General features: G+C 67.0%; 55 protein-coding genes. 33 read left to right on the top strand and 22 right to left on the bottom strand.

What is annotated here, in order from left to right; all coding sequences use genetic code 11:
• Nucleotides 1-380 precede the first annotated feature (380 nt).
• The 20 genes from fliF (at nt 381) to E3C22_RS13435 (ending at nt 21,698) form a co-directional block, all read left to right on the top strand.
• Nucleotides 381-2,078: a flagellar basal-body MS-ring/collar protein FliF gene (fliF, locus tag E3C22_RS13530; RefSeq protein WP_134762591.1), complete on the top strand. Its 1,698-nt coding sequence runs from the start codon at nt 381-383 to the stop codon at nt 2,076-2,078.
• A 3-nt stretch (nt 2,079-2,081) separates the two neighbouring features.
• Nucleotides 2,082-2,930 carry a hypothetical protein gene (locus E3C22_RS13525; protein WP_134762590.1) on the top strand — a complete coding sequence of 283 codons (849 nt, stop codon included), beginning with the start codon at nt 2,082-2,084 and terminating at the stop codon, nt 2,928-2,930.
• Nucleotides 2,930-4,222, top strand: a complete 1,293-nt coding sequence (locus tag E3C22_RS13520) for a MotB family protein (protein ID WP_134762589.1) — start codon at nt 2,930-2,932, stop codon at nt 4,220-4,222. The genes E3C22_RS13525 and E3C22_RS13520 overlap by 1 nt, the downstream gene beginning before the upstream one ends.
• Nucleotides 4,222-5,823 (top strand): hypothetical protein, encoded by a 1,602-nt coding sequence (locus E3C22_RS13515; RefSeq protein WP_134762588.1) that lies wholly within the window; start codon nt 4,222-4,224, stop codon nt 5,821-5,823. The genes E3C22_RS13520 and E3C22_RS13515 overlap by 1 nt, the downstream gene beginning before the upstream one ends.
• Entirely contained in the window at nt 5,820-9,962 is a 4,143-nt protein-coding gene (locus tag E3C22_RS13510) for a flagellar hook-length control protein FliK (RefSeq protein WP_134762587.1), read from the top strand. The genes E3C22_RS13515 and E3C22_RS13510 overlap by 4 nt, the downstream gene beginning before the upstream one ends.
• 245 nt (nt 9,963-10,207) lie before the next feature.
• Complete coding sequence (locus E3C22_RS13505) at nt 10,208-10,879, top strand: response regulator transcription factor (protein ID WP_134762586.1); 672 nt, start codon at nt 10,208-10,210, stop codon at nt 10,877-10,879.
• Between the two features lie 165 nt (nt 10,880-11,044).
• Nucleotides 11,045-12,229 carry a flagellar hook protein FlgE gene (locus E3C22_RS13500; RefSeq protein ID WP_134762585.1) on the top strand — a complete coding sequence of 395 codons (1,185 nt, stop codon included), beginning with the start codon at nt 11,045-11,047 and terminating at the stop codon, nt 12,227-12,229.
• A 38-nt stretch (nt 12,230-12,267) separates the two neighbouring features.
• Nucleotides 12,268-13,716, top strand: coding sequence for a flagellar hook-associated protein FlgK (gene flgK / locus E3C22_RS13495; protein WP_134762584.1), 1,449 nt, complete (start codon nt 12,268-12,270; stop codon nt 13,714-13,716).
• Nucleotides 13,717-13,727: 11 nt separating this feature from the next.
• The gene (locus E3C22_RS13490) at nt 13,728-14,810 is read left to right on the top strand and encodes a flagellar hook-associated family protein (RefSeq protein WP_134762583.1); all 1,083 of its coding nucleotides are present in this window, start codon (nt 13,728-13,730) and stop codon (nt 14,808-14,810) included.
• Between the two features lie 14 nt (nt 14,811-14,824).
• Nucleotides 14,825-15,073 (top strand): hypothetical protein, encoded by a 249-nt coding sequence (locus E3C22_RS13485; RefSeq protein ID WP_134762582.1) that lies wholly within the window; start codon nt 14,825-14,827, stop codon nt 15,071-15,073.
• 122 nt (nt 15,074-15,195) lie between these two features.
• A complete protein-coding gene (gene flaF / locus E3C22_RS13480) occupies nt 15,196-15,543 on the top strand; it encodes a flagellar biosynthesis regulator FlaF (RefSeq protein ID WP_134762581.1) in 348 nt (115 codons plus the stop codon).
• Nucleotides 15,544-15,545: 2 nt separating this feature from the next.
• Nucleotides 15,546-15,998 (top strand): flagellar biosynthesis repressor FlbT, encoded by a 453-nt coding sequence (gene flbT / locus E3C22_RS13475; RefSeq protein ID WP_134762580.1) that lies wholly within the window; start codon nt 15,546-15,548, stop codon nt 15,996-15,998.
• Nucleotide 15,999: 1 nt separating this feature from the next.
• Complete coding sequence (gene flgD, locus E3C22_RS13470; RefSeq protein ID WP_134762579.1) at nt 16,000-16,407, top strand: flagellar hook assembly protein FlgD; 408 nt, start codon at nt 16,000-16,002, stop codon at nt 16,405-16,407.
• A 2-nt stretch (nt 16,408-16,409) separates the two neighbouring features.
• Entirely contained in the window at nt 16,410-16,682 is a 273-nt protein-coding gene (gene fliQ / locus E3C22_RS13465; protein WP_134762578.1) for a flagellar biosynthesis protein FliQ, read from the top strand.
• Nucleotides 16,683-16,891: 209 nt separating this feature from the next.
• Complete coding sequence (gene flhA, locus E3C22_RS13460; protein ID WP_134762577.1) at nt 16,892-19,003, top strand: flagellar biosynthesis protein FlhA; 2,112 nt, start codon at nt 16,892-16,894, stop codon at nt 19,001-19,003.
• Nucleotides 19,000-19,755, top strand: coding sequence for a flagellar biosynthetic protein FliR (locus tag E3C22_RS13455; RefSeq protein ID WP_134762576.1), 756 nt, complete (start codon nt 19,000-19,002; stop codon nt 19,753-19,755). The genes flhA and E3C22_RS13455 overlap by 4 nt, the downstream gene beginning before the upstream one ends.
• Nucleotides 19,752-20,159, top strand: coding sequence for a hypothetical protein (locus E3C22_RS13450; RefSeq protein WP_134762575.1), 408 nt, complete (start codon nt 19,752-19,754; stop codon nt 20,157-20,159). Before E3C22_RS13455 ends, E3C22_RS13450 begins: the two co-directional genes overlap by 4 nt.
• A 57-nt stretch (nt 20,160-20,216) precedes the next feature.
• Nucleotides 20,217-20,744, top strand: coding sequence for a rod-binding protein (locus E3C22_RS13445; protein WP_134762574.1), 528 nt, complete (start codon nt 20,217-20,219; stop codon nt 20,742-20,744).
• An 86-nt stretch (nt 20,745-20,830) separates the two neighbouring features.
• Nucleotides 20,831-21,178 carry a hypothetical protein gene (locus tag E3C22_RS13440; RefSeq protein ID WP_134762573.1) on the top strand — a complete coding sequence of 116 codons (348 nt, stop codon included), beginning with the start codon at nt 20,831-20,833 and terminating at the stop codon, nt 21,176-21,178.
• A gap of 4 nt (nt 21,179-21,182) precedes the next feature.
• Entirely contained in the window at nt 21,183-21,698 is a 516-nt protein-coding gene (locus E3C22_RS13435) for a hypothetical protein (RefSeq protein ID WP_206026964.1), read from the top strand.
• Between the two features lie 32 nt (nt 21,699-21,730).
• Here the strand turns inward: E3C22_RS13435 and E3C22_RS13430 are convergent, their stop codons facing one another.
• A complete protein-coding gene (locus E3C22_RS13430; RefSeq protein ID WP_134762572.1) occupies nt 21,731-22,075 on the bottom strand; it encodes a PilZ domain-containing protein in 345 nt (114 codons plus the stop codon).
• A gap of 181 nt (nt 22,076-22,256) precedes the next feature.
• Between E3C22_RS13430 and E3C22_RS13425 the strand changes: the two genes are divergently transcribed.
• Nucleotides 22,257-22,754, top strand: a complete 498-nt coding sequence (locus E3C22_RS13425; RefSeq protein WP_134762571.1) for a hypothetical protein — start codon at nt 22,257-22,259, stop codon at nt 22,752-22,754.
• Between the two features lie 70 nt (nt 22,755-22,824).
• Here E3C22_RS13425 and E3C22_RS13420 read toward each other — a convergent pair whose 3' ends face one another.
• The 3 genes from E3C22_RS13420 to E3C22_RS13410 all read right to left on the bottom strand — a co-directional run bounded on the left by E3C22_RS13420 (nt 22,825) and on the right by E3C22_RS13410 (nt 26,113).
• Nucleotides 22,825-23,142: a polyhydroxyalkanoic acid system family protein gene (locus tag E3C22_RS13420; RefSeq protein WP_134762570.1), complete on the bottom strand. Its 318-nt coding sequence runs from the start codon at nt 23,140-23,142 to the stop codon at nt 22,825-22,827.
• Between the two features lie 161 nt (nt 23,143-23,303).
• Nucleotides 23,304-24,677, bottom strand: coding sequence for a DEAD/DEAH box helicase (locus E3C22_RS13415; protein WP_134762569.1), 1,374 nt, complete (start codon nt 24,675-24,677; stop codon nt 23,304-23,306).
• A gap of 251 nt (nt 24,678-24,928) precedes the next feature.
• Nucleotides 24,929-26,113, bottom strand: coding sequence for a D-alanyl-D-alanine carboxypeptidase family protein (locus tag E3C22_RS13410; protein ID WP_134762568.1), 1,185 nt, complete (start codon nt 26,111-26,113; stop codon nt 24,929-24,931).
• Between the two features lie 174 nt (nt 26,114-26,287).
• Here E3C22_RS13410 and E3C22_RS13405 point away from each other — a divergent pair, with 174 nt between their 5' ends.
• Both E3C22_RS13405 and E3C22_RS13400 read left to right on the top strand, forming a co-directional pair.
• Nucleotides 26,288-26,704, top strand: a complete 417-nt coding sequence (locus E3C22_RS13405; protein WP_134762567.1) for a hypothetical protein — start codon at nt 26,288-26,290, stop codon at nt 26,702-26,704.
• Nucleotides 26,705-26,776: 72 nt separating this feature from the next.
• Nucleotides 26,777-27,286, top strand: coding sequence for a copper chaperone PCu(A)C (locus E3C22_RS13400; RefSeq protein WP_134762566.1), 510 nt, complete (start codon nt 26,777-26,779; stop codon nt 27,284-27,286).
• 457 nt (nt 27,287-27,743) lie between these two features.
• On the opposite strand, the gene xseA is transcribed toward E3C22_RS13400, so the two are convergent.
• Entirely contained in the window at nt 27,744-29,420 is a 1,677-nt protein-coding gene (gene xseA / locus E3C22_RS13395) for an exodeoxyribonuclease VII large subunit (RefSeq protein WP_134762565.1), read from the bottom strand.
• Nucleotides 29,421-29,688: 268 nt separating this feature from the next.
• Between xseA and E3C22_RS13390 the strand changes: the two genes are divergently transcribed.
• Nucleotides 29,689-30,360 carry a pentapeptide repeat-containing protein gene (locus E3C22_RS13390; RefSeq protein WP_245514984.1) on the top strand — a complete coding sequence of 224 codons (672 nt, stop codon included), beginning with the start codon at nt 29,689-29,691 and terminating at the stop codon, nt 30,358-30,360.
• A gap of 18 nt (nt 30,361-30,378) precedes the next feature.
• Here E3C22_RS13390 and E3C22_RS13385 read toward each other — a convergent pair whose 3' ends face one another.
• Nucleotides 30,379-31,326: a LysR family transcriptional regulator gene (locus E3C22_RS13385; RefSeq protein WP_134762563.1), complete on the bottom strand. Its 948-nt coding sequence runs from the start codon at nt 31,324-31,326 to the stop codon at nt 30,379-30,381.
• Between the two features lie 181 nt (nt 31,327-31,507).
• Here E3C22_RS13385 and E3C22_RS13380 point away from each other — a divergent pair, with 181 nt between their 5' ends.
• Complete coding sequence (locus E3C22_RS13380) at nt 31,508-31,780, top strand: YjiS-like domain-containing protein (protein WP_167591767.1); 273 nt, start codon at nt 31,508-31,510, stop codon at nt 31,778-31,780.
• 202 nt (nt 31,781-31,982) lie between these two features.
• Here E3C22_RS13380 and E3C22_RS13375 read toward each other — a convergent pair whose 3' ends face one another.
• The 4 genes from E3C22_RS13375 to E3C22_RS13360 form a co-directional block, all read right to left on the bottom strand.
• Entirely contained in the window at nt 31,983-33,305 is a 1,323-nt protein-coding gene (locus E3C22_RS13375; protein WP_134762561.1) for a hemolysin family protein, read from the bottom strand.
• A gap of 312 nt (nt 33,306-33,617) precedes the next feature.
• Nucleotides 33,618-34,568, bottom strand: a complete 951-nt coding sequence (locus E3C22_RS13370) for a hypothetical protein (protein WP_134762560.1) — start codon at nt 34,566-34,568, stop codon at nt 33,618-33,620.
• Nucleotides 34,569-34,779: 211 nt separating this feature from the next.
• Nucleotides 34,780-36,153, bottom strand: a complete 1,374-nt coding sequence (locus E3C22_RS13365; RefSeq protein ID WP_134762559.1) for a glutamate--cysteine ligase — start codon at nt 36,151-36,153, stop codon at nt 34,780-34,782.
• Nucleotides 36,154-36,309: 156 nt separating this feature from the next.
• Nucleotides 36,310-37,047, bottom strand: coding sequence for a 16S rRNA (uracil(1498)-N(3))-methyltransferase (locus tag E3C22_RS13360; protein ID WP_134762558.1), 738 nt, complete (start codon nt 37,045-37,047; stop codon nt 36,310-36,312).
• A gap of 86 nt (nt 37,048-37,133) precedes the next feature.
• Between E3C22_RS13360 and E3C22_RS13355 the strand changes: the two genes are divergently transcribed.
• The 3 genes from E3C22_RS13355 (at nt 37,134) to E3C22_RS13345 (ending at nt 39,540) form a co-directional block, all read left to right on the top strand.
• A complete protein-coding gene (locus tag E3C22_RS13355) occupies nt 37,134-37,931 on the top strand; it encodes an SDR family oxidoreductase (RefSeq protein WP_134762557.1) in 798 nt (265 codons plus the stop codon).
• A 111-nt stretch (nt 37,932-38,042) separates the two neighbouring features.
• Nucleotides 38,043-38,993, top strand: coding sequence for a DUF6454 family protein (locus E3C22_RS13350; protein WP_134762556.1), 951 nt, complete (start codon nt 38,043-38,045; stop codon nt 38,991-38,993).
• Nucleotides 38,994-39,090: 97 nt separating this feature from the next.
• Nucleotides 39,091-39,540: a GNAT family N-acetyltransferase gene (locus E3C22_RS13345; protein ID WP_245514983.1), complete on the top strand. Its 450-nt coding sequence runs from the start codon at nt 39,091-39,093 to the stop codon at nt 39,538-39,540.
• On the opposite strand, the gene E3C22_RS13340 is transcribed toward E3C22_RS13345, so the two are convergent.
• Nucleotides 39,524-40,264, bottom strand: a complete 741-nt coding sequence (locus E3C22_RS13340) for an ArsR/SmtB family transcription factor (RefSeq protein ID WP_134762554.1) — start codon at nt 40,262-40,264, stop codon at nt 39,524-39,526. The two genes, E3C22_RS13345 and E3C22_RS13340, sit on opposite strands and share 17 nt — an antisense overlap.
• A 300-nt stretch (nt 40,265-40,564) precedes the next feature.
• On the opposite strand from E3C22_RS13340, the gene E3C22_RS13335 reads away from it, so the two are divergent.
• Nucleotides 40,565-40,735 carry a DUF1127 domain-containing protein gene (locus tag E3C22_RS13335; RefSeq protein ID WP_245514982.1) on the top strand — a complete coding sequence of 57 codons (171 nt, stop codon included), beginning with the start codon at nt 40,565-40,567 and terminating at the stop codon, nt 40,733-40,735.
• Between the two features lie 5 nt (nt 40,736-40,740).
• Here E3C22_RS13335 and E3C22_RS13330 read toward each other — a convergent pair whose 3' ends face one another.
• Entirely contained in the window at nt 40,741-41,586 is an 846-nt protein-coding gene (locus E3C22_RS13330) for a helix-turn-helix domain-containing protein (RefSeq protein WP_134762553.1), read from the bottom strand.
• 370 nt (nt 41,587-41,956) lie between these two features.
• Between E3C22_RS13330 and E3C22_RS13325 the strand changes: the two genes are divergently transcribed.
• Complete coding sequence (locus tag E3C22_RS13325) at nt 41,957-42,190, top strand: DUF2061 domain-containing protein (protein ID WP_134762552.1); 234 nt, start codon at nt 41,957-41,959, stop codon at nt 42,188-42,190.
• A gap of 104 nt (nt 42,191-42,294) precedes the next feature.
• Here the strand turns inward: E3C22_RS13325 and E3C22_RS13320 are convergent, their stop codons facing one another.
• Complete coding sequence (locus E3C22_RS13320) at nt 42,295-43,110, bottom strand: class I SAM-dependent methyltransferase (RefSeq protein ID WP_134762551.1); 816 nt, start codon at nt 43,108-43,110, stop codon at nt 42,295-42,297.
• Nucleotides 43,111-43,612: 502 nt separating this feature from the next.
• Here E3C22_RS13320 and E3C22_RS13315 point away from each other — a divergent pair.
• On the top strand, nt 43,613-44,389 hold the full coding sequence (locus E3C22_RS13315; protein ID WP_134762550.1) for a DUF2971 domain-containing protein: 777 nt from the start codon (nt 43,613-43,615) through the stop codon (nt 44,387-44,389).
• Between the two features lie 271 nt (nt 44,390-44,660).
• On the opposite strand, the gene E3C22_RS13310 is transcribed toward E3C22_RS13315, so the two are convergent.
• The gene (locus E3C22_RS13310) at nt 44,661-45,110 is read right to left on the bottom strand and encodes a GNAT family N-acetyltransferase (RefSeq protein WP_134762549.1); all 450 of its coding nucleotides are present in this window, start codon (nt 45,108-45,110) and stop codon (nt 44,661-44,663) included.
• Nucleotides 45,111-45,384: 274 nt separating this feature from the next.
• Nucleotides 45,385-46,146, bottom strand: a complete 762-nt coding sequence (locus E3C22_RS13305; protein ID WP_134762548.1) for an SDR family NAD(P)-dependent oxidoreductase — start codon at nt 46,144-46,146, stop codon at nt 45,385-45,387.
• Between the two features lie 155 nt (nt 46,147-46,301).
• On the opposite strand from E3C22_RS13305, the gene E3C22_RS13300 reads away from it, so the two are divergent.
• The gene (locus E3C22_RS13300) at nt 46,302-46,898 is read left to right on the top strand and encodes a TetR/AcrR family transcriptional regulator (RefSeq protein WP_134762547.1); all 597 of its coding nucleotides are present in this window, start codon (nt 46,302-46,304) and stop codon (nt 46,896-46,898) included.
• Nucleotides 46,899-47,010: 112 nt separating this feature from the next.
• Here E3C22_RS13300 and rplS read toward each other — a convergent pair whose 3' ends face one another.
• A complete protein-coding gene (gene rplS / locus E3C22_RS13295) occupies nt 47,011-47,469 on the bottom strand; it encodes a 50S ribosomal protein L19 (RefSeq protein ID WP_134762546.1) in 459 nt (152 codons plus the stop codon).
• 148 nt (nt 47,470-47,617) lie between these two features.
• Nucleotides 47,618-48,991: a hypothetical protein gene (locus E3C22_RS13290; protein WP_245514981.1), complete on the bottom strand. Its 1,374-nt coding sequence runs from the start codon at nt 48,989-48,991 to the stop codon at nt 47,618-47,620.
• Nucleotides 48,992-49,207: 216 nt separating this feature from the next.
• Between E3C22_RS13290 and trhO the strand changes: the two genes are divergently transcribed.
• A complete protein-coding gene (gene trhO / locus E3C22_RS13285) occupies nt 49,208-50,089 on the top strand; it encodes an oxygen-dependent tRNA uridine(34) hydroxylase TrhO (RefSeq protein WP_134762545.1) in 882 nt (293 codons plus the stop codon).
• Nucleotides 50,090-50,218: 129 nt separating this feature from the next.
• Here the strand turns inward: trhO and E3C22_RS13280 are convergent, their stop codons facing one another.
• The 5 genes from E3C22_RS13280 to dapF all read right to left on the bottom strand — a co-directional run bounded on the left by E3C22_RS13280 (nt 50,219) and on the right by dapF (nt 55,028).
• On the bottom strand, nt 50,219-50,923 hold the full coding sequence (locus E3C22_RS13280) for a septation protein A (protein WP_134762544.1): 705 nt from the start codon (nt 50,921-50,923) through the stop codon (nt 50,219-50,221).
• Nucleotides 50,924-51,136: 213 nt separating this feature from the next.
• Nucleotides 51,137-52,423, bottom strand: a complete 1,287-nt coding sequence (ftsY, locus tag E3C22_RS13275) for a signal recognition particle-docking protein FtsY (protein ID WP_245515022.1) — start codon at nt 52,421-52,423, stop codon at nt 51,137-51,139.
• A 95-nt stretch (nt 52,424-52,518) separates the two neighbouring features.
• On the bottom strand, nt 52,519-52,833 hold the full coding sequence (locus E3C22_RS13270; RefSeq protein ID WP_134762542.1) for a hypothetical protein: 315 nt from the start codon (nt 52,831-52,833) through the stop codon (nt 52,519-52,521).
• 54 nt (nt 52,834-52,887) lie between these two features.
• A complete protein-coding gene (mtaB, locus tag E3C22_RS13265) occupies nt 52,888-54,156 on the bottom strand; it encodes a tRNA (N(6)-L-threonylcarbamoyladenosine(37)-C(2))-methylthiotransferase MtaB (RefSeq protein ID WP_134762541.1) in 1,269 nt (422 codons plus the stop codon).
• Entirely contained in the window at nt 54,156-55,028 is an 873-nt protein-coding gene (gene dapF, locus E3C22_RS13260) for a diaminopimelate epimerase (protein WP_245515021.1), read from the bottom strand. The genes mtaB and dapF overlap by 1 nt, the downstream gene beginning before the upstream one ends.
• Nucleotides 55,029-55,086: the final 58 nt, after the last annotated feature.

Raw genomic sequence — 55,086 nt, 5'->3', positions numbered from 1 at the left:
GGCGGAGAAGATGCCGGGCGGACGGCGCCGGGCGCCCGGCTGCGCAAGAAGTCTCGTAATAGTCTTCGGAAAATGGACAGGAACGCTGATGGTCTTGTCTGCGAAAAAGCGCGGAATCCGCCGGATCCGGCCGAAAAGATCCTGATTTGGCCGCTGCCTCGACTTGCCCGTCCGGGGACGAATTGACCGCATTCCGGACGGGCACTGCGCCACCTCTGGATGGCGCAGTGCACAAGATGTCGCACCTCTATGCCGACCCAGCGGAAATAATCAGGTAAATCGAGACGTTAATGGTTTGTTAACCGGGGCTTCGCGCAAGCTTTGGACGGCATTGTCCGTCGCGACTCAACATGCAGTTCGTGCGTATGCGAGGAGTGACTATGGCTTTGGCCATTGGCGGGCAGGCTCAGCAAATCCTGACGAATCTTTCCGGTCTCGGAGTGCGCAAGCTCTCTGCGCTCGGCCTCGTCGGTCTTCTGGTGGTGGCACTGGTCGGTCTCGGGAGCTACTATCTCTCGCGGCCCGACATGGAGGTGCTCTATTCGGGCCTCGACCGCACCGACGTCACCCGCATCGGCGCGGCGCTGACCGAGGCGGGCATCGCCTTCGACGTCAGCGCCAAGGGCGACGCCATCCTCACGCCCTTCTCCTCGACGGCGCCGGCGCGCATGCTGCTCGCCGAAAAGGGCCTGCCGCGCTCGGAAAATGCCGGCTACGAGCTGTTCGACAATCTCGGATCGATCGGCCTGACATCCTTCATGCAGGAGATCACAAGGGTGAGGGCGCTGGAAGGCGAGATCGCCCGGACGATCCAGTCGCTCGCCCATGTGCGCGCCGCCCGCGTCCACATCGTGCTCCCCGACGAGGGGAGCTTTCGGCGCAACGAGCGCAAGCCCTCCGCCAGCGTCGTCATTCGTACCGACCAGCCCGAGGACTTTTCCTCCGCCCAGGCGATCCGGCATCTCGTTTCCTCGGCGATCCCCGGAATGACGCCGGACGAGGTGACGATCCTGTCCTCCGACGGCACGCTGCTCGCCTCCGGCGACGATTCGAGCTCCAGCGCGCCGACCAAGCTGTTCGGGGTCGAGCGCATCGTGGCGAAAAGCGTCGAGGATTCGATCCGCCGCACGCTGTCGCCCTATCTCGGCATCGGCAACTTCCAGACCTCGGTCACCGCCCGGCTGAACACCGACCGCAAGCAGATCTCGGAGCGGATCTTCGATCCGGACGTCAGGGTCGAGCGTTCGACGCGGACCATCCGCGAGAACGGCCAGAGCGAGAATTCGACCAAGCAGAACGCCGTCGGCGTCCAGCAGGACATCCAGCCGGCCGGCGGCCAGGCCGAGACCAACAGCGGCCAGACCTCCAAGGACAACAACGAGCGCCGCGAGGAGCTCACCAACTACGAGATCAACGAAAAGACCGTCCAGACCACCAGCGAGGGCTACAGCGTCGAGAAGCTGTCGGTCGCGGTGGTCATCAACCGGGCCCGCCTGAAGGAGGCGATCGGCGCCGACGCGACCGATGCCCAGATCGACCAGCGGCTCACCGAGATTCAGGCGCTCGTCGCCTCCGCCTCGGGCCTGTCGGAAGCCCGCGGCGACCAGCTGAAGGTCACCGCCGTCGACTTCATCGCCTCCGACACGGCGCTCGAGCCGATCCCGTCGCCCGGCATCGGCGAGATGTTCATGCGCCAGTCCGGCACGCTGATCAACGCCTTCACCATCCTCGCCGTGGCGGTCATGGTGATCTGGTTCGGCCTGAAGCCGGCGATCCGGGCGATCATCCAGACGCCGGCCGGGCAGGAAGCCGCCGGACTCGAGATGGAAGGCGGCCTCGGCGCCCTCGGCGTCGACGACGACGGCCCCGGCGCGCTGGAGCTCCCGGGCGGCTTCGACTTCGCGCAAGGTACACCGGATATCTCACAGTTCGGCGGTGGCGCGCCGGCCTATCTCGGCCAGTTCGACGAAGAAGCGAACGAAAGCCCGCAGGCGAGGATCGAGCGGCTGCTCGACCAGGACGAGCTCAAGGCGGCCAACGTCATCAAGCAGTGGATCAATCACAAAGAGGCGGCGTAAGGGATGATCTCTCTCGCAGACTATCTGACGGAATTTCCCGAGGAGAGCGACAGGCCGTTCCAGAGCCTGGCGGCAGCGAAGCCGAAGCCTCAGAAGAAGCCGCAATTCGAGCATCTGACGCTCGTCTCCGACGGCCTGCCGGTCAAGAAGCAGAAGACCAAGCCGGTTCCCCAGCACCTCGAGGCGATCCCGGAAATGGACGCCGCCGAGAAGGCGCTCGAGGAGGTCTCCTTCGACAGCGCCGACTTCGGCTTCGATGCCGAGCCGGCCTTCGAAGTGCCGGCGCCGGAGATCGCGCTTCCCCAACTGACCGACGAGGACGTCGAGGCGGCCCGCGCCGAAGGCATCGAGGCCGGACGCATGGAAGCCCTGGCAGAGGCCGAGGAGCGCATCGAGGCGGCCGTTGCCGAGGCGCTCGCCGCCGAGCGTGAGCGGGCCGCAGCCGAACAGGCCGAGGCCGTCGAGGCCGCGCGCCTTGCCGCGCTCGCCGAAGAGGGCGGCCGGCTCGGCGAACTCGTTGCCGACAAGCTGGAGCGGATCGAGGCGGCGCTGCGCACCTCCTTTGCCAGCGTCCTGAAGCCCATCGCCGTCGATCTGCGAACCCGCCAGACGGTGGAGGAACTCGCCGCCGCGGTCGCCACCCTGTCGCTCGACGGACGGGCGCTGGCGCTGCAGGCCGTCGGCCCCGCCTCGCTGCTCGACGCCTTTGCCGAGGCGCTCGGCCCGCGCCGCGGCTTCGTCGCCTTCGAGGCCGACGAGGCCCTGTCCGACATTCGCATCTCCTGCGACCAGACGACGCTCGAGACCCGTCTCGCCGACTGGAAGCAGGCGCTGGAAGAGGCGCTTCAATAGTGAGCGAGCAGTCCGAAGCCGGTCATCTCGAAAAGCAGGAAATCATCATCGTCCGCCGCGGCGGGCATGGTGACGACGGGCATCATGGCGGTGCCTGGAAGATCGCCTTCGCCGACTTCATGACGGCGATGATGGCGTTCTTCCTGGTGATGTGGCTGACCAACTCTTCGGACCTCGCGACCCGCAAGCAGGTCGCCCAGTACTTCAACCCGATCAAGCTCAACGATCCATCGCCGGCGACCCGCGGCATCAAGCAGAAGGACGACGGCGCCGACCGCACCGAGAACCAGAACGGTGAAAGCTCGGCCGAGACCAACGGCGATCCGCGCGGCCATCCGACCGCCGGCGCCGAGACCGGCGGCGAGGAGAAGTCGATCTTCCGCGATCCCTATTCGGTGCTGACCGAGATCGTGTCCGAAAGCAACAAGAACGGCGAGGGCGAGCTGACCGGCAAGCCGGACGGTTCCGGCCTGCCCGGCCTCAACGGCGGCGAGGCCTATCGCGATCCGTTCGACCCGGAATCCTGGCAGCTGTCGCCGAACGTCATGGAAAGCGGCGGCCGGCTCGAGGACGTTCCGCCGATCGACTTCCGCACCGCCGTCCTGCCGCCGGAAGACCCGATGAGCGATCCCGAAAAGGGCCCGAAGGGCGAGGGCGTCGACGAGCCGGGCAAGGCCATGGCCGAGGGCGACCAGGCCGACAAGACCGGCTTCAAGGCGGCCGGCGAGGACGCCGGCGCGCCGTCCGGCAAGGGCACCGATCCGAAAGGCAAGGCCGCCGAGGGCAAGGACAAGGACGCCGGCAGCGGCAAGGGCAAGGATGCCGAGAAGGGCATGGCCGAAAAGCTGAAGGCGGCGATCGGCAACGAACTCGCCCAGCTCGGCGACCACGTCCCGGCGAAGATCGACGTCGTCGAGGGCGATGGCGGCGTCACCATCTCGCTCGCCGACGACGCCTCCGGCGGGATGTTCCCGATCGGCTCGGCCAAGCCCACCGCCGACGCCATCCGGATGATGGAGAAGATCGCAGGCGTGCTCTCCGAGCGCGGCGGCGCGATCACCATCCGCGGCCATACCGATGCGCGCCCCTATTCCAACGGCGAATACGACAACTGGCGGCTTTCCACCGCCCGCGCCCACATGGCCTATTACATGCTGGCGCGGGGCGGGCTCGACGAGCAGCGCGTCAAGGCGATCGAGGGCTTTGCCGACCGCGAGCTCAAGGATCCGAAGAACCCGCAGGCCGCCGTCAACCGCCGCATCGAAATCTTCCTGACCGAGCCGCGTGCGTGATGCGTCGGCGCTGCGATCCTCTGGCCCCGGCGCTGGCCGTTGCCGCGCTCTTGTTTGCCGCTCCGGCGCATGGCGAGGACGCCGGGCACGGCGAGCCGAGCGCAGCCGAACTGGTGCGCCAGGCCGGCGAGGCGGCGCGCCGCGGCGATGCCGCCAGCCACGGCGAGGCTGCGGACTCCCATGGGGCGGCGGCCGACGCCCATGACCCGCATGCTGCCGCCGGCGGACATGGCGCGGAAGCCGAACCGGCCATGGGCGATGCCCATGGCATGACAGGCCACGATGACATGGCCCATGGCGCGACCGATCAGGGCGAGGCCACTCACGCCGAAGCCGGGGATGGCGACGCACATTCGGGCGACGAGGCCGCGGCGCACGGCGGTGACGGCCATGGCGAAGAGGGCCACGGCGAGGCGACCCACGAAGGCGACGGGCACGGCGCCGATGGCGGCGAAAGCGAGCACGGCGAGGCGGCCGAGCATCATGAACCGCCGCCGACCCGCGGTCCGCAGCCCTATGAGGTGATCCGCTCCCTGCAGTTCCTGCAGGACCAGGCGGCGCGCGGCAACACTTCGGCCAATCGCGTCCAGGCGCGCCTCTTGCAATGGTATGGGCCGGCTTTCGAGAGGGCGAGCCAGAAGACCTGGGAGGACGGCCGCAACCAGCGGGCGGCGGCGCTGTTCGTGCTCAGCGGCGGGCCGCCCTCGGTGCTGCGCATGATCCTTGCCAAGAACGATTTTCCGCCGGAGGTGCAGCCGCTCTTGAAGGGCTCGCTGGCCTATGTCGAAAACCGCCAGAGCGACGCCGAGAAGCTGCTCTCGGCGCTCGATACCGAGGCGATGGAACCCGGGCTCGCCGCGCAGATCAACCTCGCTGTCGCGCAGCTGCAGGAGAAGGACGCGCCGGAAAAAGCGCTCGAACGGCTGCGGCGGGTGATGCTCGATGCCTCCGGCACGCTGCTCGAGGAGGCGGCGCTTCGCCTCGGCATGGCGCTCGCCGACCAGCTCGGCCAGCCGGACCGGGCCGACGGCTATGCGCGGCTTTATTTCGACCGCTATGCCCGCTCGGTCTATGCCGGCAATTTTCGCGCGCGGTTCACCGCGATGTATGTCGCCCGGCCGGTCGAAGAGGCCGTCAAGACGGTCCACACGCTGGACGACGCGGTGGCGCGCATCCCGCTCGCCGACCAGCTGAACATCTATCTCTCGATCGGGCGCCGGGCGCTCGTCGCCGGCAACATGAAGCTTGCCGGCATGGCGGGCGAGCGGGTGTTGCAGGTCGCCAATCTGACCCAACCCGCCCGCCAGCGGGCGCTCCTCTACGTCGCCGCATCGACCCTGACGGAGGGCGACACCGGCAAGACCCTCGCCTCGCTCGAGTCGATCGACCGCGAGAGCCTGCATCCGGCCGACCGCAAGCTCTATGACGCGGCGATCGGCGTTCTTCAGGAGATCCGCAAGCCACTGATGTCCGGCGTTCTCTCGGACACGAAACGCAAGAAGACCGCGACGCAGGAAGCGGCGCTCGAATCCCCGGTCATCGACCGGGCGACCAAGCTGCTCGACGCGATCCGCAGTGACATCGAGGGAACGAACCAATGACGGTTGCCAATCGGCTTCAGGCAGAGACCCCGACGCTTGCCGGCGCCCGTGCCGGAGCGCGCGATCACGGACAGAAGGCCGGCGACGGCGACGATTTCTTCGCCGCGATGCGCGAGGCCGGGGCCTCGCAGGGCCGCGCGGGCACCGCCAAGGGCAAATCGGCCGAGGGGACGACCGGCAAGGACGAGTCCGCAGCCGGGCAGCCGGTCCGCAACAGGGCGAAGCAGCCGGTCGGCGAGCCGAGCGTCAAGGACGTCGTCGCCAGCGTCGCCGACGCCGACGAGGGTGCTGTCGCGGCGAAGGCCGGTCTCGACGACGAAACCGGGCAGACCGGCAAGACGGCGGCCGGCCAGGCCGGAAAGACGGTGGGCGGCGGGATCGACGCTGCAGCCGCGGCCGGCAAATCCGGAGAGGACGCGAAGCTCGAGGCGGATCCCCGCAGGGCCGGCGCGGCGAAGAGCGCTGCCGCCGACGCGGCGTCGGGCGGAACTGTCGACGAGATCGCCGGGGACGAGCCGGCGCCGGCCGGCAGAGACGCGGCCGAGGCCTCGCCGAAAGCCGTGGCCGAGAAGGGTGCGGCGCAGAAGAATGCGGCTTCGACGCAGCCAGCCGCTGAAACTCCCGCCTTCGAAAGCCCGGCCGAAGTGACGCTGGCGAAGGATGCCAAAGACCTTTCCCAGACGAATTCCACCGCAAAAGCCTCGGCGTCGCGGGATGCGGCCGCGCGGCCGGCCACGACGGCGCCGCGCATCGGCGTCGCCGGCCAGGCGGCGCGCCGTGCCCTGCACGCGCCGATCACCGCCGAGACCGATCCCGAGCTGCTGCGCCTGCGCCTGCTGCAGGCCGGCACCGGTACGGAAAACCCCACCGTCGACCTGCAGCTTTCGGCCGATCAGGTGGCCGAGCGGCTCGGTGTCTTGAAGCCCGGCGAGGTCGACCCAAAGGCCGAGCGCCAGATAACGCGGGTTGCGCCGCGCAGCGGCCGCATCATTGTGACGGTCGGCCGCGGCGAGGCGATGGCCGAGCCGACCCAACCCGACCAGGCGGTCGAGGCGATCAACGAGAGATCGCCCGGGCGGTCGGTGCCGCTCTCGCCCGATGCCAAGCTCGCGGCAATCCTCGGCGGCTTCTTCGGCCTGCAGAACCGCATCGTCACCTCGGAGGATGGCGAGCCGGCCGTCCGATCGGAGTCCGCTGCCACGGCGATCGCCGATCGTTCCGCCCTCGGCATGCAAGGCATGACCACCGCATCGCCCGCCGCGCTGCGTTCCGGCGGCGAGGCTCTGCCAGACGTCGACTTGCCGGACGTTCCGGCGGCAGGCGCAGCGGCCGGGTCGGCAACGAGCGAGGACGGCGCCGGGACGAAAGCCACGGCGTCGATCGCCGGCAGCGCCGCCGGGTCGCCCGCGAGCGGCGCTGCCGGCGAGCGTCCGGCCGTCGCCACGGGGCCGAGCGCCGCAGTGCCGCAGCGCCAGGCCGCTTCTGCAGCCCCCGAGACGAAATCCGTCCGTTTCGAGACGTCCGCCAGGGCTGACGCTCAAGCGGCAAGGCAGATGCCTGCAGAGATGCCGGCGGCCTCCGCGCCTGAAACCGCCGAGGTCGCCAGCCTTCGCCCCCGCATGACGCAGGGCGGCCGGGGAACGAGCTCGGGCCTCGGCGCGCGGGTGGACCTCGTTTCCATGCGCACCGATTTCGAGCCGGCCACCCGCCGCGCCGAGCGCCGCAACGCCGATGCGGCGAACGACCTGCCGGCTCGCGCCGCGACGCCGGAGCGCGCCGCCGCGCAGCTTTCGAGCCGCATCGCCGCTGCGCCGGCCGGCCTCCGCGCCGACACGGACGGCGCGAATGCCGCAACTGCCGCGCCGGCGGCAGCCGCCATGTCCGCAGATACGGCGAGACAGGCTGGCGCGCAGCCGAGCGCTGCCATGCCGAACGCCGGCCAGGCGGGCGCTGCGCAGTCCGGCGCCGCCCAGACGGTCGCCGCCGCTCCTGTCGCCGCCGCGCCGGTCACCGCAGCTTCGACGCGGACCGTTGGCGAGGATCGCGGGGCGTCGCCCCGTGCCGCGACGGCGAAGGCCGCGCCCGCCGCGGACGCCCGGTCCGCCGGCTCTTTCCGCCAGAGCGAGGCCGCTGCGCGTCCGCGCGCCGCAACCCGCGAAGCGCCGATCGCTCGCGAGCCCGCCGAGGCGCCGAAGCAGGCCACCGTCGACGCCAGAGCCGGCGATGCCGCAGCGCCGCGCGCCGCCGAGACGGCTTCTCCGGCCGATGCGAAGTCCGACAAGGCCGCAGCCGCGACGCCCGCCGTGACCCGCGAAGCCGCGCCGCGTGCCGGCGAGGCGGCTCCGGCCCGGGCTATCGATGGATCGGCCGGGGCTTCGGATCGCGACCGTGTGACCGCCGGTTCCCAATCGACTGCCGACGCCAAAACGGCGACCGCCGCCGCGACTCCCGCCCGCGATCAGGAGGCGGCCGCCTCGCGCGCCGCTGCCCGCGCCCGCAGCGAAGAGCCGCAGGCGATGCCGGCTACCGCCACCGATGCGCCCACCGCGACGGCACGCGCCAGCGAGACCGCTTCGGCGCACGGGTCGCAGCAGCGAGCTGCCGACGCGCCCCGCCGCGGCCGCGAGCCGGTGGCGTCCGCAACGGCCGCCGAGACGGCCGGGACGAAGTCGACCGTGGACGCCGCCGCTCCGGTCCGCGAGAGTCAGGCAGATGCCTCGCGCGCCAATGCCCGCCGTGAGCAGCCGCAGGCAATGCCCACAGCCGCCGGTGCAACGGTGTCCGCCGATGCCGGCGCCGATACTGGTTCTGGCGACGCCGTCTTGGCCCGCGCCGGCGAGGCCGCGTCAGGCCCTGTCGCGACCAAGCCCGCAGCCGAGGGCGAGCGTCGCGGCAACAATCTCGCCAGCGCGGCAATGCCGGCGGCGGACGCTTCCCCGGAAACCGGCGATGCCGCTACCGAGACCGCGCCGATGGGCGCGCGGAACCAGCAGCCTGGCGAAGTCCGGACCGAGCGCGGCGCGATGCAGGCAGCCACTGAGGCGACCATCACCGAAGCTTCGACCGGTGCCGAAGTCTCGGCAGAAGACTCCGCGGCCGCAGCTGCAAAGGATCAGCCATCGCCGATGGCAGGGAAGGGCGGCGCTCCGCGCCCCGCCGCGGCGGTGCCCGCCGCTGCGTCCGCCCGGAACGCAGATGCCGGCAACGCGCCGCAAGCGACGGCGAATGGCCGGACTTCCGTCAGCGAACGTCCCGCCGCAACGGCTGCCGCGACGGCTCCCGTTCCCGCCGGGCAGCCTGCCGCGGCGATGCCTTCGGCTTCCACTGAGAGCGAAGCAGCCGATGCCGCTCGGCCCACGCAGTCCGAGGCCGCGGCGCCCGCTGCCGGGATGGCCGCCGAGACTGCTGCCGAAACCGCCTTCGAGACCACTCCGGACACCACCGCCGACACCGGCGAGCAGAACGAGCTTGCCGAGATCCTCGGCCGGACGGGTCTTGCCGGCCAGCCGGCGATGCCGATCGCCCGCGGCGCCGATGCTGTCACTGCCGACGGCCTCGCGGCAAAGCAGGTTCCGCCGACGAGCCAGGTGGCCGATGCAGTCGCCGCCGCCCTCGTCGACATGGCGCCGACCGCCAGCCGCGCCGATGCGACGGAGCGGACGCGTCTTCGGGCCGGAGGCGCCGCGCTGAAGACCATCCAGATCCAGCTCTCGCCGGAAAAGCTCGGCAAGGTGAACGTCACGCTGAAGCTGATCGAGGGCAACCTCACCGTCCACATAGAGGCCAGCGAGCCAGACACCGCGCTGCGGCTGAAGGACGACAGCGAGGGCCTGAAGTCGCTGCTGAAGCAGGCCGGGCTCGATGTCGACGAGGCGATGATCACACTCGGCACCCGCGACGGTTCGGGCTCGCGGGTGATGCAGTCGCCGGCCCAGCAGGCCGACGGCTCGTCGTCCGGCCAGGCGCGGGGGGAGGGCTCGACGAACGGGCAGTCTTCCGGCAACGGCCAGGGCGGCAATGACGGTCAGCGCGGCGGCGGGTCCGGCGGGAGGCCGTCTCGGCCCGAGCCGGCTCCGCGTCTTCAGGATGTCGAACAGGGCCGGCGCGGGATGGGAATCGACCCGTCGATCTATCTCTGAGATCGCGATCCGAACCGGCTTCGTAAGTCTAACAATCTCAATGACTTAGATTTTTCCTGACCCCGTCGGCAGCAGCCGGCGGGGATTAAGGCTTTCTTAACCAAAAAAATATCGTTGTGAAAACAGCAACTTACGTGCCAAGCGCTTCGGCATGGTTAATAGATCACTAAATTTCAGGATTGGTGCAAGACTCGCGTCAGGTTACGGTTTTTTTACCAACAACGCGGCGGCGGACGGAGGGTAAAATGATCGTAGTGGTTGACAACCGGGAACTGGTCACGAGTGGCTACCAGTCTCTTTTTGCTCGCGAAGGGGTCTCGACGGCGACCTTCGCAGCGGATGAATTTCGCGACTGGGTGGAAACGGCGCCCGAGGCCGATCTCTCGGCGGTCGAGGCCTTCCTTCTCGGCGATTTCGACGACCGTTCGGTCTGCCCTCGGCTGATCCGCTCGCGCTCCACGGCGCCGATGATCGCGCTCTCCGAGAGCCGCAACCTCGACGGTACCCTCGACCTCTTCGCTGCCGGCGTCGACGACGTCGTCGCCAAGCCGGTCCATGTCAAGGAGATCCTCGCCCGGGTCGGCGCCATCCGCCGCCGCGAAAATGCCGAGGCCACCAAGACTGTCGTCGGCGAGATCTGCGTCTATCAGGACGGCCGCGACGCCGAGGTCGCCGGCAAGGCGATGGCCCTGCCGCGGCGCGAGCGCCGCATTCTGGAATATCTGGTCTCCAACCGGGGTCGCCGGGTTTCCAAGCAGCAGCTCTTCAACGCCATCTACGGCATCTTCGACGAGAACGTCGAAGAGAACGTCATCGAGAGCCACATCTCCAAGCTGCGCAAGAAGCTGAAGATGCGTCTCGGCTACGATCCGGTCTCGTCCAAGCGCTACCTCGGCTACGGCATCGGCGTCGACTAAGTACAAAATCCTTTCGGAAGTATTAACCAAAAAGGCCTTGTCGATGTATTTCGGCAGGGCCTTTCGTTTTTTAAAACGACTGCGGATTTCGGGTCGCCGCACAGCTAGGGACAAGCTTGAAAGCCTATCCGTGAAGCAGATCGGAAGGCTACGGAGTCCCAGCCCATGAGCATCAACGGCGTCTTTAGAACCAGCGTGTCCGGCATGAACGCCCAGGCCAACCGGCTCTCGGTGATATCGGACAATATCTCCAACTCGGGTACCAACGGTTACAAGCGCAGCGAGGCGGAGTTCTCGACGCTGGTGATCGCCCAGTCCGGCGGCGGCCAGTACAATTCAGGCTCGATCAAGACCGAGGTTCGCCAGATGGTGAGCGAGCAGGGCTCGATCGCCTCCACCTCCTCGGCGACCGACGTCGCCATCTCCGGCGACGGCTTCTTCGTCGTGCAGGACCAGGCCGGCCGCGAATACTATACCCGCGCAGGCTCCTTCGTGCGCCGCACCGAGACGACGGCGGCCGGTGAATCCACCTATCTCGTCAATGCCGCCGGCTACCGCCTGACCGGCACAGACCTGCAGACCGGCGCCACCGGTCCCATCAAGCTTCCGGTGGGCGAGATCGTCGCGCCAACGGCGACGACCGCCGCCGAGCTCAATCTGCAGTTCCCGGTCACCGCCGAGATCGGCGACGTGAAGACGACGTCGATCGCCGTCTACGACAATGTCGGCACGGCGCAGACCCTGACGATGACGATGACCAAGACGGCCGCCAACGAGTGGTCGCTCGACGTCAGCGACGGCACGACGACGGTCTCCTCGACGGTCACCTTCGATCCGACCACCGGCGAGCCGACGACCACCGGCGCGCCCGGCACGATGAGCATCACGCTCGGCACCGGCAACACCATCGACGTCGACTTCGGATCGCTCACCGAATACGACACCGACTTCTCGGCCCAGGTCTCGAAGAACGGCAACCCCGCCGGCTACTTCCAGGAATTCACCATCAGCGAGGTCGGCAACGTCGCCGGCGTCATGGGGGTGATGGCCGACGGTTCGCTGGTTTCGCTGTTCCAGCTCAACCTTGCCCGCTTCACCAGCCCGGACAAGCTGCAGGCCGCGGCCGGCAACGTCTATTCGGCAACGCTCCAGTCGGGCACCGTCGAATACGGCATTCCCGGCACCAACGGCTTCGGCAGCCTCGTTTCCAACGCGCTTGAGAGCTCCAACGTCGATCTGGCCAGCGAGCTGACCGACATGATCGAGTCCCAGCGCTCCTACAGCGCCAACTCGAAGGTCTTCCAGACCGGCTCGGAAATCCTCGACGTCCTCATCAATCTGAAGCGCTGATCGGCGCTCAACCTCCCCGCGAGAGGGAATAGACCGAGATGTCCCTGCTTTCCGCCTTCACGAGCGCCCGCTCGTCCTTGGCTGCCGTTTCGCAGCAGTCGGCTCTGGTGTCGCGCAACGTCGCGAATGCCGAGAACCCGGCTGCGACACGCAAATATGCCAACCAGGCGGCCTCGGTCTATGGCGGGGTGTCGATCCTGTCGGTCTCGCAGTCGAGCAACCAGGCACTGTTCCGTTCGATGACGACGGCAAATTCCACCCTTGCCGCCGCCACCGCCGCCTATGGCGCCCTCGATTCCATCCGCGCGGTGATCGGCGATACCGATTCGATCGAATCGCCGGCCTACCGGCTGAGCCAGCTCAATGCCGCGCTGTCGCAATATGCGGTGACGCCGGAAGATCCGCAGACGGCGCGGGCCGCCATCAACGCCGCCTCGGATCTCGCCGCCAGCCTCAACACCACGACCAAGGCCGTGCAGGCGGCGCGCACCGATGCCGACCGGCAGCTCGCCGACGCCGCCGACACGATGAACAGCCTCCTGAAGGAGTTCGAGAAGCTCAACGGCAAGATCATGGCCGGCACGGCGACCGGCCAGGACGTCACCGACGCGGTCGACCGGCGCGACCAGATCGTCACCGAGCTGTCCGGCTATGTCGGCCTGAACGTCCAGGTGCGTGCCGGCAACGACATGACCCTCTACACCGATTCCGGCATCACCCTGTTCGAGACGACGGCCCGGACGGTGGAGTTCACCGCGCAGTCGAACTACGACGCCAACGTCACCGGCGGCGACTTCCGCATCGACGGCGTCAGCGTCTCGGGCTCGGCCGCCGGCATGCCGATCAAGAGCGGCAGCGTCTACGGTCTTCTCACCCTGCGCGACGAGACCGCCGTCGCCTTCCAGGGACAGCTCGACCAGATCGCCTCGGCGCTGGTTGAGGCGTTTTCCGAGACCGACAGCGGCGGCACCAGCTTTTCCGGCCTGTTCTCGGTCAAGGCCGACGGCTCCACCACCGATCTCTCGACGATCACCTCGACCACCGGCTTTGCCGGGCTCATCCGGGTCTCGCCGAACGCGGTCGCCGATCCGACCCTTCTGCGCGACGGCGACATCTCCGGCCAGGGCATCGTCTACAACGCCAGCGGAACGGCCGGCTTTGCCGACCGCCTCAACGATCTCATCGCCGGGCTTACCACCCAGCGCAGCTTCGACGGCAGTTTCGGCGCCGGCACGACAGGGACGATCTCCGACTACGTCGCCTCGTCGATCAGCTGGCTGGAAGACAAGCGCTCGATCGCCAGCGACGACGTCGACTACCAGTCGACGGTGCTCTCCCGCGCGCAGGAATCCCTCTCCGACGTCACCGGCATCAATCTCGACGAGGAAATGGCCCATCTCCTCGACCTCGAGCGCTCCTACCAGGCGTCGAGCAAGCTGATCTCGACGGTCGGCGAAATGCTCGATTCCCTTCTCGCCATTGTTTGAGTGAAGGCGCCATGACCAATTTCCTCGTCTCGAACTACACGCTTCTTTCCGCGCCCCGCAGCGCCGTGTCGAAGATCCAGCAGGAACTGACGATCATGCAGAAGCAGGCGACCACCGGTCGCCTCGCCGATGTCGGCCTGGCGCTCGGGCTGCGGACCAACCAGTCGATCTCGCTGCGCTCCGAAAGCGAGAGCATCGAGCGGCAGATCGATACCAATGCCATCATCTCGCAGCGCTTCTCGGTGATGCAGAACGCCCTGCAGTCGATCGCCGACGCTGGGCTGGCGTTTCAGGAATCGCTGATCGCCAACGGCACCGGCGATCCCGGCATCACCGCCGACACCCAGCAGGCGAAGGCGAGCCTGCAGCAGCTCGTCGGCGCGCTGAACTCTTCCTCCGGTGCACGCTTCCTGTTTTCCGGCGCTGCGACCGACCAGCAGGCGATCAGCTTCCCGACCTCGGGCGGCGACACCGCCAAGACCTATTTCGACGGCTCGCTGGCGCAGGACGCGACCGCGAGTGCCTTTTCCACCGCCTTCGGCTTCGCCCAGGACGACGCATCCGTCGCCAACATGACGGCGAGCGACCTCGAGGCCTTTCTCGACGGGCCGTTCGACACGCTGTTTGCCACCGGCGCCGGCGGCGGCTGGACCGACAACTGGTCGAATGCCGACGACGCGACGGTCGAGAACCGGATCAGCGGCAGCGAGAGCGTCCAGACGTCCTACTCCTCCAACGAGGACGCCTTCCGCAATATCGCCAAGGCTTACGTGATGCTCTCCGATCTCGGCGCCGAGAACATGAACGACGAGACGCGTCAGCTTCTCACAAGCCGGGCCATCGAAACTCTCAGCCAGGGCCTCAGCCAGCTCACCCAGATGCAGGCGGAGATCGGCGGCACGCAGAACCGCGTCGATCTCGCCAACGAGACGCTGGAAGCGCGCAAGAGCGTCCTGACCATTTCGATCTCCGATCTGGAGGGCGTCGACCAGTACGAGGCGAGCACCCGGGTGACCGGCCTCCAGACGCTGCTCGAGACCTCCTACGCGCTGACGGCGCGGATCTCGCGACTGAGCCTGTTGAACTATCTCTGAGCCGGGGGGCGACGATGACCATGCGCAGAGCCGCACAGCGCGCCACGACGGCGCCGACCGGCTTCGGCCGGTTCCTGGCGGCCGACGCGGCGCCGGCCGTCCCGCCGCGCCTGGCCTTGGCGGCGAGCCCGCAGTCGACCCGCCGGCCGGGCGCCGGAAACCTGCGGCCGGGCGGCACCGGCGAGGCGTCCGCACTGCCCCGGCACTGCCGCGCTCTGGCCGAGCCGGGCGAGGCCAGGACGTTCTTCGGAGCGGTCCTTTGAGGGCCGGCCAAATCGACCTTCGCACGGTGCCGCTCTAGCGGCATCGAGACAACGATCAGAAGCTTCACTAAGCCCGATCGCCCGGTCAATGGCCGTTCGACGGGTCGGATCAAGGGGTAGGAATGTACCAGTTCTCCTATGCGGAAATCTCTGAGGATACGGAGATCAACGCACGCGAGCGCGAACGCCAGGCACTCGACCATTCGATCGATCTGCTGAAGCGTGCCGAGAAGAACGGGCCGCGGTCGCGCGATGCGATCGAGGCGATCTACCTGACCCGCAGTCTCTGGGCGATCCTCGTCGAGGATCTCTCCAGCTCCGAGAACGGTCTGCCTGACAATCTGCGTGCGGAGCTGATCTCGATCGGTCTCTGGATCATGCGCGAATCCGAGGCGATCCGCCTCGGCCGCTCGAACAATTTTGCAGGCATCATCGAAATCACCACCCTGATCCGCGATGGACTGAACTGATCATGGCCACACTCCGAATCTCCCTGCGTGCCGGCGAGCGCATCTTCGTCAACGGCGCCGTCCTGAAGGTCGATCGCAAGACCACGCTCGAATTCCTCAACGACGTGACCTTCCTTCTGGAGAGCCACGTCATGCAGGCCGAGCATGCCAAGACGCCGATGCGTCAGCTCTACTTCATCGTCCAGATGATGCTGATGGATCCCAACAGCGTCGACGCGGCGATGGAGCTCTTCACCAAGGCGCATCCGGCGATGCTCAAGACCTACAGCAACCGCGACATCATCGACGGTCTGCTCGAGGTCGAGGATCTGATCCGCCGGAGCCGCAATTTCGAGGCGCTGAAGCGGATCCGCTCGATGATCCCGCTCGAGGACCAGATCCTCGGCGAGGTCTCCTCGGCCGGCAGCACCGTCACCAAGTTCGAGCCGCCGATGCGGCTGGCCGCAGGAGCCTGATATGAGCGTCGGCGCCGTATCCTCGACCACCTCGACCACCGCTGCGCAGACCGGCATCACCAATGCGACCTCCGGCACCGGGTTGGACTACGACGCCTTCCTGAAGCTTCTCGTCGCCGAGATGTCCAACCAGGATCCGCTGAACCCGACGGATTCCACCGAGTATGTCGCGCAGTTCGCCACATTCTCGAATGTCGAGCAGGCGATCGCCACCAATTCGAAGCTCGATTCGATGCTGGCGGTCTCGGCGCTGACCCAGGCGAATTCGCTGATCGGCAGGGCCATCACCTCGGCCGACGGCTCGACCGGTGGCATCGTCGCCGCGGTCCGCGCCGGCTCCAACGGCATCGAGGCGGTGCTGCAGAGCGGCGAGTCGGTGATCCTTCAGACCGGAACGGTGGTCGCCTAGCCATGAATGAAGCGGAAGCCATCGAGATCGTCCAGCACGCCGTCTGGACCATCTTCGCCGCCTGCGGGCCGGCGGTCGGCGCGGCCATGGCCGTCGGTATCCTGATCGCCCTGTTCCAGGCGCTGACGCAGATCCAGGAGGTGACGCTCACCTTCGTCCCGAAGATCCTCGCGATCTTCTTCGTGATCGCGCTGACCGCGTCCTTCACGGGCGCCCAGGTCTTCGCCTTCACCCAGGAATCCTATTCCCGCATCGAGACCGGCTTCGATCGCTGACGCGGCTCTAGCTCTTTCGGTTCGCCATCGCTTCCAGACAGCCCGCCCGCCGGATCTCCGGCCGGCGGGCTTCGTCGTTTCTGCCGCCGGCGCGGCCTGCACCAGGACCCGGACCAGCCTGAAGCAATCTTGATCTGCGACGAGGATCGGGGCGCACCGCGCTGACATCTCCGGCGACATGCGCCGGAGGGAATGACGGGAGTGGCATGATGGCGGTCGACATTCTGAAGCCTGGCGCGTCCGCCGCGCAGAAGACCGACGGCGAAAAGAGCTCGGGAAATCGCGAGATCGGCTTTGCCATCGCCGTCGTGATGATCCTGACGGTGCTGTTCATCCCGATCCCGCCGTTCCTCATCGATATCGGCCTGTCCTTCTCGGTGGCGCTGTCGATCCTCATCCTGATGGTCGCGCTGTGGATCCAGAAGCCGCTCGAATTCTCCGCCTTCCCGACCGTCCTGCTGCTCGCCACCATGCTGCGGCTGTCGCTCAACATCGCGACCACCCGGATGATCCTGTCGCAGGGCCACGAGGGCGTGAACGCCGCCGGTCACGTCATCGGCGGCTTCTCGCAATTCGTCATGGGCGGCGACTTCTTCATCGGCATCATCGTCTTCGTGATCCTGATCACGGTGAACTTCCTCGTCATCACCAAGGGCGCGACGCGTATCGCCGAGGTCGGCGCGCGCTTCACCCTCGACGCCATCCCCGGCAAGCAGATGGCGATCGACGCCGATCTTTCGGCCGGCCTCATCGACGAGAAGGAATCCCAGCGCCGGCGCAAGGAGCTCGAAGAGGAGAGCTCGTTCTTCGGCTCGATGGACGGTGCGTCGAAATTCGTGCGCGGCGACGCCATCGCCGGCCTCATCATCACCGCCGTCAACGTCTTCGGCGGCATGGTCATCGGCATCACCCGCTACGACATGGATGCCGGTGCGGCCGCCGACGTCTTCACCAAGCTGTCGGTCGGCGACGGCCTCGTCTCGCAGATCCCGGCGCTGATCGTCTCGCTGGCCGCCGGCCTCCTCGTCTCCAAGGGCGGCACCCGCGGCGCCGCCCAGACCGCCGTTCTCGGCCAGCTCGGCTACTATCCGCGGGCCCTGTCGCTCGCTGCCGGGCTGATGGCCGTCCTCGCGCTCCTGCCGGGCCTGCCCTTCATTCCGTTCATGACCACCGCCGGGGCGATGGCCTTCGTCGCCTGGACGGTGCCGAAGAAGCGCCGCCAGGAGGAAGAGGCCGTCGCCGCCAAGAAGGCCGCGCAGGACAGGCTCGCGGCCGACGCGGAAAAGGATTCCGTCAAGGAATCGCTAAAGATGGTCGAGATCGAGCTGGTGCTCGGCAAGCAGACCTCGGCGCATATGATGGCGAAACGCGACGAACTCGCCCGCCGGGTCCAGAAGATGCGCAAGCGCTTCGCCTCGCGCTACGGCTTCGTGGTGCCCGAGATCAAGCTCTCCGACGACCTGACGATCGATCCGAAATCCTATCACATCAAGATCCACGGCACGACGATCTCGGCCCAGCCGCTGCGGCTCGGCGAGATGATGATTGTGCTCGGCGACGCGCCCGGCCCGGACGTGCCCCACGACATCACCAAGGAGCCGGCCTTCGGCATGCGCGCCGCCTGGGTGTCGGAGAGCTTCACCTCCGAACTGAAGCGCCAGGGCTTCGAGCCGATCGACACCCTGTCGATCGTCCTCACCCACCTGTCCGAGGTGATCCGCAACAACCTCGCCCAGCTTCTGTCCTACAAGGACATGCGGGTGCTGCTCGACCGGCTGGAGAGCGAATACAAGCGGCTGATCGACGAGATCATCCCCACCCACATGTCCTATTCGGGCCTGCAGGCGGTGTTGAAGCTGCTCTTGGCCGAGCGGGTGTCGATCCGCAACCTCAACCTCATCCTCGAGGCCATCGCCGAGATCGCGCCGCATGTGCGCCGCTCCGAGCAGATCGTCGAACATGTGCGCATGCGCATGGCCCAGCAGATCTGCGGCGATCTCCTGCACAATGGCAAGCTTTCGGTGCTGCGTCTCGGCAACCAGTGGGATCTCGCCTTCCACCAGGCGCTGAAGCGCGACGCCAAGGGCGACGTCGTCGAGTTCGACATCGATCCGCGGCTGGTCGAGCAGTTTGCCGCGGAAGCGACGAAGGTGATCCGCGCCAAGATGGACCAGGGCGAATCCTTCGTCCTCGTCTCGGCGCCGGACGCCCGCCCTTACGTGCGGATGATGATCGAGCGGATCTTCGTCACCCTGCCGGTGCTGAGCCATGTCGAGATCGCCCGCGGCGTCGACATTAGGCCGATCGGGTCGATTTCGTGATCGGCCAGCTTCCCGACGTCGTCCTGGCGCTGTTCCTGATCTTCTGCCGGGTCGGGACCTGCCTTCTGGTGATGCCGGGCGTCTCGTCGGCGCGCATTCCGGCGCAGGTGCGGCTGTTTCTCTCCTTCGCCGTGTCGCTGGCGCTGGCGCCCTCGCTGCTGCCGCTGGTCCAGCCGCTGGTCGAGGCCGGCAGCGAGAGCGAGCATCTCCACCTGATCTTCTCCGAAGCGATGATCGGCTTCTTCATCGGCATGCTCGGCCGCAGCTTCATGCTGGCGCTCAACTTCGCCGGCCATGTCGTCGCCAACTGCATCGGCATGGGCCAGGCGCTCGGCAACGCCATCGAGGATCACGACCAGTCGGCCGCCATCACCTCCTTCATCACCATGACGGCGACGACGCTGATCTTCGTGCTCAATCTCCATGCCGAGATCGCCAGAGCCCTCGTCGCCTCCTATTCGGCGCTGCAGCCCTCGATCGGCTTCACCGCCCAGGCGAGCCTCATCGCCATCACCGACAATCTGTCGGAGGCGTTCTTCCTGTGCCTTCGGATCTCCAGCCCCTTCATCATCTACGCCGTCATCGTCAACGTCGCCATCGGCCTTGCCAACAAGCTGACGCCGACGATCCCGATCTACTTCATCTCGCTGCCCTTCGTGCTGGCCGGCGGGGTGCTGTTGTTCGCCTATACGATCGGCGACTTCCTGACGATCTTCATGCTGGCGTTCCAGAACTGGGTGCTCAACGGATGAGCGAGACTGCCGACCGCGTCAAACGGCTGAACCGCATTCTCAAGGTCCAGGCGCAGAAGCGGCTGCTCGAGGAATGGCGCATCGGCCAGCTCCGCGAGCAGCGCCTGGCGCTGGAAAAGAGCGACGCCGACATCCTCGCCAGCCTCGGCGTCGACAACGCTCTCCACGGCCTCTTCGTCGGCGCCAAGGTCAGCAATCTGAGGCGCAACGAGGTGGAGCGCCAGCGGCTCTCCGACGCCGAAAGCGAGGCGGAGGAGCGGCTGCGGCAGGTGCGCCGGGTGGAAAAGAGCATCGAGAAGGAGCGCAGCAAGACCGGCCGCATCGCCGACGCTGAAGCCGAGGCGGACGAGCGCGACGCCAGCATCGACGCCTTCCTGGCGCGCACCGTTTCAAGCTTCGAATAAGCCGGACCGACTAGAACGTCAGCAACGATCGGCACTCCAGGACCGCGCCACGCTTTCATGACGGCCATCACCGACTTCACCATCCATCCGGCAGCGCTCGCGAAGACGCAGACCGACATGCGCAGCCAGGCCTCCCGCCCGGCCGGAACGGATGCGGCCAGCGAGAGCTTCGCGGTGGCGCTCGACAGTGCCAAAGGCGCGGCCGAGGCAGGCGCGACAGGGACCGCCGCCGAGACGACGCTGCGCCCGCTGGTCAAGCACGAGGCCCGCGAGGTGCCGGCGCTCGAGCAGTTCGAGGGCTTCGTCCTCAGAACCTTCATCGAATCGATGCTGCCGAGCGAGGCCTCGGAATTCTTCGGCAAGGGCACCGCCGGGTCGATCTGGCGCTCGATGATGGCCGAGCAGATCGGCAACGAGATCGCCAAGGGTGGCGGCGTCGGCATCGCCGACACCATCGCCAAGAAGGACGGAACCTTGTCGGCCGAGCGCGCCAGGGTGGAGGCGAGTCACGGCGCCGCCGAACTCGGCGCCGATGCCGGCATGGCCGCTGCGGCGAGCGTCGGCTCGCAGCGTCGCGGCGGCTGAGGCCGGGCACGCGAGCGCCCGCGGCAGAAGGATCGACCGCTCCGTCGCGGACGGATGACGGTGAAAAAACGAAAAGGACGGCTGGGATGTATCAGGCAATCGAAAAGGCGGCGGACCGTCTGGAGGCGATCCTCGCGCTGGAGATCGACACGCTCCGCGGCAAGGCGAGCGAGCCGCTGTCCGAGCTCACCACGCGCAAGAACCACTGCCTGCTGGAGCTCAGCCGCCTGTCGCGCTCGCTCGCCGGCACCGCCGATCGCGATCAGCGCATCGACGACCGGCTGCGGCTCCTGCAGAAGGCGCTGAAGGAGAGTCAGCGGGTGCTCGGCCTGCATGTCCAGGCAAGCCGCGAGATCGGCGGCGTGATTGCCGCGACCATCTCCGCCGCCGATTCCGACGGCACCTACACCACCGCCGTCCTGCGCCGGGGCTGAGACGGTGATCAAGCTGATCGGCATCGGCGTCTGGGCGGCCATCGTCGCGCTCGGATCGAGCTACGTGATGGCTTCGGTCTTCGCGCCGACGCCGGAGGTCGCGGAAGAGAAGCCGCCGACCTATTTCGACGGGCTCGACTACAAGTCGACCGACAGCGTCACCATCCCGATGATCTCCGACGAGCGGATCAAGGGCTACATTCTCGCCCGCTTCGTCTACACGATCGACGGCAAGGTGGGGAACACGCTGAAGGTGCCGCCGGATCCGTTCATCCTCGACGAGGTCTTCCGCCGGCTCTATTCGACCGACAGCTTCGACTTCGACCATCCGGAAAAGTTCGACCTCAGCGAACTGACCAGCTCGATCCGGGATGCGGTGAACACCCGCTTCGGCCAGGAGCTGATCCACGAGCTGCTCGTCGAGCAGTTCGACTATATCGCCAAGAAGGACGCCCGCGCCGTCAACCCGGCCGAGGGGCAGACCGCCAATGCGGTCCACATCAACAAGCCGGGCCACTAGCGGACGTCGGGATCGAACCAGCAGCGGGCGGCTCAGTCGGGCAGGGCGTAATAGGGGCCGGTGAGGCGCCTGATCTCCGCCCGGCTCGGACGGATCTCGACGCCGGCGAGCCGCAGTCCGACCTCGCGGTCCTTCTCCCAGACCATCGCCACCGGCAGAAGCATCATCTCGATCTCGTCGAGAAGCAGGAAGCGGGGCGGCAGCGGGCGGTCCGTCTGGCGCCTGACCCTCGCGCCGCCCGTCGACAGGTCGAACAATGTTCCCTCGTCGATGAACCGGCAGGAGAGGCTGGCGAGCTTGACCGGCCGCAGCCTCGTGCGCCGCCGCGGGAAGCGACGGTTGTCATGGCTGTCGATGACGTCGGGACAGGTCCGCATTTCGCGAGGATAACCGGCAGGGACCAACAAAGTCTGAACCCGCCGGAAAGTCAGCGTCAGTGATTGCCGCGCTTTGATCGGGCGCGTCGAGAAAAGATTAACTCGGGCCTGCGATGGTGGGGCCGTCGAAGCCGCATGACGCTGCTTCGGCATCCTCCCCCACCGATCCGAGGCCATCGACATGAGGAAAAGCGCGACCGCGAAGGCGACCGTTTCGGCGGCTGAACAGCTGCGCGCCGCCCACCGCTCGGACCGCATCGTCAAGGCGCTGTCGCTCGGCCTCTTCGTTTTGTCGACCGGCTTCTTCTCGGTGGTGACGGCGATTTCCTACATGTATCCCGGCTATTTCGACCGGCTGCTGATGGAGCGGATGGCCCAGGCCGACATCGATCCGATCGCCGTCGGCTCGACCTCCAAGGCCGAGGACGACGCCGAGACGGAGAGCGTGCCGCCGCTACCGGTGCCGCAGCTCGTGCGGCCCTGGACGCTGGAGCCGAAGGACTTCACCATCGTGATGGTCTACGATCACGAGGCCCATCTCGCCTCGCCCGGCGAGCTCTGGCACGTGCAGGTCGGCTCGACGGTTCCCGGCCTCGGCAAGATCCTCGACATTTCCGCCGATGCCGATGGCGGCATCGTCAAGGCCGAGAAGGCGACGCTGAAAGGCGTGCCGCGCTGATCTGACCGGCGCGACGGTTATCGGCCAGAGCGACCCGATCGGAGCCGCCGGATCGGAGCCGGACGCCGGCTCAGCTCGGCTTCTTCTCCAGAAGCAGCGTGCCTTCCTTCTGCAGCTTGCCCTTCAGCTTGCCGGCGATCGAGGCGAGGAAGCCCGGCAGGTCGATCTCGACATGGACATTGTCGTCGAACACGTCGAGGCGGCCGGTGACCGTCTGGCCCATCACCCGGGCACGAAAGTCGAGATGGTCGCCCTCCCAGGTGTCCTCGAACTTCACCATGCCGCCGAGCATGTCCTGGCGAAGACTGGCGAAGCCGCCCTCGATGCGGGCTCGCGCCGTCTCGCGGGTCAGCTTGTGGGGGATGTCGACCTTCACCGTTTCGGCCATCGAATTCTCCTCAAATCGTCGTCGCTGAAAGATATGGCGATCGGCGGAGCGGGGCGCAACGCCGGTATCGCGCCCGAACGCGCCCTGTCTGTTATTCCAACGAAAAGAGCGCGAGGTTTCCCCCGCGCTCCTGGTCTTGCCTGCGATCGAGTTTCGCGGGATCAGGCGCCGGCGACGCCCTGGCGCTGACCGCCGCCACCGCCGCCGCGGCGACGCCGGCGCGGGCCCTGGCGCTGCTGGCCGGCGCCGTCCTGGCGACGGTTCTCGCCGCCCTTGGCGTTGCGCGGCGCGCCCTGGCCGGGATTGCCGCGGCGCTGCTGGCCGTTGCCGTTGCGGCCGCGCGGCTGGCGCGGGCCGCGTGCCGGCCGCTCGTCGCTCTCGTTCATGGCGCCTTCCGGCACCTTGAAGTCGGTCGGCTGCGGCTCCAGCGTCTGGCGCGTCAGCCGGGCGATCGCCTTCAGCTTCGAACGCTCCGACGGATCGATCAGCGCGATCGCCGCGCCGGACTGGCCGGCGCGGGCCGTGCGGCCGATGCGGTGGACGTAGCTCTCCGGCTCTTCCGGCAGCTCGAAATTGACGACATGGGTGATGTTGTCGACATGGATGCCGCGGGCGACGATGTCGGTCGCGACCAGCACCCGGGCCGAGCCCTTCTGGAAGGCGGCGAGCGCCTTCTGACGGGCCGCCTGGCTCTTGTTGCCGTGGATCGCCAGAGCCGGAATGCCGGCCTTTTCGAGATCGCCGGCCAGCCGGTTGGCGCCGTGCTTGGTGCGGGTGAAGATCACCACCTTGGCGAGCGAGGCGTCGGCGAGCCGGTCGATCAGCCAGTGCTTCTTGGCCTTCTGGGGCACCAGATAGACGCTCTGGTCGATCTTCTCGACGGTGACCACCTCGGGGGTGACCTCGACGCGGACCGGCTTGGTCAGGATCTTCGCGGCGAGGTCCTCGATCGACTTGGGCATCGTCGCCGAGAACAAGAGCGACTGGCGCTCGGCGGGAAGCTTGGCGACGATCTTCATGACGTCGCGCACGAAGCCCATGTCGAGCATCCGGTCGGCCTCGTCGAGCACCACGTGCTCGACGCCCGAAAGCTCGACGGCGCGCTGGTTCATCAGGTCGAGAAGCCGGCCGGGCGTCGCGATGACGATGTCGACGCCGCGGGCGAGCGTGGTGATCTGCGGGCGGATCGAGACGCCGCCGAAGACCACCGTATGGGTGATTTTCGTTCCGGCCGTGTAGGACTTCACGTTCTCGGCGATCTGCGAGGCGAGCTCGCGGGTCGGCGTCAGGATCAGCACCTTGGTCTGCCGCGGCGCCGGGCGGCCGCCCTTTTGCAGGAGGGCGTGGATCACCGGCAGCGAGAAGGCCGCCGTCTTGCCGGTGCCGGTCTGGGCGATGCCCAGCACGTCGCGGCCGGCCATGACGGCCGGGATCGCCTGCGCCTGGATCGGCGTCGGCTCGGTGATGGAAAGGCGCGCAAGCGCGGCGGTGAGCGTGTCGGCAAGGCCGAACGCCTGAAAATTCTGAGAGGTCAAAGCATGCCTTTGGATGCGTGCGGCCCGGGAGGCGGGCGGCGGAGATGCCGATCGTCTTCGCGCGGGCGGACGGTTCGGCGGGCCATGTCGGGCGGGCCGGCGGCGGGGCCACCAGGCCGATCCGAATTCGTCGAGGGCTTTCGGGGAAAGCGTCAGTCAGCGACGATCGCGCGATCACGGCGTGATGGCGCTCATATCGCGCCTTTGCTGCGCTGCGTCAAGGTGCAATCGACCGTCGCGTGAGCAAATGCTCAGTCGTCGGCGGGCCCGGCGCTGTCGCCCGCCGGTGCGAACTGCCCGGCCACGGTTTCGGCGATACGCGAAAAGACGCCCGCCCGCTGAACATCCTCTGCAGCATAGAGCGGCACCTCGCGCATCGTCTCGTCGCCGCGGGTGAACACTGCCCAGCCGGCCCGCTGGCCCTTGGCGACGGGGGCGGGGAGGGGTCCGTTGCCCTCGATCACCCGCGTCACGTCCGACAGGCTGCCGCGCGGCACCAGCACCTTCAGCGTCTCCCCGGCGACGAGCGGCACCGCGGCGCTGGCGCCACCGGCGACCGTCGCCTCACCCACCGGCTTGCCCGCCTCGAGCAGCGTCACCTCCTCGAAGTCCTGCAGGCCGAAATCCATCAGCCGCTTGGCCTCCCTGGCGCGCTCGTCGGAGGACTGCATGCCGGACATGGCAAGCACGATGCGCCGGCCGTTCTTCGTCGCCGAGGCGACGAGGCCGTAGCCCGATGCCGCGGTATGGCCGGTCTTTAGCCCGTCGGCGCCGAGCGCCAGCAGCGGGTTGCGATTGCGCTGGGTGATCCCGTTGAAGGTGAACTTCTCCTCCGAGAACAGCGCATAGTCCTTGGGGAACGTGTTGATCAGATATTCCGACAGCACCGCCAGATCGCGCATCGTCACCTGCTGGCCGGGGGCCGGCAGGCCGTGCGGATTGACGAAATGCGAATGCGACAGGCCGATCGCCTTCGCCTCGGCATTCATCTTCTCGGCAAACCGCTCCTCGCTGCCGGAGATGCCCTCGGCAATCACGATCGCGGCGTCGTTGCCGGACTGGATGATCAGGCCCTTGATCAGGTCGTCGAGGCTGACCTCCTTGTGGACCGGCAGGAACATCGTCGAGCCGCCGGAATTGGCGCCGCCCGTCCGCCAGGCATGTTCGGAGACCTCGAATCTGGCGTCGCGGGTGATCTCGCCCTTCTTCAGCATGTCGAAGACGACGGCGGCGGTCATCAGCTTGGCGAGGCTCGCCGGCGGGATCGGGTCGTCGGCATTCTTCTCGTAGAGCACCCGGCCGGTGCCGACATCGACGAGGATCGCCGTCGGCGCCTTGGTGTCGAAGGCGAGTGCCGGCGCGGCCGGCCCCAGAGCAAGCAGGGCAAGGCCGAGGAAGAGGCGGGCGACGGCGGCGAGGGGGCGATCGAGCGACATGGGAAAGGCGTAGCCGCCACCGGGCGACGCTTCAAGCACATCACGGGAACTTTGCCGGCCGCGCGAGCGGTTCCTGCCGGGCCTTGGGAGCGGAGCGCGGGGCCGCCCCGCGCCCGACGCGCCGCGGGATCAAGTCGGATGACAACCACGGCGTTCTCTGCGACAAGGATCGCCATGCGCGCGCTTCGGCTCTTCCTCGGAGACAGGTTCCAGGCAGCGGCCTTCGTCGTCCTTCTGGCGCAGGTCATGCTGCTGCAGTCGGTGGTTGCCGGCGAGCGCTGCCTCGCCATGGCCTTCGGCGAGGGAACCACGGTCCTGTGTTCCGGCCGGACGATCCTGATCGACGCCGCCGATCCGGGAGCCGAACTGCCGGCGAAGGCCCCGGGACACTGCCCCGACTGCCCTTCGGCGACGCCTTGTGGCGGCTCGTCCGGCCTTGCTGCGGCGATACCCGTTTCGGGCGCGGCAATGCCGGCGGCGCCCGCCCCCGCCATCGCGATCGAGCACCCGCGGCCCGGTCAGGCGCCGCTGTCGCGCGCATTGCCGCCCGGCCTTCTCCGCCAGCGCGGCCCGCCGGCCCTCACGGTCTGAACGACAGTCGATTCCCGCTTCCAGCCCGCCGACAAGTCTCGGCGGCGACGTCATTCCTCACGGAGAATTTCCATGCGCTTACTCACGACGGCCATCGCGGCCGCGTCGCTTCTGGCTGCCGTCGCATCCGCCGGCGCCCATGAATACAAGGCCGGCGACCTCGAAATCGGCCATCCCTGGAGCCGCGCCACCCTGCCGAACGCGCCGGTTGCCGGCGGCTACATGTCGATCACCAACAAGGGCAGCGCGCCGGACCGTCTCCTCGGCGGATCGACCCCTGCGGCCGCCTCCGTCGAAGTCCATGAGATGACGATGGAGGGCGACGTGATGAAGATGCGCCCGCTGAAGGATGGGCTCGAGATCAAGCCCGGCGAAACGGTGACGCTGACGCCCGGCAGGTTTCATCTGATGCTGATGAAGCCGAACAAGCCGTTCAAGGAGGGCGAGCGGGTGCCGCTGACGCTGACTTTCGAAAAGGCCGGAAAGGTGAAGGTCGAACTCGCCGTCGACAAGCCGAATGCGAAAGGGCCGGAGGGCGGCCAGGCCGCGATGGGCGACATGAAGCACGAGGCCGGGAAGTAGGCGGCGCGTTCTGCTGGCATCCCTTTGAAAGGGGATCACGGCTAGGGTCTGTGAGTCCGGGCGATGCGGAGGGCGTGGTCGAGGCGCCGAGATGGCGGGACGGCGCGTTGCGCGTTGCGCTTGGGTACCCCCCTCTGCCTGCCGGCATCTCCCCCTCAAGGGGGGAGATCGAGACTGCAGACCGGCCCGCGCCCAGGCTCAGGGGTCGTGCGACTGCAGGCGAGATCGTCATATGCAGAGCATCGCACGCAAGCGGGAGAGGCGGGGTGCCGAGGGCGACGCTTCGATCTCCCCCGGTGAGGGGGAGATGTCCGGCACGACAGAGGGGGGTGACGCGGGCAACCAAAGCGACCGGAAGGCCCCAAGGGGGCCGGGGCCACCGAAGTAACCGGAGGGCCTCATCGGTATGGGGGCTACCGAAGCGACCGCAGAGCCCCGAACCGCCGAACGGCCTGCCCTAGAACAGCGAGCCCTGGCCCTCGGCCGCAGGCTTCGATCGCGGCTTGCGCGGCCTTGGAGAAGATCTCGTTCCGGCTGCAGCATCGCCCCCCGCGGAGCGCGCATCCGCAGCGTCGCCGGCGGGCGCACGGCTTCCCGGCGGCGACACGGGACCCGCGACGGGCCGCGGCTCGCCGTCGGTGACCACCGCGCCGCGGCGCTCGTCGCCGGCGAACTGCAGCGTCACCGGCATGCCCGCCGAAAGCTCCGAGGCTCTGGTGAGGGCGTTGTCGGCTTCGTCACGGACGATGACATAGCCGCGTTCGAGGACGTTCAGCGGCGACAGGCTGGCGGCGAGGCGCCAGGCATTGTCGACCCGCTGGCGCCGCCGGGTGCGCTCGAGCGCCTCGATCCGCTCCAGCCGGTCCGACAGCTGGCCGAGCGACAGGCGCGCCGCCTCGCTTCGTGCCTTCAGCGTATGCGGCTTGAGGTCGGCCGCGACGCGGTCGAGGCGCCGCCTCGCAGCGTCGAGCCGCAGCCTGACGCCGTGGTCGGCATGGACACCATGGTGGCGCAGCGTCGCGCGCTTGTCCCTCAGCGAGGCTTCCAGCGTCGAGGGCACCAGCCGCGCCGAGGCCGAGGCGAACAGCCGGCGCTTCTCGCCGACGGCGTGGCGCAGGTTTGAGCCGAGGCCGGTGGTCGCCTCGTCGAGCCGGCGCCGCGGCATTTCGAGCAGCGCGTCGATGCCGGGCATCGCCCTTACGAGCGCGGCAAGGCCCTTCTTCTCCTGATCGAGCCGGCGGGAAACGGCGCCGGCAAGCCTTGCGTTGTGACTGGCGATCTGGGCGGCGAGCTCGGCGCGCACCGGCACCGCCATTTCGGCCGCGCCCGTCGGCGTCGGCGCGCGCATGTCGGCGGCGTGGTCGATCAGCGTCCAGTCGGTCTCGTGGCCGACCGCGGAGATCAGCGGGATCGCGGAGGCGGCAGCAGCCCGCACCACCGCCTCGTCGTTGAAGCCCCAGAGGTCTTCGAGGCTGCCGCCGCCCCTGGCGACGATGAGGACGTCAGGCCGCGGCACGGCGCCGCCCGGCTCGATGGCGTTGAAGCCCTCGATGGCCGCCGAAACCTCGGCGCCGGAGGTCTCGCCCTGAACCCTGACCGGCCAGACCAGCACATGCACCGGGAAGCGATCGGAGATGCGGTGGACGATGTCACGAATGACGGCGCCGGTGGGCGAGGTGACGACGCCGATGACCCGCGGCAGGAAGGGCAGCCGGCGTTTGCGTTCGGCTGCGAACAGCCCCTCCGCCTCGAGCTTCAGCCGCCGTTCGTTGAGGAGCGCCATCAGCGCGCCGGCGCCGGCCGGCTCGATCGCCTCGATCACCACCTGATATTTCGACGAGTTCGGATAGGTGGTGAGCCGCCCGGTGGCGATCACCTCCAGCCCTTCCTCGGGCTTGAAGGCGAGGCGCGAGAAGGTCGTGCGCCAGACCACCGCGTCGATCCGGGCCCGATCGTCCTTCAGCGTGAAATAGGCGTGTCCGGAGGAATGCGGACCGCGATAGCCGGAGACCTCGCCGCGGATGCGCACATGGCAGAAGGTCTCCTCGACGGTCCGCTTCAGCGCCCCGGAGATTTCCGAGACGGTGTATTCGCCGACATTGCTCTGGGGGGTCGATTCGGACGCAAGGCTCATGACGTCCAGTTTGGCGATGCATGCAGCCGGCGACAAGCCTTGCGCCGTATCCGGCTTGTCCCTGCCGCGCTTCGGGCGATCACGGCCTCGCGTTTTGACCCTCTTTCATCCGGGCCGATAGAAGATCGGCAAGGGCCCGCGAGAAAGACGGGCACACGGGAGGATTTCCATGCTTCAATGCCGCCTGCCGATCGTGGCTGCCTCGATCGTCGCCGCTTTCGCGATGACGTCGCCTGCCGCCGCGCAGACCATGATGAGGGGGCTCGACATGTCTTCACCACGCATGACCGAGGCCGAGATCGGCCGCGGCGACATCGAGGCGATGATCGGCAGGGGAGGGCCGGTGGATCTGTCGCGCAAGGCGCTGAACGGTCTCGATCTCTCCGGGCTGAACCTTGCCGGTGCCGACCTCACCGCCGCCACCCTCAACGGCACGAGCTTTGCCGGTGCCAATCTGTCCGGTGCCAAGCTCGATCAGGTCTGGGGGCTGAAGGCGGATTTTTCCAACGCCAATCTCTCCGGCGCCAATCTCTTCCAGGCGCAGATGATGGATGCGGATTTCACAGGCGCCAACCTGTCGAAGTCCCGTCTCGTCGCCGATCTCTCGCGGGCCAGGCTGATCGACGCCAATCTTTCCGGCGCCGACCTTTCGGCCGACATGCGCAACCAGTCGATGGGCATGATGCGCGGGGTGCTGAATTCCGCAGACCTCACCGGCGCCAATCTCGCCAATGCCAATCTCGCGCGGGCGGCGGCAGAATTTGCCGATTTTTCCGGCGCCAATCTCACCGGCGTCGACCTGCAGAAGGCCGAGCTGGCGGGCGCGAGATTCGCCGGCGCCAATGCCGACGGCGCGGATTTTGCCGGCGCCGATCTCCGCTCGGCAGAGCTGGGCGGCCTCGGCGGCACGCCGAAGAACCTCGAGGCGGCAAGGCGCTAGGAATTCTGCGCGCCGCGTCTATTCGGCGGCGACGGCCCGCGGCCGCTGGCTGCGCACGATCCGAGTCTCGGGCAGGCTCTTCGGCCTTGCGGGCCTGTCGCTCGCCGGCAGGTTGGCGAGGCTGTCGCGGATATGGTCGACGAGGGCGCTGACGATCGGGCCTTCGGCGGTGCGCGAGCGGATGACGCCGATCTCGTTGTCCTTCAGCCGCGGAAAGCCGTCCTGCTCGCCGAGAACCCGCATGCCCGGGCGCAGCGCGCATTCCGGCAGGACGCCGACGGCAAGGCCCGAAAGCACCGCCGAGGCGACGATCTGCGCCGACCAGGACGAGAACAGCACCTTGTAGCGCCGGCCGGCATCGTCCAGCGCCTTCAGCCCTTCCGATCGCCACGGGCAGGTGTGGCGGCCGAGCGCCAGCGGCAGCACCTCCTCCTCGTGGACGTCGTGAGCCGCCGAGGTCATGAAGTGCAGCGGCTCGTGCCTGACGATCTCCGGAACCACCGAACCGACCGTGCAGTCGGCGACGAGGGCGACGTCGAGCCGGCCCTTGTCGACATGGTCGGCGAGATTGGACGAGGGCTCGCAGGCGATCTGCAGCTCGACCAGCGGGTTGGAACGGGTGAAGCGGGCGAGGATCTCGGGCAGGAACCGTTCGGCATAGTCGTCGGGCAGGCCGATCCGCAGATGGCCCTGGATCGCGTCGGGATCGAAGGCCGACAGGGTCTCCCGGCTGAGACTCAGCATCCGCCGTGCATAGGCGAGGAGGCGGGCGCCGGCATCCGTCACCTCGATCGTCCGGCCGTTGCGCTCGAACAGCGAGACGCCGAGACGGTCCTCCAGCCGGCGGATCTGCATCGAGACGGCCGACTGGGTCTTGAACACCTCCTCCGCCGCCTTGGTGAAACTGCCGGCGTCGACGATGGCGACGAAGGTGCGGAGCTGGTCGAGATCGATCGGTGATGCCATGGCCGTTTCCATCAATCTGGTTGATCCTGAACATTACTAACATTCGTTGGTGTGATCAATGTCACAGGCATACATTGTCGAAGTCAGGAATAACTCAGGGGTCGCCACGGACCATCGCTCGGCGATGGGAAGAGCGACCCCGTTTTTTCCCGACCTCAATGGCTGCGAAAGGATGAAAGCCATGACGATCACTGCGAGATCCACCTCTCCCGCCTCCGGCCGCGTCGTCGCCGGGATCCTCGTCCTCGCGACGGCCGCACGCGCGATCGTCACGACCATGATCAACCGCCGCCGCGTGCAGGCGCTCGCCGACCTTCCGGACTACATGCTGAAGGACATCGGGATCCGCCATGACGACATCGCAACGGCCCTCGGTGCCGACTGGCGCGAGGATGCGAGCTACAAGCTCGCGCTGATCGCCGCGCACCGCCGCAGGGGCGTCCTGGAAGGTTGAGCGCGGCGAGAACGACCCCCGGCGTTTCGCCCCAGAGACTGATACTTCCCAAGGCGCCCGATACGGCCGGCCGTTCCCCCGACGGTCGGCCGTTCCGCATCTCGCGCATCGGCCCGACGATCATGGTCGATCCGGTGAGCGCGACGAGCAAAAAGCGGAGCGTCGGAACGTTCCTTGCGCGTCCGACACGACGGACCGCGCGCTATTGTTCGACGCTGGTCTCGTCTGCTTCCGCTTCGGCGTCGATCAGCCGCTTGAACAACAGCTTGTCGATCCGCCTGCCGTCGAGATCGACGACCTCGATCTCGTAACCGTCCCACTGAACCCTTTCGCCGACATCCGGGATGTGGCCGAAGAGCTCCAGCACGAGGCCCGCGGCAGTCTCGAATTCGCGCTCGTCGGGCATCGACAGGTCCTCGATCGCCTGGGCCAGCCGGTCGACCACCATCGCCCCGTCGACCAGCCAGGAGCCGTCCTTGCGGCGAAAGGCCCGCGGCACCTCCTCGCCGGCTTCCGGCAGCGATCCGGCGATCGCCGCGAGGATGTCCTGCGGCGTCGCGATCCCCTCGAAGGAGCCGTATTCGTCGAGGACGATCGCCATGTGGACGCCATGGGCGCGGAACTTCTCCAGAAGCTTCAGGATCGGCATCGATTCGCTGACATAGAGCGGCTCGCGCATGATATCCGAAATCACCACCTTGCCGGTCCTGTGCTGGCGTTCCAGCACGTCCTTGGTCTGGACGATGCCGACGACCTGATCCTCCTCGGTGTCGAGAACCGGGTACCGGGAATGGCCGGCGGAAACGACATCGCCCACCGTCTCGCTGGGCTCGTCGCGCACGTCGAGCCAGTCGACGTCGGGTCGCGGCACCACGATGGAGCGGACGTGGCGGTCGGCGATGCTGATCACCCCCTCCAGCATCTCGCGCTCCTTCTGCTTGAAGACGCCGCGTTCGGTGCCTTCGGCGATCATCGCCCGGACGTCTTCCTCGGTGACCGTGTCGTTCTCGTCCTCGCGGATGCCGAAGATCGACGTCACCGCGCGGGTGGACGCCTCGAGAACCCAGACGACGGGGCGGCCGACCATGGCGACGAGCTGCATGGTCGGCGCGACGAAGCAGGCGACGCCTTCCGGCCTCGACAGCGCCAGCTGCTTCGGCGCGAGTTCGCCGATGACCAGCGAGAAATAGGTGATGACGACGACGACGGCGACGAAGGCGGCATCGTCGGCGATCGGGCCGACCACCGGCCAGTCGCGGATGGCCTCGGCCAGCGGTCCGGCGAAGGAGGAGCCGCCGAAGGCGCCGGCGAAGATGCCGACGAGGGTAATGCCGATCTGCACCGAGGAGAGGAAGGTGGTGGGGTTCTCGGCGAGCCGGAGCGCCGCATTGGCGCCGTGGCGGCGCTGGCGCGCCAGCTGTTCGAGCCGGCTCTTCTTCGCCGAGACGACGGCGAGTTCCGACATCGCGAAGAAGCCGTTGAGAAGGATCAGGGCGAAGACGATGGCGGCATTGACGAAGAGCAAGGGATCTCCCGGCGCTGAGGGTCGGTTCCGATCCCGGCAGCAGCTCTGGCCGGCTTCGGTCTGACGGTGAAAGAGCCAGGATATAGGCGCGCGGGACGCGCCGCGACAGGCTCGCCAGCCTAACGGGTGCTGCCGCCGGTGGTTCCGGCCGCAAGTCGCGCGGGATAGCGGCGGTTGCGGTCATACGACGGCGAGGGACGCGGGAAACGGATCAGGGGCAGCGCGCCGAGGCATCCGGAGCGGCGGCTTGCTGAGATTGCACGACGCCCTTACCTGATCGCTGCAGCCGGCAAGTGCCCCTGTCGGCGCGGCTCAGCCGTCTTCCGGCTCGGCCTTGCCGGTGGCGTGGGGCGAGAAGATCGCCATCATCCGCCGGGCATAGTCCTTCTGGAAGGTCAGCGCCGCTTCGGCAAGGCTCTCGTCCGGCGGCGACGGCGCCTGTTCGGCCTCGGGCCGCGATGCGGGCGCCGGGCGCGGCTTCTCGGCAGTTGCCCCGGCCTTGGCGGCGGTTTGCCCGCCGGCCGGCGCCATGCCGCGGGCAAACTCCTCCATCAGCGCCGGATAGAGCGAGAAGAAGGCCGGCGCCGCCGGTTCGGCCTTGCCGGCCGAGGGGCGCGGGGTCTTCGACGGCCCAGTCTCGGGCGGCAACCAGGGCACCCGGCCGGTCAGCGCATCGCCGAACAGACGGTTGAGATAGTCCGAGCCCGGCAGGGGCGGCGACGTTCCGGCGCGGGGCTCGTCCGAGGGGCGGCCCATCGCCTCGACGGCATTGGCGCTCCGCCGCAGCATTTCGGCGACGGCGCCATGATAGTTTCCCTCGGCGATCTGTCTCGGCTGGCTGCGGGTGAGATTGGCCATCATCATCCGCAGCATGGTGCCGATGGTCATCACCGAGATGTTGCGGATCATCTTCTCGACGGTATCGGGCGCAACGCCGCTCGCCACGGACACCTGGCGGGCGACGGAGGAGACGAGGTCCTTCGAGCCGAACAGCGCATTGGCGAGGTCCCGGGCGACCGGGCTCGCCGTCGCGCCGCCGGCAAGGTCGGACGCCTCGTCGTCCATGAACGGCTTGTAGAGGCGGGAGATCTCGCCCCAGGCGCCGGGCACGATCATCGCGCGCTGCAGCGCCAGGGCGAAAGCCGGGGCAAGCGCGGTCGTCGTCTTGCGCAGCTCCTGATGGCTGAGCTTGAACGCGTCGGCGAGCCGATCCGCGGCAACGCCGGAGTCACTTGCTGTGAGCCAGTCGAAGAAGTCCGTCATGATCGGCCTGTCGGCTGGGTGCCCGTTTCAACATCAGGAGATGCTACAGCATCGTGCAGAAAAGCAAAATGGAAATCGGCGGTTCGAAGACCAGCCCGAGATCGTCGCAAAAATGATATCGCGGGCGCTTAATCGCTGATTTCAATGGTTGTTTGCAATCGTCTCAGACGCCCAGGCCGGACCCTGCGGCTGCGGCGGATCGTCCGTTCGTTCAGTAGCTCAGATGCTTGAACAGCCGCGGCATCGAGCGCTCCCACTGTTCCTCATAGAGCCGCACCAGTTCCTCCGCCGAGGTGGTACCGCGGGCGACCACCTCTTCCAGCGGCGCGAGGAAGAAGCTCTCGTCGTTGCCCTCGTCGTTCAGCCGGCCGCGGGCCTTCAGCCCCTTGCGCGCCATTTCCAGCGTCTTGCGGGAAAGGTCGAGCACGGTGGCATCGCGGAACCTGGTGCGGAACCCCTCGCGCGGCACGTCGCGGCGCATCGCCGAGACTTCCTCGAAGCTCCAGTCGGCGGTCATCTCGTCGACCTCGCGCAACGTCGCGTCGTCATAGAGGAGGCCCACCCAATAGGCCGGCAGGGCACAGATCCGCCGCCACGGGCCGCCGTCGGCACCGCGCATCTCGATGAAGCGCTTCAGCCGGACGTCGGGAAACAGCGTCGAGAGATGGTTGACCCAGTCGCCCATCTGCGGCTCGGGATCCTCGACTTTGCCCTTGAGAGCGCCGTCCATGAACTGGCGGAATGTGACATCCGTCGCGTCGTGATAGCGCCCGCCGCGGGTGACGAAATACATCGGCACGTCGAGCGCCCATTCGACATAGTGCCGGTAGGTGAAATCCTCTTCGAAGACGAAGGGCAGCAGGCCCGAGCGCTGGTTGTCGACATCGTGCCAGACCTCCGAGCGCCAGGAGACGAGGCCGTTCGGCTTTCCCTCGGTGAAGGGGGAGTGGGCAAACAGCGCCGAGGCGACCGGCTGCAGCTTCATGCCGACGCGCATCTTGCGGCGCATGTCGGCCTCGTCCGAAAAGTCGAGATTGACCTGGATCGTCGCCGTTCGGAGCATCATGTCGAGGCCGCGCGTGCCGACCTTCTTCATGTAGCGGCGCATGATGTCGTAGCGCGACTTCGGCATGATCGGCGTTTCGGCCAGGGTCCAGAGCGGCGAGGAGCCGATGCCGAGAAAGCCGATGCCGAGCTCCTTGGCGACGGCGCGCACCTCGGCGAGATGGGCGTTGGATTCCCGGCAGGTGGCGTGGATCGTCTCCAGCGGCGCGCCGGAGAGTTCGAACTGGCCGCCCGGCTCCAGCGAGATCGCGCCCTGGCCGCTGGAGCCGAAGAGGCCGATGATCCGGCCGTCGTCGACGATCGGCTCCCAGCCGGAGAGCGACTGCATGCCTTCGAGGATCGCGCGGATGCCGCGCTCGCCCTCATAGGGGACCGGCGAGAGGTCTTCGAGGTAATAGCCGAACTTCTCGTGCTCGGTGCCGATGCGGAAATCGGCGGCCGGCTTCTCGCCGTCCTTCAGATGCCCGATCAGGTCGTCCATCGTCGAGATGGGGGTGAGATCGGTCGTGTCGCGCGCCATTTTGTCGTGTCCATTCGTTGCGCTGGGCGCCGTTCATCCGGCGCGCGGAACCGGCCATTCCACAAGATGGCGGTCTGCCCCGAATCGTCGCATCGCGCAAGACGGCTTCGGTTGACGGTGCGGCCAGCGGGCTTCTGCGAGGTTATGCGTTAGCCCTCACCAATCCCCGATCGTTGCCTGGACGACGGCCAGCGCCGCAACGGCGGCGGTGTCGGCCCTGAGGATCCGTGGCCCGAGCGAGATCGCCGTCACCCCCGCCTCGCCGCGCAGCCGCTCGCGCTCGTCGGCGGAAAAGCCGCCCTCCGGCCCGATCAGCAGCGAAGCGGGGCCCTTCGCCAGCCTGCCGAGCGTCGCGATCGGGCTTTCGGCATCCTGCCGCTCGTCGCAGAAGATCATCGGCCCGCAAGGCAGATACGCTGCCAGCGCCTCGTCGAATTTCAGCGGCTCGCGGCAGTCGGCGATCGTCAGGATGCCGCACTGCTCGGCCGCCTCGATCGCGTTCGCCCGCATGCGCTCGACATTCACCCGGCTCGCCTGGACATGCTGTGTCATCACCGGCTGCAGGATGCCGGCGCCCATCTCCACCGCCTTCTGCACCATGTAGTCGAGCCGTGCATGCTTCAGCGGGGCGAAGAGATAGGCAAGGCTTTGCGCCGGCGTCTGCGCCCGCAACCGCTCCTCCGGCACGAGATCGGCCTTCTTCTTCGCCGGCTTTTCCAGCCGGCAGCGCCATTCGCCGTCGCGGCCGTTGAAGGCGAGCACGGCGGCGCCGGTGTCGAGCCGCATGACGGCGGTGAGATAATTTGCCTGCGCCGGTTCGAGGGAAAACCTGGCGCCTTCGCCGAGATCGGCCTCGACGCACAGGCGCGGGCTTTTGAAATCGTAGTCGGGCATCGCCTCTCGCTCCCTGCCGCGCCGCAACCTAAGCCGCAGCGCGCCGTTGTCGGCGCAAATCATCCAGTCACTCGAAGGGACGTTTCATGGATTTGCAGATCAGAGACAAGGTCGCCCTCATCACCGGCGCCACCGGCGGCATGGGTTTCGCGACCGCGAAGATCCTCGCCGACGAGGGGGTGAAGCTGGTGCTGTCGGATCTGAAGATAGACCAGCTCGAAAAGGACGCGGCGTCGCTGCCGACCGAGGTGCTCTGCGTCGCCGCGGACGTCACCGACCAGTCGGACGTCGACACCATGGCGCGCAAGGGCCGCGAAACGTTCGGCGCGGTCGACATCGTCGTCCATACCTCGGGCATCACCGGCGCCAAGGGCCATCCGCTCGACATGACAGACGAGGACTATCTGGAAGCCTGGCAGATCGACTTCATGTCGGCGGTGCGCGTCGCCCGGGCGACCTTCCCGGCGATGCGCGAGAAGGGCTGGGGCCGCTTCGTCTGCATCACCTCGGAAAACGCGGTGCAGCCCTATTGGGACGAGGCGACCTACAACACCGCCAAGGCGGCGCTGGCGGCCTTCGTGAAGAACCTTTCCTACAAGGAGGCCGAACACGGCATCCTCTGCAACACCGTCTCGCCCGCCTTCATCGAGACGGCGATGACCGACGGCATGATGGAGAAGCGGTCCAAGGAAATGGGCGTCTCCTTCGACGAGGCCGTCGAGAGCTTCCTGGAAGAAGAGCGGCCCGGCATCGCGCTGAAGCGACGCGGCAAGGTCGAGGAGGTGGCGGCGGCGATCGCTCTCGTCGTCTCGGAGCGCGGCTCCTTCATCAACGGCTCGAATCTCAGGGTCGATGGCGGCTCTGTGCAGGCCGTCCAGAACTAGGAAAACGGGGCAGCGCCCGGCCGTTATCGCGCTGCAACAATCCTCTGCGACAAACCGCTCCGGCTCCGTTCGCTACGGCCGGGGCGGTTTTTGTATCCGGAGGATCGGGTGATGAAGTCCTTGCTTGCGATGGCGCTGATCGCGACGGTCGTGGCCGCTCCCTTGTCCGCAGCCGCGGACGAGACCGCTGGCACGGCCGTCGGAGACCGGTTCATGACGCTCACCCGCGGCGCCGCCTGGTCGCCGGCCGGGGAGATCACAGTCGGTTTCGACACCTTCCATCCGCAGGGCATGGTGAAGATCGGCGACGATTTCTTCGTCTCGGCGGTGAATATCATCCAGAAGCCGGAAAAATACGAGGCGCCGAAGGACGGCTACGACCGCGATGCCGGCGAGGGCGAGGGGCATCTCTTCAAGATCGGGCCGGACGGCAGGATGCTCGGCGATCTCAGCCTCGGCGAAGGCACGATGTATCACCCCGGCGGCATCGACTTCGACGGCGAATATCTCTGGGTGCCTGCCGCCGAATACCGGCCGAACAGCCATTCGATCATCTACCGTGTCGATCCGAAGACGATGCAGGCGAAGAAGCTGTTCACCTTCGCCGACCATATCGGCGGCCTCGTCCACGATACAGCGACCAACACGCTGCACGGCGTTTCCTGGGGCTCGCGCCGGTTCTATGCCTGGCCGCTCGCCGAGGACGGCAAGCCTGAGAACGCCGACGCCGAACCGGCGAAGCTGCGGGTGATGAATCCGGCCCAGTACATCGACTATCAGGACTGCCACTCTGCGGGCGCCTCCCGCATGCTCTGCTCCGGCCTCAACACCTATAGGACCGCTCCGGACGCCGAGCCCTTCCGCCTCGGCGGCATGGAGCTCGTCGATCTGGAGACGGGCCGCCCGGTCTGGCAGCTGCCGGTGGAGAAGTGGGCGCCGTCCGGCCTGCCGATGACCCAGAACCCGTTCTTCGTCGAGGCCCACGGCGACGGCCTTCGGGCTTATTTCATGCCGGACGACGATCGGTCGACGATCTTCGTCTTCGACATCGCCGCAAGATAGCTCGCCGCTGGCGAAACCGTCCTCACCGGGCGGCTTGCCGCTCCCCCCGCCGCGGCCTATCAGGCTGGCAAGCATGCCAGGGGACGGGGAATCAGCGATGGAAATGCGGCGCGCGACGAAGGACGATCTGCCGGCGATCGTCGGGCTTCTGGCCGACGACGTCAGGGGCCGAGCCCGCGACGATGCCTCGCTGCCTCTCGATCCGGCCTATCTTGCCGCCTTCGAGGCGATCGACGCCGACCCGATGCAATATCTCGCCGTCGCCGTTCTAGATGGCCGGATCGTCGGCACCCAGCAGCTCACCCTCATCCCCGGCATCGGCCACAAGGGCGCCTGGCGCGGCCAGATCGAGGCGGTGCGCATCGCCTCCGATCTGCGCGGACAGGGGCTCGGCGCTGAGATGATCGGCTGGGCGGTGGAGACCTGCCGCGAGCGGGGCTGCCGGATGGTGCAGCTGACCTCGGACGCCAGCCGTCTCGACACCCACCGCTTCTACGAGCGGCTGGGCTTTCAGAAATCGCATTTCGGCTTCAAGCTGACGCTGTAAGCGCTTCCCACGCCGAGACCGGCCTGTCGAGGGGCTCGCAGCGGAACAGCCCGCCGGCAAGCGCCGCCTCGCCGGTGCGGGTGACCCGCAAGGCACGGCTGCCCGCAACTCGCGCCACCCATCCTCGCCCGAGCGCATGGGCGAACAGGGCCGTCCCCAGCCGCCCGCCGATGTGAAAGCGCCGCTCGCTCCAGTCGAGACAGCAGCGACAGAGCGGCCGGCGGCCCGCGGCCGCGCCGAGCTCCAGCCCGAACCGCGCGAAGAACGCCGAGCCCGCCTCGGTGACATAGCCGCCCTCGTCGGAGAGGACGAGGAAGCCGCGCTCCTCGAGCCGCTCCGCCAGCTCGACCGCGAAGCGGCCAGCCATGTGGTCGTAGCAGCTGCGGGCACGGCGCAGCGCCTCGTCGCGCGGGCCGACCGGGCGATGGCGCGGCGGGGTGAGGTCGCTCGCCGCCATCAGCGTCTCGATCATCGCGGCGACCTTCGGGCCCGAAAGCCGATAGTAGCGGTGCCGCCCCTGTTTCAGCGTGGTGATCAGCCCTGCCTCGGCGAGCTTCGCCAGATGGCCGCTGGTCGTTGATGCGCCGACGCCGGCATGAGAGGCGAGCTCGCCGGCGGTCAGCGCCTGCCCGCCGGACAGCGCGCAGAGGATGTTCGCCCGGGCGACGTCGCCGATCAGGCTGGCGGTGGTGGCAAGGGTGATGCCGGAGGCAAGGCTCGTCATGGCCCCGAGGCTACCCCATCGCGGCAACGCCGCCCAGCGTCATCGTTTCGGCGGTTGCCGAAGCATCGCGCCGCACGGTCGGCCTATCCCTTCGCCGAGCGGAACCGCTTCAAGGGACAGACGATGGCACATCAGACGATCGCGAAGGCGACGCATCGGAGGCAGCAGCTGCCGAAAGCTCCTGCGCATCCGGCTACAGCATCGGCCCGAAAATCGGAATCAATTTCGGAAAGCACGATGCGTAGATTCAATATTTTAGAGCGTCCTTTGGGCGTCCGTTCAGACGCACGGCGCTCTAACGTGCGGCAGTCGCTGCAGGTCGTCGCCAGCCTCACGGCGCTGATATGGCGCTGGACATGCCGGCACCGCCAGCGGCGCGACCTCTCTGACCTTTCCGACTGGCAGCTCCGCGATCTCGGCCTCACCCGCGACGAGGCCGAGGAAGAGGCGCGAAAGCCCTTCTGGCGCTGACGGGCTCAGTCCGCAACGCTCATCGCTTCAATGAAGCGGGGGGCGTTCTTCGCCTCGACGTCCGCCTCACGCACCAGGCCGTCGAAATGCCGGGTCAGTTCCAGCACCTGCCGGCGCTCGGAAAAGACCAGGTAGAACCGCCCGACATAGACGCTCGCCTGCAGCGGTCCGAAGATCGTCACCGGCGCCGAATAGACCTTCTTGCGGTCGAAAAGATGAAGCCGCAGCGAGGGATAGAGCTCGTCGGCCAGCTCGGCGAGCCGCCTCAGCTGGGCGGCGCGCTCTTCGGCGGCAAGGCCGCGCCAGTAGCCTTCGCCGGCGGCAAAGCCCTCCAGCGTGTCGACCGGCATGGCGATCTCGTAGTCGGTATCCGGCGCGCGCAGATATTGCAGCCGGTCGCGCATGTCGGCGATCGCCTGGTCGGAGGTGCGGCCGACGAAGTCGCCATATTCGAAGCGCAGCACCGCCTCGGACTTCAGCATGTCCGGCAGGGTGGCAGGGACATGGCGGATCTTGTAGCCGCGTGCCTCCTCGTGCCAGCGGAAGATCCGCTCGTCGGAGGGCGCCCTCGCGGCCTCCTCCATGCGCATCGCCGCCTGCAGCATGTCGGCGCCGCGCTCGTGGCGGTCGGACAGGCCGAGCAGCCAGTCGGACGAGACGGCCAGCGCGCCGGCGCATTCGGCGGCGAACTGGGCATTGGGCAGCCGCCCGTCCTCGGCGGAAAGCGCCAGCGAGACGGTCGAGCGGTCGGCGCCGGTCGCCCGGGCAAGGCCGCTCTTGGTCATGCCGGCGCTCTGCATGGCGGCGGCCAGCCGGTCGCGGAAGAGGCGGGAGCGTTCGCGCTTGTCCATGGCGTTCCGTGATGATTGTCACCAATCGTGCCTATCACGCCGCAGTGTGATTTTCTCCCGAAAACTTTCCCGGCTGGCGATCTGACGACGGAAGACGGTCGACGTTGCAAGGCCGCTGCCTGCTCAAGCAACGCCCGGCTTTGCTTGTAAAAACATCGGCCTGTCGGCGTCGTCGTCGCGCATCGATCGAACAAAGCCGGAGGCGATCAGCAGCGGAAGGCATCGATCGATGCCGTCGCGATAGTCGGGATAAACCGTCTGACAGCACCGAAAACCTCGCCGGACTTAAGTCTATCTTCGGACTTGCCGTGCAGCCTCGTCAGCGATCGAAACACCAGCGGCACCGCGGGCAGACAGCAGGAGAAGAGCCATGGAAAGCAAGAAACGCAGCCTCGCCAAAGCCATTTCCTGGCAGGTCGTCGGCCTGTTTTCCATGGCGATCCTGGGCGACATCTTCACCGGATCGTTCTTTGCGGGGGGCGAACTGGCGCTGACGTCCTGCGGCTTCGGCTTCGTCGCCTACATCCTGCACGAACGGGTCTGGGCGGCGGTGCATTGGGGCCTGAAGGCGGCATCCGGCGTCGCGGCGCCCTCGGCCGGCTGAAGCCCTGCAGCATCGGCCCGAAAACCGGCGTCGATTTCCGGGAAGGCCCGATGCGGCGGTTCAGGGCGTGAGAGCGGCGTATGTTCCATCCGGACACGCGGCGCTCAAAGCTTCGTCGCGCCAAGCGAGAAGGCGAGGGGGAACTTCACCGCAGCATCGGGAAGCCTGTAGAGGCCGTCCTCCGCTTCCACCATGTCGGGAAACGCCCGCCAGGCGAGCCGGTCGTGTTCGTGCAGGAATTCGAGGCGCATTCCGGCGTCGAGCACCGCGGTCACCACCTCGGCCACCGGGTGCAGCCATTCGTAGTTGCGGGTATTGGTGAGCGGCCGGGCATCGCCGGTGTAGGTCGCGGCCTCGTCGAAGACGAGCGGTCGGTCGGCCGGGGTCGAGCGGTCGAAGGTGGCGACGAGGCGGCCGTCCTCCCATTCCATCTGGTTCATCACCGGGTGGCCCTCGAGGAGGTAGAGCCTGCCGCAGGGCCTCAGCAGCGCCGCGACGATATCCGCCCAGCGGCCGATATCCGGCAGCCAGTTGATCGCGCCCCAGGTGACGAAGACGAGATCATAGGTCTCGCCCAGCGCTGCCGACGCATTGTAGAGCGAGGCCTCGACGAAGCGGGCCTCCGTGCCGGCCCTTGCAGCAAAATCCCGCGCGGCAGCGATTGCCTTCGGCGAGAAGTCGAGGCCGGTGACGCTCCTTGCGCCGAGCTGCTTCAGCGACAGCGTGTCGAGGCCGATATGGCACTGCAGGTGGACGATGTCCTTGCCGGCAATGTCGCCGAGTTCGGCCGCTTCGATCGCATGAAGGCTGGAGCCGCCGGCAAGCACCCTTTCGATGCGGTAGGAGCCGGTCCCGTCGGTGGCGTGGAGTTCGGCCCGCTCGTCCCAGTTCGCCCGGTTGGCGTCGAAATAGCTCTGCATGGCTGGATCACCCGCTGGCGTTGCGGCAGGATGGCATGGGACGGCTGGCAGGTGAAGGGGGTGGGGCGGCTGTTCGCAGATGCGGGAGGTGTGGGCATGGGTTTCGGAACGGCGAGGATTGAAACAGTATACAATGAAAGTGTTTCAAAAACGAGAGTTCGAAGGACCGGGAGGGGTGGTAAGCGGTCAGTCTGCTTCCCGCAGATCAAGGCCAAAAGCGGACACACCTCAACTCTTATCGGAATGAATCTCGCTAACAATTTTTCGTTGAAACGCAATGTGGAAAAGCATCTGTCGATCTGTCAAGCTGCGACCGGCGCCATGAAGGGCATCAAAGTTGTCATCTGCCTGAGCATATAGGAGAGAGTAGGGGTCAACGCATTCTAAGAGAGCTAGAACTCACTGATCATCGGACGTGATCTTCATTGACGCGCGAGTGAATAGCAGGCCTTACCGTTCAAATTAATATAGTGTAGAATAGTATTCTGACAGAGTTTGAAAGATGCCTCTAAACACCAAGTATTTGAAGGAATGGCGCAAAGCCGGGCACGAGGACCGTCGGGGCAGCCAAAATGTTCTGCCACCGGCTCCGGCCGGCTTCCGTCGTCTATACTACTTAACCAGCGCTGATCACGCAGTCTCCAACATTGTGTTTAGCCGCATCAAGGTGTCACGATTCTCGGAGCTCAATGATCCCTTCGAGCTGCTTGGCAGCAATTTCAGCGACGTCGAATTCCGTAAGGTGGTGCGTCAGAATAAGTTAAAGTTCGGGGAGCGTAACGGTCTTATTTGTTTTAGTGAGGATTGGATAGACCCTGTACTTTGGAGCCACTATGCTAACAAGCACCGAGGTTTGGCTCTCGGTTTTGATGTCAGTGAAAGCATCGTCCAACAAGTCACTTATTCGCCTTCGCGATTGCGGTACAAGCCGACCGGCAAGGTCAAATCCATCACCGGCGAGCTTGCCACGCAACTCATATGTACGAAATTTGCAAGCTGGAGCTATGAGAAGGAATGGCGTGCCCTCGTTGAGCTGGGCCGGGCGGAGAAAGAAGGGAGCCTGTACTTCTTGCCGTTTAGCGACAAACTACGGCTACGGGAGGTCATTCTGGGCTCTGCCTGTGACATTAACCTCAAACGCTTCCGAAAACTCATAAACGAGGCTCACGAAGGTGTTGCAACCTTCAAGGCACGGCTGGCTTTGCAATCATTCCAAATAATCCCAATGCAATCATCGGTGGTCGGATATCGCGAACCCGCTCGTTCCGCCAATGGCTAGCTCGCTATGAGGTGTTCAAGCGAGGCCTGCTTTGGATCAGCTACTGGGAGCAATTATTGCTCCGGCGCGCTGACACGGCCGACATACGACTACCCCACTGAGCTGTTGGCTTCCGAGCGACCGTAGTGCTTGTCTGCATGGCCGGCGAGGAGCGCAACGACACTGCGGCGGGTTGCCGAATGGCAGCGTTCGGGAGGCGACAGCCGATTTCGCAATGACCTATTTGGGTCGAAACCTGCCGGGTCGAATAGGGCAGTTGTAGCGGAAGCCGCTAACCGAAAGGTCGGAACACGTGGGTCGTATGAATTCGGTCTATGGGAACAAAACCAAGCGTCGGCCAGAACACCTCCGCATCTGGCCCATCGGCATGAAGTACGATTGGCCGGTTGAACGGACGGGCATGTTCCAGGACGTGCAGTGCAATCTGGCTACCGACACCAAGCCGACGGAAAGCAGGACGCACATAGAAGCGTCTCATCCGCAGGTGGTCCGCTTCTACAAAGTCTTGTGTGATTCCCCCAATCCCCGCCACCGTCCCATCTACCTTCGCCAGCATCAAAACTTCGCCCGGACGCTCGAAGCGATTGGAACCGGCGCTCCATTCGTCGCGGAGCACTGACATCGTGTCGAAGCCCTCGGCATCTGCGTCCTTCAGGAGCACGTCGACTGCTTCGGGCAACCCCTTAATCCGACCCACCTCGATAGTGGAATGCTTTGGCATCGTTGATACTCTTCGGCTTACGCTCGCTTCTCGCGTCGCTATCCATGTTTGGTTTTGGGAAGCAACGGTGACGCTGCAAAGACTGCAAGGGGTCAGAAGCTAACGACCAGGGGTTCTGAAACGGAATTGACAATTCCATTTCAGAGTCGGGGCGTCATCTCGAGAAACGTACGATCCGGAAATAGCAAAAGGCGGCCGAAGCCGCCTTTCCCGACCCTTTGCGGGCCCGAAAGCCGGGCTCACCCGCTTTAAGCCCTGACCAGCCGGCCCGTCATCAGATGTCGATGCCGCCGGCGACGTTGATTGCCTGGCCGTTGATGTAGCCGGCGGACGGCCCGGCGAGGAAGCAGATGGTGTCGGCGACTTCCTCGAGAGTCGCGATGCGCCGGATCGGGTGCATGTCCAGAATGGCGTCGCGGTCGGGAAGCTCGCCGGCGACGTCCGCGGCCATGTCCGTCGGCATGATGCCCGGCTGGACGATATTGACGGTGATGTTGCGGCGGCCGAGATCGCGGGCGATGCCCTTGGCATAGCCGGCAACCGCCCATTTCGTCCCGGCATAGTCGGCAACCCCCGGAAACGGAATGACCGAGCCGAGGGCCGAGCCGACGAAGATGATCCGGCCGCCGTCGCTGAGCTTCGGCGCCGCGGCGCGGGTGTTGGCGATGGTGCCCAGGACGTTCACCTGCCACTGGCGATCATAGGCCGCCCAGTCGAGTTCGGGATCGTCGACGAGCTGGCCCTGGACCGCGATGGCGGCATTGTTCACCAGAATGTCGAGCCTGCCGAATTCGGCGATCACCGCGTCGATCAGCGGCCTTGCCGACGAGAGCTCCGCCTGGTCGCTTTTGACGGCGAGGGCGCGCACGCCCTTTTCCCGGAGTTTCGCCACCACGGCCTCGGCCTTTTCTGCCGAAGCGGCGTAGCTGATCGCGACATCCGCGCCCTGGCCGGCGAAGGCCTCGGCTGTCGCCGCGCCGAGACCGCGCGAGCCGCCGGTGACCAGCACAACCTTGCCCTTCAATCTGTCCGACATGATATCCCTTTCCAAAGCCGGTCAGGACGTCGCCTGACCGATGAATGATCGAAGAATAACGTAATGGCCATTACGATAACGATCGTTATGAAATGTGGACAGGGGGTGTCAAGCGGTTTTATAATGCCTGTTATGAAAAAGCCTGAGCTCTACTGATGGGACGTCCGAGGGAATTCTGCGTGGAGAGCGCTCTCGATGCCGCACTCGGCGTGTTCTGGCGCAAGGGCTACGAGGGCACGTCCTATGCCGACCTGACCGAGGCGACCGGGGTGGAGCGGCCGGCGCTCTATTCCGCCTTCGGCAACAAGGAGGCGCTGTTTCGCCAGGCGCTTGCCCGCTATGACGAGCACTATGCCGTGCAGCTACGCAAGGCGGTCGAACTGCCGACGGCGCGCGAGGTCGCGGAGCATTTCCTCAACGGCTCGGTGGACATCAACACGCGCTATCCGGAGCACACCGGGTGCTTTGCCGTGAACGGGGTGCTGGCGGGGTCTGACGATGCCGAGCCGGTCCGCCAGGCACTGATCGACTACCGCGCCGGCGGCGAGGCGATGCTGCGCGAGCGATTCGAACGTGCGAGGGCCGAGGGCGATCTGCCGCAGACCGCCGATTGCCACGCGCTCGCCGCCTATCTCCTGGCGGTGACCCACGGCATCGCCGTGCAGGCCAAGGCCGGCTTTTGCCGCGAGACGCTTCAGGCCGTGGCGGATCAGGCGCTCGCCGGCTGGCCAGCGCAGACCGGGGCGCGCTGAGCTGATCACGCACGGCCATCCGAATGGGGCCGGCGGCACTCCGGCTGCGTCCGGACGCGAAAAAGGCGGCCGAAGCCGCCTTTTGAAACTTGTCTCAGCTTGAGGCCGAGGCTTACTCGGCGGCGGTCTTTGCCGCTTCCTTCTCGGCCTTGGCGCGGTCGCGCTCCTCGGCTGCGGCCTGGCGGGCGTCGTCGTTCAGCTTGCGGGCGCGGGCATTGGTGGCCTCGACGATACGGGCCGACTTGCCGCGGCGATCGCGCAGGTAATAGAGCTTGGCGCGGCGGACCTTGCCGCGGCGCACGACGTCCACCGATTCCAGCATCGGCGAATAGACCGGGAAGACGCGCTCGACGCCCTCGCCATAGGAGATCTTGCGGACGGTGAAGTTCTCCTGCAGGCCCGAGCCGGAGCGCGCGATGCAGACGCCTTCATAGGCCTGGACGCGGGTGCGGGTGCCTTCCGTGACGCGCACATTCACGCGGACCGTATCGCCGGCGGAAAAATCCGGGATCTTGCGGATGGCTTCGATGCGGGAGGCCTCGGCGGCCTCGAGTTCCTGGATGATGTTCATGGCATAGCCTCAATTCGTTTCACGCCGGGGTAACCCGACATGGCCGCCGTGACGGTCAGGTTATTCTGAGGAAATCGGGTGCGCTCATATACGGCTTCGGCGCATTTGTCACTAGGTCGAGAGAGATTTGCTCCTCCTCTTGGCCGCGTCAGAGGAGTGCCGCGAAAACCAGAAGCATCGCCGAGATCGCCAGACCCACCCAGAGCGTGAAGGCGCGGTTCCACACGAGGCCGACATGGAGGGCGCTGGTATGGCCGAGCCGGCCGATCAGCAGCGTCGTGGCGGTGAAGGGCGAGGTGGCGCCGGCAAGCGCCCAGCCGGCGGTGATCGCGGCGACGAGGAGATTGGCGGGAATGCCGAGCGCGTCCGCCGGGGGCAGCAGCGGCGCCAGCATCGACACCGACAGGATCGGGTTCATGCCGAGCTGGCCGAGCAGCGGAATGATCCACACCGGCGCGACGAGGACCAGCCAGACCGGCAGGCCGGAGAGATCGAGCGACTGTCCGGCGGTGAGCGGCTGGATCAGCGCCGCGCCGAGCGCGCCGATGACGCCCGCCATGATCAGAAGCACGAGTTCGGAGCGGTAGGAGGGAAGCTCGGCGAAGGCGAGCCGCTTCAGCCGCCGCATCGTCTCGCCTTGATTGCCGGATTCGTACGCGATCCAGCCGATCGAGACCAGCGGCACGAACAGCATGACGATCGCGGTGATGGCAAGGCCCGTCAGATATTCCAGCGTGCCGACGGCGGCAAAGAGCAGGACCAGCAGGAGGACCAGCGGCGCGAGGTCGCGGACGCTGCCGATCGGCTTGCTGCGGACCGGCCGAGGGCCACTGAGCTTCGGCTTGTAGAGCGTGTCGAGGGCCCAGCCGACGAAGAGGAAGACGACGGCGAAGAGAATCGCATAGGGCGCCATGCCGCCCCAGCTGGCGCCGGCGATGACCGAGGTGGTGATGGCGGTGGCAAAGGCCAGCGGCGACCAGCAGAGCGAGGCGCAGAGGCCGCGCTGCACCGCCAGCAGCATGCGCCGGTTGCGAATCTCGCGGATCTCCGGATTGGGCTCCTTGCCGGCGATCGCCTCGGTCAGCCCGCCGAGCAGGGTGATCGAGCCGTAATTGAGGATCAGCGCGAAGAGATGGCCGCCGATGGTCAGCGCCAGATAGCGCTTTCCCGGCGGCTGGCTGGCGAGATACTGGCCGCAGCGCTCGATCGCCGGCGAGGCCGAGGCGGGATTGCGAAGGCTCGCCAGCGCGGCGAAGAAGGTGGCAATGAAGGCACCCTGGGCGATCGCCTTTTCGAGCACCGCCGGCCAGTCGTCGACGAAGCCGACGACGAGCCCGGCGAGCACGAGCCCGATCGCGACAAAGGCCTTGCGCGAGAACGGCGTGAAGGGCGTTGCGACGATCAGGAAGGCAACGAGGCCGAGTGCGGCAAGCGCTGCAGCGACATCGAGGCCGAGCCATTCGCGGAAAATGACGGCCACCCCGGTAAAGAGAAGGAGGGCGCCGAGGATCGTATCGAGCACGGGCTGGACCAGTGGGGCGGGCGGGCAGGAGGAAACGCCGACCGGCGCGACGGCCCGCCGACGGCTGAACGTCCTACATAACGCCGCTGGCCGATCGCGCAAGCAAGCGGCCGCAAGCCTGCGACGAGGCGCATGCATGGCTCTTGCGCACAAGGCGCCGCGCTGCCTTGCCAGCGGCGCGTTGCGATCGCCGCGGGACGGGGCTATCACGCCGCCATGTCGCTGACCGTCGCCGCCTTCTATCGCTTCCTGCCGCTCGCCGAGCTCGAGACGCTGCGCGCCGAGCTTCTCGCCTTCTGCCGCGAGAGGGCGTTGCGCGGCACGATCCTGCTCGCCCCTGAGGGCGTCAACGGTACGGTCGCCGGCGAGCCCGCGCCGATGCGGGCCTTTATCGACGAGCTGACCCGCCGCTTCGGCCTGACTGCGGAAGACCTGCGTCTTTCGATTGCCGACGACTGGCCCTTCGCCCGGATGAAGCTGCGCATCCGCCCGGAGATCATCACGCTGCGCGATGCGGCCGGCGATCCGCTGGCAAAGACCGGTATTCATGTGGCGCCGGAGGACTGGAACGCCCTGATCGCCGAGCCCGACATACTCCTCGTCGATACCCGCAACCGCTACGAGACCAGGGTCGGCATCTTCGAGGGCGCCGTCGATCCCGGCATCGACCAGTTCACCGACTTCAAGCGCTATGTCGAGGAGACGCTCGACCCCGAAAAGACCCCGAAGGTGGCGATGTTCTGCACCGGCGGCATCCGCTGCGAGAAGGCCTCGGCCTTCATGCTGGAGAAGGGGTTCGCCGAGGTCTATCAGCTGAAGGGCGGGATTCTGTCCTATCTCGAGAAGGTACCCGAGGCGGAAAGCCGCTGGCGGGGCGACTGCTATGTCTTCGACGGCCGCGTCGCGCTGGGCCATGGGCTGGCCGAGACCGGCTGGACGGCCTGCTTTGCCTGCGGTGCACCCTTGTCGGCGGAAGATCGCGCCGCGCCGGAATTCGAGGAGGGCGTGTCCTGTGCCGGCTGCGCGGGCGAGCGGCCCGACAGCGAGGTCGCGGCGCTGCGCGAGCGCCATCGGCGGATGACGACTGGCGAGGGGTAAACGGGAAGGGTGCTGGACGGAAGTGCCGGCGATGGTAGCGCTTCACTCCGCTGCGCTGTGCCCTTCGGGTGTGAAGGCGCTGCGCAAGAGCTCGGCAACACCGGCCTTCCGGCCGTTCTTCAGGACCGCCTACTCCTTCTTCAGCCCGATCGGCTCGATGGAGTGGCGCTTGATCAGCGGCAGCTGGGTCAGCATGAAGGCGACGGTGATCGGCATCGTTCCCCAGACCTTGAAGTTGGTCCAGACGAAGTCGGCCGTCTCCTTGAGCTCCTTCGGCGAGTGGGCGTCGATGCCGTACCAATAGTTGGCGCCGCGCCAGACGCCCTCGTTCAGAATGGCGAGGAAGATGAAGAACAGGCCCCAGCGAAGGGTCAGCTTGCGCCAGCCCTCGTCGTCGAGCCGAAACGCCTGGTCGAAGACATAGCCGAGCAGCGACTTGCCGAAGCAGAGGCCGCCGAGGAGGACGGCGGCGAAGAGCAGGTTGACGATGGTCGGCTTCATCTTGATGAAGGTCTCGTCCTGCAGCCAGAGCGTCAGCGCGCCGAAGACCACGACGAAAAAGCCCGACACCAGTGGCATGATCGGCAGCGAGCGGGTCATCGCCCAGGAGACCGTCAGGGCGATCACCGTCGCCGCCATGAACAGCCCCGTCGCGACGAAGAGCGGCCCGCCGAGCTGCTGGAGCGCCGGGAAGGCCGAGACGAGATCGTCGGCCCGGGCATTGGCGAAGAAGAAGACCAGCAGCGGGCCGAGCTCCAGCGCGAACTTCAGCAGCGGGCTCATCGCCTTGCGGCCGGGCTTGTTGGGGGCTTCTTCGATGATGTGTTCGGTCATTCCGGATGTCTCGCCTTCAAAGCCTCGTCATCCCGGGCTTGACCCGGGGTGCATTCCCAATCGCCGCAAAACGTCCACTCGGCCGCGCAAACCGAAGGTCCCTGGAACCGACGCAAGGCTCACATGGCTTGGAATGGAGCCCGGCTCAAGGCCGGGATGACGACCGTCGGTGAATTTGCCGGTGGTTTTATGACGATAACGCCGGGAGCCCGCTCATGACAGCGGCACGCCGGCGATCGCGCTGGCGAAGTCCTTCGCCCTGAAGGGCTCGAGGTCGTCGATCCCCTCGCCGACGCCGACGAAATAGACCGGCAGCCGGTGCTTCGCCGCAATCGCGACGAGGATGCCGCCCCGCGCCGTACCGTCGAGCTTGGTCATCACCAGCCCGTTGACGCCCGAGACGTTGCGGAAGATCTCGACCTGGGAAAGGGCGTTCTGGCCGGTGGTGGCGTCGAGTGTCTGCAGCACGGTGTGCGGCGCGTCGGGCTCGCGTTTGGAAAGAACGCGGTTGATCTTTTCGAGCTCCGCCATCAGCTCGGCCTTGTTCTGCAGCCGCCCGGCGGTGTCGATGATCAGGACGTCGGAGTCGTTCTCCACCGCCCGGTCATAGGCCTCGAAGGCAAGGCCCGCGGCGTCGGCGCCGATCTGCTTGGCGATCACCTCGGAGCCGGTGCGCTCGCCCCAGATCTTCAGCTGCTCGACGGCGGCGGCACGGAACGTGTCGCCGGCGCAGAGCGTCACCTTCAGCCCGGCGCGGGTGAGCTTGGCCGTCAGCTTGCCGATGGTCGTCGTCTTGCCGGTGCCGTTGACGCCGACGACGAGAATGACATGCGGCTTCTTTTCGAGGTCGAGTTCCAGCGGCTGGGCGACGGGGGCCAGCGTCTTCTCGATCTCCTCCGCGAGAATGCGGCGGACCTCGGAGCCGGCGATCTCCTTGCCGAAACGGCCTTCCGACAGGCGATCGGTGATCCGCATCGCCGTCTCGACGCCGAGATCGGCCTGGATCAGCACGTCCTCGAAGTCCTGTAGCGTGTCTTCGTCGAGCCGCCGCTTGGTGAAGAGCGCGGTGATCGAGCCGGAAAGCTGGTTCGACGATCGCGACAGGCCCTGGCGCAGCCGCTCGGCCCAGGAGACCCGCGGCGCGGGAGCGACGGGAGCCGGCTCGGGCGGCCTTTCGCGCAGACGAAACCCGGTACTGTCCGGCAACGGCGCCCGTGGCGGCGCTGCCGGGACGGCTGGAGCCTGGGGCTCTGACCGCTCGTCCTCCGGCTCTTCCGGCGGCAGCTCTTCGTCGAGCCAGGAAAAGTCCGCCTCGCCGCCCTCGTCGAGATCTTCCTCCTCGCCGAGTTCTGCCGGTTCGACGCCGACATGATCGGCCTCGCTGGCCGGCTCGACGGCAGGCGCGATCGCCTCGGCGGCGGCGGAGGGCTCGCGGGTCGCGCTTTCGACCGGCGCCACCTGCTCGTCGAGGAAGGAAAAGTCGCCTTTGGTCTCTTCGATCGGCCCGTCGGATTCGAGGAAGCCGAAGTCGGCATCGTCGTCTTCGCTCGCGTCTTCGGCGGCGGCGCGGCGATGCGCCTCGAGCTCAGCCGGGTCTAGTTCCAGCGGCTCCTGGACAGCGAAGTTTTTTTTTGAGCCTCGCCGGTCGGCTCGCCTTCCGTCGTCGTCTCGCTGCCGTCTGTCGGCTTCAAAGGGGTGATGCCGCCCTGGTCATCGACCGGGGCGCCTGCCTCGGTGTCTGCGACGGAGCTTGCCGCGGCCTCTGGCCTCACTTCCGGATCGGGCGCCTCGGGCCGGCCGACCTCGGTGTCGCTCGGGCGCGGCGTCTCGCCATGCTCCGGCGTGCGCTCTTCCTCGCTTGCGGCCCCGAAGGAAAATATCCGCCGGAAGAAGCCCTGTTTCTCAGCCATGCCCGTCCTTGTCTCTTTCACGCGGTCTGGTTCAAGCGATCTGCTTCAGGCGCCTCAGGCCGGCCGCGCGGTCAGGAGGCCGTCGGCCGTCCCGGTAATGATAGTGTCGAGGATCTCGCCGGGGAGGCCGCCATCGAGCCGGGCGAGGGTGAAATCCTCCGTCCGCCCAAGCCCTTCGCGCTCGACGAGGACGCTCTGCCGGCTGCCGACCAGCCGGCCGAGATGCGCCGCATGGGCAGCGTCGCCGAGCGCCCGCAGCCTGGCGGCACGCTCCTTGATCACCGGCTTTTCGAGCTGCGGCATCCGCGCTGCCGGCGTCCCCTCGCGGGGCGAGAAGGGAAAGACGTGGAGGAGGGTCAGCCCGCATTCTTCGACGATCTTCAGCGAGTTTTGAAACATCCCCTCGGTCTCGGTCGGAAAGCCCGCAATGATGTCGGCGCCGAAGACGATGTCCGGCCGCCTTTCCCGGATATCGGCGCAGAAGCGGATGGAATCGGCGCGACTGTGCCGGCGCTTCATCCGCTTCAGGATCATGTCGTCGCCGGCCTGCAGCGACAGATGCAGATGCGGCATGAAGCGCCGCTCCGAGGCCACCGCCTCGATCAGCGCCGCATCCGCCTCGATCGAATCGATCGAGGAGAGCCTCAGGCGCTTCAGATCGGGAACATGGCGCAGGATTGTCTGGACGAGGTCGCCGAGCTTCGGCGTGCCGGGAAGGTCGGCCCCCCAGCTGGTCATGTCGACGCCGGACAGCACCACCTCGTTGTAGCCCGTATCGACCAGCCGCTTCATCTGCTCGACCACGGCGCCCATCGGCACCGAGCGGGAATTGCCGCGGCCATAGGGGATGATGCAGAAGGTGCAGCGATGGTCGCAGCCGTTCTGGATCTGCACGATCGCCCGCGAGCGGCCCTCGATCGCGTCGATCATGTGGCCGGCCGTCTCGGTGACGCTCATGATGTCGTTGACGCGGATCTTCTCCTCGGCGGCGACGCCGAAATCCGGCAGCCTGGCATAGCTCTTGGCGGTCAGCTTCTCGGCATTGCCGATCACCGCGTCGACCTCGGCCATCTCGGCAAAGCGGCCCGGCTCGGTCTGCGCCGCACAGCCGGTGACGACGATGCGCGCGTCCGGGTTCTCGCGCCTTGCCTTGCGGATCTGCTGGCGCGCCTGGCGCACCGCCTCGGCCGTGACGGCGCAGGTGTTGAAGACGATGGCGCCGCGCGCGTCCTCGCCGAGGCCGGCTTCCTCGGCCTCGCGCTTCATCACCGCCGACTCGTATGTGTTGAGCCGGCAGCCGAAAGAGACGATCTCGACGCCCATCAGCCGATCACCCGTTCCTCGCCGCTATCGGCCGTGTCGCGGTCGAAGGCGCCGGTCGCGGGATCGAGTGTGCCCGACCATTCCCATTCGGCCGGGCCGGTCATGATCACATGGTCGTCGTCGCGCCAGAGGATCGACAGCGTGCCGCCCGGCTGGGTCACCGCCACCTCGCGGCCGGTGCGCCGGGTGCGCGCGGCCGAGACGGCAGCGGCGCAGGCTGCGGAGCCGCAGGCGCGGGTGAGGCCGGTGCCGCGTTCCCAGGTGCGCATGGTCAGAGAGGAAGGCGAGGTGACCCTGGCGATCGAGATGTTCGCCCGTTCGGGAAAGATCGGATGATTTTCCAGGATCGGGCCGAAGCGGTCGAGGGCGAAGGTTTCGACGTCCTCCTTCACCCAGAACACCGCATGGGGGTTGCCCATCGACATCACCGAGGGCGAATGCAGCACCGGCGCGTCGATCGGCCCGATCTGCAGTTCGATCGCGCGCGTGTCGCGGAATTCCTCGGCGAGCGGGATCTCGTCCCAGCTGAAGCGCGGCCTGCCCATGTCGACGGAGATCGAGCCGTCCTCGTGCTCCTCGGCAAGGAGCAGCCCCGCCACCGTCTCGAAGGTGAAGCGCTTCTGCCCGGTCTCGGCCGACAGCGCCTGGACGACGCAGCGGGTGCCGTTGCCGCAGGCCTGCGCGTCGGAGCCGTCACGGTTGACGATCCGCACATAGGCGTCGGTACCGGGGGTGCGCGGCCGGTGGATCGCCATGATCTGGTCGAAGTGGGTCTCGGCACCTTCGCCGAGCCTGCGCGCAGCCTCGGGCCGGATCTGCGCGGAGGTCTCACGCAGGTCGACGACGAGGATTTCGTTGCCGCAGCCATTCATGCGGGCAAAGGGGGCAGTGGTGTTCGCCAAGACTTATCGGACCGGATGCGGAGATTTG

Source organism: Jiella endophytica (assembly GCF_004519335.1).
GTDB classification, from domain to species: Bacteria; Pseudomonadota; Alphaproteobacteria; order Rhizobiales; family Rhizobiaceae; genus Jiella; species Jiella endophytica.
This window is presented reverse-complemented; position numbering and strand designations above follow the sequence as displayed.

Coding starts and splice junctions, on each gene's coding strand:
- E3C22_RS13510 (WP_134762587.1), top strand. CDS start 5,820: ATGACGGTTGCCAATCGGCTTCAGGCAGAGACCCCGACGCTTGCCGGC.
- E3C22_RS13430 (WP_134762572.1), bottom strand. CDS start 22,075: ATGCGGACCTGTCCCGACGTCATCGACAGCCATGACAACCGTCGCTTC.
- flbT (WP_134762580.1), top strand. CDS start 15,546: ATGGCCACACTCCGAATCTCCCTGCGTGCCGGCGAGCGCATCTTCGTC.
- E3C22_RS13340 (WP_134762554.1), bottom strand. CDS start 40,264: ATGACGAGCCTTGCCTCCGGCATCACCCTTGCCACCACCGCCAGCCTG.
- E3C22_RS13505 (WP_134762586.1), top strand. CDS start 10,208: ATGATCGTAGTGGTTGACAACCGGGAACTGGTCACGAGTGGCTACCAG.
- flgD (WP_134762579.1), top strand. CDS start 16,000: ATGAGCGTCGGCGCCGTATCCTCGACCACCTCGACCACCGCTGCGCAG.
- E3C22_RS13400 (WP_134762566.1), top strand. CDS start 26,777: ATGCGCTTACTCACGACGGCCATCGCGGCCGCGTCGCTTCTGGCTGCC.
- rplS (WP_134762546.1), bottom strand. CDS start 47,469: ATGAACATCATCCAGGAACTCGAGGCCGCCGAGGCCTCCCGCATCGAA.
- E3C22_RS13440 (WP_134762573.1), top strand. CDS start 20,831: ATGTATCAGGCAATCGAAAAGGCGGCGGACCGTCTGGAGGCGATCCTC.
- trhO (WP_134762545.1), top strand. CDS start 49,208: ATGTCGCTGACCGTCGCCGCCTTCTATCGCTTCCTGCCGCTCGCCGAG.
- E3C22_RS13350 (WP_134762556.1), top strand. CDS start 38,043: ATGAAGTCCTTGCTTGCGATGGCGCTGATCGCGACGGTCGTGGCCGCT.
- E3C22_RS13385 (WP_134762563.1), bottom strand. CDS start 31,326: ATGGCATCACCGATCGATCTCGACCAGCTCCGCACCTTCGTCGCCATC.
- E3C22_RS13445 (WP_134762574.1), top strand. CDS start 20,217: ATGACGGCCATCACCGACTTCACCATCCATCCGGCAGCGCTCGCGAAG.
- E3C22_RS13315 (WP_134762550.1), top strand. CDS start 43,613: ATGCCTCTAAACACCAAGTATTTGAAGGAATGGCGCAAAGCCGGGCAC.
- E3C22_RS13310 (WP_134762549.1), bottom strand. CDS start 45,110: ATGCCAAAGCATTCCACTATCGAGGTGGGTCGGATTAAGGGGTTGCCC.
- E3C22_RS13515 (WP_134762588.1), top strand. CDS start 4,222: ATGCGTCGGCGCTGCGATCCTCTGGCCCCGGCGCTGGCCGTTGCCGCG.
- E3C22_RS13450 (WP_134762575.1), top strand. CDS start 19,752: ATGAGCGAGACTGCCGACCGCGTCAAACGGCTGAACCGCATTCTCAAG.
- E3C22_RS13320 (WP_134762551.1), bottom strand. CDS start 43,110: ATGCAGAGCTATTTCGACGCCAACCGGGCGAACTGGGACGAGCGGGCC.
- E3C22_RS13410 (WP_134762568.1), bottom strand. CDS start 26,113: ATGTCGCTCGATCGCCCCCTCGCCGCCGTCGCCCGCCTCTTCCTCGGC.
- E3C22_RS13405 (WP_134762567.1), top strand. CDS start 26,288: ATGCGCGCGCTTCGGCTCTTCCTCGGAGACAGGTTCCAGGCAGCGGCC.
- E3C22_RS13270 (WP_134762542.1), bottom strand. CDS start 52,833: ATGGCTGAGAAACAGGGCTTCTTCCGGCGGATATTTTCCTTCGGGGCC.
- E3C22_RS13300 (WP_134762547.1), top strand. CDS start 46,302: ATGGGACGTCCGAGGGAATTCTGCGTGGAGAGCGCTCTCGATGCCGCA.
- fliQ (WP_134762578.1), top strand. CDS start 16,410: ATGAATGAAGCGGAAGCCATCGAGATCGTCCAGCACGCCGTCTGGACC.
- dapF (WP_245515021.1), bottom strand. CDS start 55,028: ATGAATGGCTGCGGCAACGAAATCCTCGTCGTCGACCTGCGTGAGACC.
- E3C22_RS13425 (WP_134762571.1), top strand. CDS start 22,257: ATGAGGAAAAGCGCGACCGCGAAGGCGACCGTTTCGGCGGCTGAACAG.
- mtaB (WP_134762541.1), bottom strand. CDS start 54,156: ATGGGCGTCGAGATCGTCTCTTTCGGCTGCCGGCTCAACACATACGAG.
- E3C22_RS13525 (WP_134762590.1), top strand. CDS start 2,082: ATGATCTCTCTCGCAGACTATCTGACGGAATTTCCCGAGGAGAGCGAC.
- flhA (WP_134762577.1), top strand. CDS start 16,892: ATGGCGGTCGACATTCTGAAGCCTGGCGCGTCCGCCGCGCAGAAGACC.
- E3C22_RS13355 (WP_134762557.1), top strand. CDS start 37,134: ATGGATTTGCAGATCAGAGACAAGGTCGCCCTCATCACCGGCGCCACC.
- E3C22_RS13420 (WP_134762570.1), bottom strand. CDS start 23,142: ATGGCCGAAACGGTGAAGGTCGACATCCCCCACAAGCTGACCCGCGAG.
- E3C22_RS13365 (WP_134762559.1), bottom strand. CDS start 36,153: ATGGCGCGCGACACGACCGATCTCACCCCCATCTCGACGATGGACGAC.
- E3C22_RS13485 (WP_134762582.1), top strand. CDS start 14,825: ATGACCATGCGCAGAGCCGCACAGCGCGCCACGACGGCGCCGACCGGC.
- E3C22_RS13325 (WP_134762552.1), top strand. CDS start 41,957: ATGGAAAGCAAGAAACGCAGCCTCGCCAAAGCCATTTCCTGGCAGGTC.
- E3C22_RS13305 (WP_134762548.1), bottom strand. CDS start 46,146: ATGTCGGACAGATTGAAGGGCAAGGTTGTGCTGGTCACCGGCGGCTCG.
- flaF (WP_134762581.1), top strand. CDS start 15,196: ATGTACCAGTTCTCCTATGCGGAAATCTCTGAGGATACGGAGATCAAC.
- E3C22_RS13280 (WP_134762544.1), bottom strand. CDS start 50,923: ATGACCGAACACATCATCGAAGAAGCCCCCAACAAGCCCGGCCGCAAG.
- E3C22_RS13360 (WP_134762558.1), bottom strand. CDS start 37,047: ATGCCCGACTACGATTTCAAAAGCCCGCGCCTGTGCGTCGAGGCCGAT.
- E3C22_RS13490 (WP_134762583.1), top strand. CDS start 13,728: ATGACCAATTTCCTCGTCTCGAACTACACGCTTCTTTCCGCGCCCCGC.
- E3C22_RS13380 (WP_167591767.1), top strand. CDS start 31,508: ATGACGATCACTGCGAGATCCACCTCTCCCGCCTCCGGCCGCGTCGTC.
- xseA (WP_134762565.1), bottom strand. CDS start 29,420: ATGAGCCTTGCGTCCGAATCGACCCCCCAGAGCAATGTCGGCGAATAC.
- E3C22_RS13345 (WP_245514983.1), top strand. CDS start 39,091: ATGGAAATGCGGCGCGCGACGAAGGACGATCTGCCGGCGATCGTCGGG.
- fliF (WP_134762591.1), top strand. CDS start 381: ATGGCTTTGGCCATTGGCGGGCAGGCTCAGCAAATCCTGACGAATCTT.
- E3C22_RS13390 (WP_245514984.1), top strand. CDS start 29,689: ATGTCTTCACCACGCATGACCGAGGCCGAGATCGGCCGCGGCGACATC.
- E3C22_RS13500 (WP_134762585.1), top strand. CDS start 11,045: ATGAGCATCAACGGCGTCTTTAGAACCAGCGTGTCCGGCATGAACGCC.
- E3C22_RS13370 (WP_134762560.1), bottom strand. CDS start 34,568: ATGACGGACTTCTTCGACTGGCTCACAGCAAGTGACTCCGGCGTTGCC.
- E3C22_RS13330 (WP_134762553.1), bottom strand. CDS start 41,586: ATGGACAAGCGCGAACGCTCCCGCCTCTTCCGCGACCGGCTGGCCGCC.
- flgK (WP_134762584.1), top strand. CDS start 12,268: ATGTCCCTGCTTTCCGCCTTCACGAGCGCCCGCTCGTCCTTGGCTGCC.